Source organism: Pseudoalteromonas sp. SG43-6 (assembly GCF_014164365.1).
In the GTDB taxonomy this organism is placed as follows: Bacteria; Pseudomonadota; Gammaproteobacteria; order Enterobacterales; family Alteromonadaceae; genus Pseudoalteromonas; species Pseudoalteromonas rhizosphaerae.
In genome coordinates, this window is the sequence record NZ_JACJEZ010000042.1 from 1 (window position 1) to 46,693 (window position 46,693).

General features: G+C 41.4%; 45 protein-coding genes. 34 read left to right on the forward strand and 11 right to left on the reverse strand.

Annotated elements, in window-relative coordinates; genetic code table 11:
• Positions 1-46: 46 nt before the first annotated feature.
• Positions 47-1,828 carry an ABC transporter transmembrane domain-containing protein gene (locus H5201_RS16450; RefSeq protein ID WP_182785084.1) on the reverse strand — a complete coding sequence of 594 codons (1,782 nt, stop codon included), beginning with the start codon at positions 1,826-1,828 and terminating at the stop codon, positions 47-49.
• A 78-nt stretch (positions 1,829-1,906) separates the two neighbouring features.
• On the opposite strand from H5201_RS16450, the gene H5201_RS16455 reads away from it, so the two are divergent.
• The 5 genes from H5201_RS16455 to H5201_RS16475 all read left to right on the forward strand — a co-directional run bounded on the left by H5201_RS16455 (position 1,907) and on the right by H5201_RS16475 (position 10,650).
• Positions 1,907-2,305, forward strand: coding sequence for a DUF3224 domain-containing protein (locus H5201_RS16455; protein ID WP_145241975.1), 399 nt, complete (start codon positions 1,907-1,909; stop codon positions 2,303-2,305).
• 11 nt (positions 2,306-2,316) lie between these two features.
• Positions 2,317-2,505: a hypothetical protein gene (locus H5201_RS16460; RefSeq protein WP_145241973.1), complete on the forward strand. Its 189-nt coding sequence runs from the start codon at positions 2,317-2,319 to the stop codon at positions 2,503-2,505.
• 9 nt (positions 2,506-2,514) lie between these two features.
• Positions 2,515-3,132, forward strand: coding sequence for a LysE family translocator (locus H5201_RS16465; protein WP_145241971.1), 618 nt, complete (start codon positions 2,515-2,517; stop codon positions 3,130-3,132).
• 303 nt (positions 3,133-3,435) lie between these two features.
• A complete protein-coding gene (locus H5201_RS16470; protein WP_182785085.1) occupies positions 3,436-6,318 on the forward strand; it encodes a TonB-dependent receptor in 2,883 nt (960 codons plus the stop codon).
• A gap of 21 nt (positions 6,319-6,339) precedes the next feature.
• A complete protein-coding gene (locus tag H5201_RS16475) occupies positions 6,340-10,650 on the forward strand; it encodes an alpha-1,6-glucosidase domain-containing protein (RefSeq protein WP_182785086.1) in 4,311 nt (1,436 codons plus the stop codon).
• Positions 10,651-10,777: 127 nt separating this feature from the next.
• Here H5201_RS16475 and H5201_RS16480 read toward each other — a convergent pair whose 3' ends face one another.
• Together H5201_RS16480 and H5201_RS16485 are read right to left on the reverse strand one after the other, a co-directional pair.
• Positions 10,778-12,103 carry a basic amino acid/polyamine antiporter gene (locus H5201_RS16480; protein ID WP_182785087.1) on the reverse strand — a complete coding sequence of 442 codons (1,326 nt, stop codon included), beginning with the start codon at positions 12,101-12,103 and terminating at the stop codon, positions 10,778-10,780.
• Between the two features lie 25 nt (positions 12,104-12,128).
• Positions 12,129-13,052 (reverse strand): homocysteine S-methyltransferase family protein, encoded by a 924-nt coding sequence (locus H5201_RS16485; protein ID WP_182719216.1) that lies wholly within the window; start codon positions 13,050-13,052, stop codon positions 12,129-12,131.
• Between the two features lie 215 nt (positions 13,053-13,267).
• On the opposite strand from H5201_RS16485, the gene H5201_RS16490 reads away from it, so the two are divergent.
• Together H5201_RS16490 and H5201_RS16495 are read left to right on the forward strand one after the other, a co-directional pair.
• On the forward strand, positions 13,268-13,813 hold the full coding sequence (locus H5201_RS16490; RefSeq protein ID WP_182719217.1) for a PH domain-containing protein: 546 nt from the start codon (positions 13,268-13,270) through the stop codon (positions 13,811-13,813).
• Positions 13,814-14,215: 402 nt separating this feature from the next.
• On the forward strand, positions 14,216-15,130 hold the full coding sequence (locus H5201_RS16495; RefSeq protein ID WP_182785088.1) for a DMT family transporter: 915 nt from the start codon (positions 14,216-14,218) through the stop codon (positions 15,128-15,130).
• Positions 15,131-15,217: 87 nt separating this feature from the next.
• Here the strand turns inward: H5201_RS16495 and H5201_RS16500 are convergent, their stop codons facing one another.
• The 3 genes from H5201_RS16500 to H5201_RS16510 form a co-directional block, all read right to left on the reverse strand.
• Positions 15,218-16,999, reverse strand: a complete 1,782-nt coding sequence (locus tag H5201_RS16500; protein ID WP_182785089.1) for an alkaline phosphatase — start codon at positions 16,997-16,999, stop codon at positions 15,218-15,220.
• Positions 17,000-17,078: 79 nt separating this feature from the next.
• Positions 17,079-17,423 (reverse strand): rhodanese-like domain-containing protein, encoded by a 345-nt coding sequence (locus H5201_RS16505; protein ID WP_182762006.1) that lies wholly within the window; start codon positions 17,421-17,423, stop codon positions 17,079-17,081.
• A gap of 1 nt (position 17,424) precedes the next feature.
• Entirely contained in the window at positions 17,425-17,613 is a 189-nt protein-coding gene (locus tag H5201_RS16510; protein ID WP_149983085.1) for a DUF2892 domain-containing protein, read from the reverse strand.
• 130 nt (positions 17,614-17,743) lie between these two features.
• Between H5201_RS16510 and H5201_RS16515 the strand changes: the two genes are divergently transcribed.
• From H5201_RS16515 to H5201_RS16525, 3 genes are read left to right on the forward strand one after another with little or no spacing between them, the layout of a single operon-like run.
• Positions 17,744-18,046 (forward strand): metalloregulator ArsR/SmtB family transcription factor, encoded by a 303-nt coding sequence (locus H5201_RS16515; RefSeq protein ID WP_149983086.1) that lies wholly within the window; start codon positions 17,744-17,746, stop codon positions 18,044-18,046.
• Between the two features lie 4 nt (positions 18,047-18,050).
• The gene (locus H5201_RS16520; RefSeq protein ID WP_182719221.1) at positions 18,051-21,338 is read left to right on the forward strand and encodes an efflux RND transporter permease subunit; all 3,288 of its coding nucleotides are present in this window, start codon (positions 18,051-18,053) and stop codon (positions 21,336-21,338) included.
• The gene (locus H5201_RS16525) at positions 21,328-22,389 is read left to right on the forward strand and encodes an efflux RND transporter periplasmic adaptor subunit (RefSeq protein ID WP_182719222.1); all 1,062 of its coding nucleotides are present in this window, start codon (positions 21,328-21,330) and stop codon (positions 22,387-22,389) included. The genes H5201_RS16520 and H5201_RS16525 overlap by 11 nt, the downstream gene beginning before the upstream one ends.
• Here H5201_RS16525 and H5201_RS16530 read toward each other — a convergent pair.
• Complete coding sequence (locus H5201_RS16530; protein WP_145241949.1) at positions 22,382-23,059, reverse strand: nitroreductase family protein; 678 nt, start codon at positions 23,057-23,059, stop codon at positions 22,382-22,384. The two genes, H5201_RS16525 and H5201_RS16530, sit on opposite strands and share 8 nt — an antisense overlap.
• A gap of 250 nt (positions 23,060-23,309) precedes the next feature.
• On the opposite strand from H5201_RS16530, the gene H5201_RS16535 reads away from it, so the two are divergent.
• The 5 genes from H5201_RS16535 (at position 23,310) to H5201_RS16555 (ending at position 30,289) form a co-directional block, all read left to right on the forward strand.
• Positions 23,310-26,309 carry a TonB-dependent receptor gene (locus tag H5201_RS16535; protein WP_149983090.1) on the forward strand — a complete coding sequence of 1,000 codons (3,000 nt, stop codon included), beginning with the start codon at positions 23,310-23,312 and terminating at the stop codon, positions 26,307-26,309.
• A 146-nt stretch (positions 26,310-26,455) separates the two neighbouring features.
• On the forward strand, positions 26,456-27,166 hold the full coding sequence (locus H5201_RS16540; protein ID WP_182785090.1) for a Slam-dependent surface lipoprotein: 711 nt from the start codon (positions 26,456-26,458) through the stop codon (positions 27,164-27,166).
• Between the two features lie 61 nt (positions 27,167-27,227).
• Positions 27,228-28,724 (forward strand): surface lipoprotein assembly modifier, encoded by a 1,497-nt coding sequence (locus H5201_RS16545; RefSeq protein ID WP_149983092.1) that lies wholly within the window; start codon positions 27,228-27,230, stop codon positions 28,722-28,724.
• A 108-nt stretch (positions 28,725-28,832) separates the two neighbouring features.
• Positions 28,833-29,348, forward strand: coding sequence for a sigma-70 family RNA polymerase sigma factor (locus H5201_RS16550; protein ID WP_149983093.1), 516 nt, complete (start codon positions 28,833-28,835; stop codon positions 29,346-29,348).
• A 2-nt stretch (positions 29,349-29,350) separates the two neighbouring features.
• A complete protein-coding gene (locus H5201_RS16555) occupies positions 29,351-30,289 on the forward strand; it encodes a FecR domain-containing protein (RefSeq protein WP_149983094.1) in 939 nt (312 codons plus the stop codon).
• A 523-nt stretch (positions 30,290-30,812) separates the two neighbouring features.
• Here H5201_RS16555 and H5201_RS16560 read toward each other — a convergent pair.
• On the reverse strand, positions 30,813-31,187 hold the full coding sequence (locus tag H5201_RS16560; RefSeq protein ID WP_182785091.1) for a DUF5329 domain-containing protein: 375 nt from the start codon (positions 31,185-31,187) through the stop codon (positions 30,813-30,815).
• 259 nt (positions 31,188-31,446) lie between these two features.
• On the opposite strand from H5201_RS16560, the gene H5201_RS16565 reads away from it, so the two are divergent.
• Positions 31,447-32,340: an aldo/keto reductase family oxidoreductase gene (locus H5201_RS16565; RefSeq protein WP_182719225.1), complete on the forward strand. Its 894-nt coding sequence runs from the start codon at positions 31,447-31,449 to the stop codon at positions 32,338-32,340.
• Positions 32,341-32,479: 139 nt separating this feature from the next.
• Here H5201_RS16565 and H5201_RS16570 read toward each other — a convergent pair whose 3' ends face one another.
• The 3 genes from H5201_RS16570 to H5201_RS16580 all read right to left on the reverse strand — a co-directional run bounded on the left by H5201_RS16570 (position 32,480) and on the right by H5201_RS16580 (position 34,959).
• Positions 32,480-33,157 carry a TorF family putative porin gene (locus H5201_RS16570; protein WP_145241933.1) on the reverse strand — a complete coding sequence of 226 codons (678 nt, stop codon included), beginning with the start codon at positions 33,155-33,157 and terminating at the stop codon, positions 32,480-32,482.
• 289 nt (positions 33,158-33,446) lie between these two features.
• On the reverse strand, positions 33,447-34,610 hold the full coding sequence (locus H5201_RS16575; RefSeq protein ID WP_145241931.1) for a hypothetical protein: 1,164 nt from the start codon (positions 34,608-34,610) through the stop codon (positions 33,447-33,449).
• 157 nt (positions 34,611-34,767) lie between these two features.
• Positions 34,768-34,959 (reverse strand): helix-turn-helix transcriptional regulator, encoded by a 192-nt coding sequence (locus H5201_RS16580; RefSeq protein ID WP_182719227.1) that lies wholly within the window; start codon positions 34,957-34,959, stop codon positions 34,768-34,770.
• A gap of 142 nt (positions 34,960-35,101) precedes the next feature.
• Here H5201_RS16580 and H5201_RS16585 point away from each other — a divergent pair, with 142 nt between their 5' ends.
• The 18 genes from H5201_RS16585 to rplQ all read left to right on the forward strand — a co-directional run bounded on the left by H5201_RS16585 (position 35,102) and on the right by rplQ (position 45,798).
• A complete protein-coding gene (locus H5201_RS16585) occupies positions 35,102-37,042 on the forward strand; it encodes an AsmA family protein (protein ID WP_182719226.1) in 1,941 nt (646 codons plus the stop codon).
• A gap of 277 nt (positions 37,043-37,319) precedes the next feature.
• On the forward strand, positions 37,320-37,688 hold the full coding sequence (rplN, locus tag H5201_RS16590) for a 50S ribosomal protein L14 (RefSeq protein WP_011329449.1): 369 nt from the start codon (positions 37,320-37,322) through the stop codon (positions 37,686-37,688).
• Between the two features lie 10 nt (positions 37,689-37,698).
• Positions 37,699-38,013: a 50S ribosomal protein L24 gene (gene rplX / locus H5201_RS16595; RefSeq protein ID WP_016710194.1), complete on the forward strand. Its 315-nt coding sequence runs from the start codon at positions 37,699-37,701 to the stop codon at positions 38,011-38,013.
• 16 nt (positions 38,014-38,029) lie between these two features.
• On the forward strand, positions 38,030-38,569 hold the full coding sequence (rplE, locus tag H5201_RS16600; protein ID WP_016710195.1) for a 50S ribosomal protein L5: 540 nt from the start codon (positions 38,030-38,032) through the stop codon (positions 38,567-38,569).
• A gap of 10 nt (positions 38,570-38,579) precedes the next feature.
• Positions 38,580-38,885, forward strand: a complete 306-nt coding sequence (gene rpsN, locus H5201_RS16605) for a 30S ribosomal protein S14 (protein WP_058562128.1) — start codon at positions 38,580-38,582, stop codon at positions 38,883-38,885.
• A 21-nt stretch (positions 38,886-38,906) separates the two neighbouring features.
• The gene (gene rpsH, locus H5201_RS16610) at positions 38,907-39,299 is read left to right on the forward strand and encodes a 30S ribosomal protein S8 (protein WP_145241923.1); all 393 of its coding nucleotides are present in this window, start codon (positions 38,907-38,909) and stop codon (positions 39,297-39,299) included.
• Between the two features lie 13 nt (positions 39,300-39,312).
• Positions 39,313-39,846 carry a 50S ribosomal protein L6 gene (rplF, locus tag H5201_RS16615; RefSeq protein WP_145241920.1) on the forward strand — a complete coding sequence of 178 codons (534 nt, stop codon included), beginning with the start codon at positions 39,313-39,315 and terminating at the stop codon, positions 39,844-39,846.
• 9 nt (positions 39,847-39,855) lie between these two features.
• Positions 39,856-40,206, forward strand: coding sequence for a 50S ribosomal protein L18 (gene rplR, locus H5201_RS16620; protein WP_008115388.1), 351 nt, complete (start codon positions 39,856-39,858; stop codon positions 40,204-40,206).
• Positions 40,207-40,215: 9 nt separating this feature from the next.
• On the forward strand, positions 40,216-40,722 hold the full coding sequence (rpsE, locus tag H5201_RS16625) for a 30S ribosomal protein S5 (protein WP_002959485.1): 507 nt from the start codon (positions 40,216-40,218) through the stop codon (positions 40,720-40,722).
• Between the two features lie 3 nt (positions 40,723-40,725).
• Complete coding sequence (gene rpmD, locus H5201_RS16630; RefSeq protein ID WP_016710201.1) at positions 40,726-40,908, forward strand: 50S ribosomal protein L30; 183 nt, start codon at positions 40,726-40,728, stop codon at positions 40,906-40,908.
• 5 nt (positions 40,909-40,913) lie between these two features.
• Complete coding sequence (rplO, locus tag H5201_RS16635; RefSeq protein ID WP_064668467.1) at positions 40,914-41,348, forward strand: 50S ribosomal protein L15; 435 nt, start codon at positions 40,914-40,916, stop codon at positions 41,346-41,348.
• Between the two features lie 10 nt (positions 41,349-41,358).
• The gene (gene secY / locus H5201_RS16640) at positions 41,359-42,687 is read left to right on the forward strand and encodes a preprotein translocase subunit SecY (protein ID WP_182785092.1); all 1,329 of its coding nucleotides are present in this window, start codon (positions 41,359-41,361) and stop codon (positions 42,685-42,687) included.
• Positions 42,688-42,709: 22 nt separating this feature from the next.
• Positions 42,710-42,823, forward strand: coding sequence for a 50S ribosomal protein L36 (gene rpmJ / locus H5201_RS16645; RefSeq protein WP_002959476.1), 114 nt, complete (start codon positions 42,710-42,712; stop codon positions 42,821-42,823).
• A 125-nt stretch (positions 42,824-42,948) separates the two neighbouring features.
• A complete protein-coding gene (gene rpsM / locus H5201_RS16650) occupies positions 42,949-43,305 on the forward strand; it encodes a 30S ribosomal protein S13 (protein ID WP_145241916.1) in 357 nt (118 codons plus the stop codon).
• Between the two features lie 12 nt (positions 43,306-43,317).
• Positions 43,318-43,704: a 30S ribosomal protein S11 gene (gene rpsK, locus H5201_RS16655; protein ID WP_002959471.1), complete on the forward strand. Its 387-nt coding sequence runs from the start codon at positions 43,318-43,320 to the stop codon at positions 43,702-43,704.
• Positions 43,705-43,725: 21 nt separating this feature from the next.
• A complete protein-coding gene (rpsD, locus tag H5201_RS16660) occupies positions 43,726-44,346 on the forward strand; it encodes a 30S ribosomal protein S4 (protein ID WP_016710205.1) in 621 nt (206 codons plus the stop codon).
• 24 nt (positions 44,347-44,370) lie between these two features.
• Entirely contained in the window at positions 44,371-45,357 is a 987-nt protein-coding gene (locus H5201_RS16665; RefSeq protein ID WP_145241913.1) for a DNA-directed RNA polymerase subunit alpha, read from the forward strand.
• 39 nt (positions 45,358-45,396) lie between these two features.
• A complete protein-coding gene (rplQ, locus tag H5201_RS16670; RefSeq protein ID WP_016710207.1) occupies positions 45,397-45,798 on the forward strand; it encodes a 50S ribosomal protein L17 in 402 nt (133 codons plus the stop codon).
• The last annotated feature ends 895 nt before the right edge of the window (positions 45,799-46,693 follow it).

The window sequence follows — 46,693 nt, forward strand, 5'->3', positions numbered from 1 at the left end:
CGCTTACCGCTTACCGCTTACCGCTTACCGCTTACCGCTTACCGCTTCAATCCCTATTAAACTGCAGCTCACATAATTTTTGATAAAGTGGATTACTCGCTAGCAATTGTTGATGAGTACCTGTTGCGATTATCTCTCCGTGCTCCATTACCACAATAACATCTGCATGTTTTACTGTGGCGAGGCGGTGGGCAATGATAAGCGTAGTACGGTTTTGCATTAAATGTTCAAGCGCAGCTTGTACATAATGCTCACTTTGCGCATCTAAAGCGCTGGTTGCTTCATCGAGTAACAGTATTTCTGGGTCTTTTAATATCGCTCTTGCTAATACAATTCGTTGTTTTTGGCCGCCTGATAAGCGCACCCCTTGCTCGCCTAAAAAGCTCTCGTAGCCGTTAGGTAATTGTGCAATAAATTCATCCGCGTGAGCATGCTTAGCGGCAGCATATACTTGTTCGTCGCTTGCATCTGGGTTGCCATAACGAATGTTATGCATCACATCAGAGCTAAATAAAATCGGGTTTTGTGCCACCATGCCCATGCTGTTTCTGAGTGTATTAAGGGATAGATCTTTGATATTAATATCATGAAACTTAATGTCGCCACCAGCAGGGTCATAAAAGCGTTGTAGTAATTCAAATAACGTGGTTTTACCAGCACCTGACGGACCAACGATTGCTACTGTTTGGCCTTGTTCAATCGTTAATGAAATAGTTTTTAAGGCGCTCACATCAGGACGAGATGGATAATTAAAGGTTACTTTATCAAGACTAATGGCTGGAGCGTTAGAGTTGTTATTTAATAACTGATCTTGTGGTACTGTAGGGTTCGTGATCTCACTTTTAACCGCGAGCAGTTCAAGTAACCGCGCCGCAGCGCCCGCTGCACGTTGTAGCTCGCCATACACCTCCGCAACGGTTGCTACCGACATCGCGACCATAATGGCGTAAAACACAAATGCACCTAACTCACCGCCAGTCATTGTGCCTGCCAGTACATCACTGCCACCTACCCAGAGCATCACGCTAATTGCGCTAAAGGTCAAAAATATTACTGCAGCAATTAAAAATGAGCGCTGTTTAATACGGCTTTTCGCAACGTTAAAGGCTTTTTCGGTCTCTAGTGCAAAAGCGTGTTGTTCGCGTTGTTCGTGGCTATAGCTTTGCACTACTTTAATATTTTGAATTATTTCTCCCGCATAAGTGCTGATATCGGCAATCGCATCTTGGCTGGAGCTGGCAAGTTTGCGTACTTTTTTACCAAAAATCATCATGGGTACTAACACCAGCGGCACACAGGCAACTACAACTAAAGTGAGTTTTAAGTTAGTAAATAACAACATGGCTAAACCACCGACTAGCATCAGAGCGCTGCGCAGTGCCATTGAAAATGACGAGCCAATGATTGATTGCAACAAAGTGGTGTCGGTTGTTAAGCGCGACATTAATTCGCCACTGCGGTTTTCTTCAAAGTAACTCGGGTGCAGGGTGACTATGCGATCAAATACCGCTTTACGAATATCATTACTGACGCGCTCACCAATCCATGACATTAAATAAAAACGGCTGAATGTTCCTATGGCTAATAAGCTGATCAAGCCAATTAGCACGATTATGGCTTGTTTTAATTGTTCTTGAGAGCCCGCAATAAAGCCGTGATCAATAACAAATTTAACTCCTTGGCCCAATGATAAATTAACCCCGGCAGTAACAAGTAATGCTGCAAGAGCTGCAAAAACCACCCATTTATACGGCTTAATAAACTGAAAAATAGGAATTAAACTACTAAAAGCAGCTTTGTCTTTTTGCTCGGTTTTACTATTGCTCATAGTGGATTCTTTTAGATGAATAGGGTATAGATATGGTTACTTAAATCATAATTTCAATAACTAACTAAGGGACTAACCATGACAACTGAAAAAGTAACGGGCGAATTTAACGTTAAACTCAATCCTATTGAAGGTTATGCAAAGGGCATTGATGGCGTAAACCTGGGTCGTATGTCGATTGATAAAACGTTTACAGGTGAGCTTGATGCAACCAGCACTGGCGAAATGCTCAGTGCCATGACCGCAACTCAAGGCAGTGCCGGTTATGTGGCAATTGAACAAGTAGTTGGCACACTTGCAGGTCTTCAAGGCAGCTTTGTGCTGCAACATTTTGGCACTATGGATAAAGGCCAAGATTCATTAATTTTAAACGTGGTGCCAGATTCTGGCAGTAATGAACTTGCAGGCCTTAGCGGAAAAATGGCAATTCGCATCGAAGCAGGTATACACATTTATGATTTTGAGTATCAATTATAAGCGATACAGCCATGCAGAAAATAATTGAGTTTAAAAAGCAGCGTGGCTTTTTTAGAGGCGGTATTGATATTGACGCACTTAATGAGCGAATTTATCAATTAAACCAAGATGGCTGGAAAGTAATAAATGTTAGCGCCTCTACAGGATTATACGGCCAAGTTTATGCATACATCTTACTTATTGAAAATGAAGAACTATAAGGAATATAAATGACGTTATCACTGTGGCTAAGCTTAGTCGCCATTTGTATGATGGGTGCAATGTCTCCTGGGCCAAGTTTGGCTGTGGTGTTAAAACACAGCATTCATGGCAGTATGAAGAACGGCATGTTGGCAGCGCTGAGTCATGGTGTTGGCGTCGGTTTTTATGCTGCAGCATCGTTACTTGGTCTCGGTGCACTAATGTTGCAATTTCCTACTGTGTATCAAGTGTTAGTTTACTTAGGTGCAGCGTACTTGGCATATTTAGGGGTTAAAATCTTATTAGCCAAACCAAGTAATAGTGAGTTAAAAGTGGCTCAGCAAAGTGGCAGTGCAAAACAAGCCTTGCAAGACGGCTTTGCTATTGCGTTTCTAAATCCTAAATTAGCGGTATTCTTTTTAGCCCTGTTTTCACAGTTTATAGATCCTGCCAATCTCAGCTTTAAGGTCGGTTTGATTATGTGCTTAACGGTTTTTACTATTGATACTGGCTGGTATCTGATTGTTGCAGCATTGACAGAGCTTTCAAAGAAGCGCTTTGCTTTTACTAAATCATCCCCATGGTTTGATAAAATATTAGCGGTGATTTTTATTGGTCTAGCAATAAGGGTGGTGCTAATGGTGTAGTTTATTAAACTTAACTAATCCTTACTACTTCCCTTTAAAGCTGTTTTTAGCAATTTCTAATTCACCTGTGTAATAGTGGCTTATGACTGAGTTATTCCGTTAGTCAGTCGATTTATTTTACGTTATCTACATGATCGCAGCACTTCTAAACTAAGTTCCTCACCTTGCTAGCTATTGCCCTTACTGCTGCATACGTATTCATCACACTTATTTTACTTTTTAGTTACACTTTATTGGTTTTATTTTATCCACAATTTCAAAACAAACAGCACACAATTATAAAATCAATAGGGTAGAAAGCTCATGGGGAAATTCAAACTAAGTGCGTTAATGCTCGCAATGTTTGCAGCCAGCAGTGTATTAGCTGCGGTTGAAAGTGACGCGCAAAGTACCGTAAAAAAACCACAACTAGAAGAAGATCTTGAAGTCATTGAAGTGCGTGGCTTTAGTCGTAGTTTAATCCAATCACTTAATCAAAAACGCTTTACTGATACGGTATCTGAGCAGTTATCGGCGGATGACTTAGGTGCTTTGCCTGATGTATCTATGGCTGATGCGCTCACTCGGTTACCGGGGATCTCAGCGGTACGAACCGGCGGGCAAGCGGCAGAAATCAACATTCGCGGTATGTCCGGTGGATTTGTATTTTCAACTTTAAATGGCCGTGAACAGGTATCAACTAGTGGCAGCCGTAGTATTGAGTTTGACCAATATCCGTCTGAATTGATCAGCTCAGCAGCCGTGTATAAATCACCAAAAGCATCGCTTATCGAAGGTGGTGTTGCAGGTACGGTAGAACTGCAAACAGCTAGCCCGCTTGATAATGATCAGCAACATAAGTTTGTGGTTAACGCCAGAGGTATGTACAACGACCGAGCGTCAGAGGTGAACGATGCCACTGAGTTTGGCGACCGCATTAGTTTTTCCTATCAAGGTAAATATCTTGACGATACTTTAGGTGTCGCACTTGGTTATGCTCGGTTATTTCAACCCAGCGTAGCAACACAGTTTATTGGCCTTGCCTATAACGATAATAAAGACGTTGATGGTGTTACAAATGATACTAATGGCCCCGAACTTAAACCTGAAAATGAGTATATCAGCGAAGGTTTTGAGCTTCAGCATTTAGGTGGAGAAGAAACCCGTAACGGTTATATGGCGGCGATTGAATGGGCACCGGTGGATAATTTTAAATTAAAAGGGGACGTGTTTTTATCACGCTTTGATACTGAGTCATTTGCCCGTGGGTTACGAGTGAAATTAGGTGGCCCAACGGCCACTTATACAAACGCTCAGCTAGAGGGAAATTCAGTAGTTGGTGCCTCTGTTAATCGTACTTCAAAAGGCTACACTCGCGTTGAAATTGTGAATGATGATAACCAAGACTTTGATGAAGTAGATAGCTACGGTGTTAACGCCGATTGGCAAGTGACAGAACGTTTAAACGTTAATGTTGATGTGTCGCTGTCACGGGCTAAAAGTAACTTTCGCAATGGCTTATTGTGGGCGTTGGTTGCCGGAGACGCCTCAGCCGAAGAACCTGTGTTAGATAAAAACGTATCAATAAACTACCAACTTAATGGTTTAAATTTACCTGATGTAGGCTTTAATCAAGCGGCTGCATTTAGTGATATCGACCGAGTAATGGTTAGTAAATACGGTATTTACCCTTATCAAAATGAAGATGAAGTAAGCGCTTATCGTCTTGATTTTAAATACGAGCTGAATAACAGCTGGTTTAGCTCTGTTGAATTTGGCGCGCGTTATTCAGATCGCGAATACAGCAATAACCGCTCAGTGTTTGAATACGGTAATGATGGTGATTTTTCAGTGAGTGAGCCGCCACTGCGTTTAACCAATGACATGGTAAATGTCGTTGACTGGGAAGGTGACTTTAGTTATTTCCCATCATATTTGGCGATTGATTTAGACAAAGCGCTTAATGCTTGGTTTCCTGAAGGCGCACCAGAGCCAGTTAAAACTTGGGGTAATGCAGATGGGGTAGTTGACTCGCAAGGTTACACCACTAACTACTCATGGACCATGCTACAAAGTGGCTCAGTGTATGAAGAAGTGCTTTCAGCCTACGCCATGCTTAATATTAATACTGAAATTGGTACTATGCCAGTACTGGGTAATATTGGTATTCGCCGTGTTGATACCGACCAATCGGCCACTATTTTAGAAAATGTTAATGGCGATTTATCACTCGGTGCACAAAACATTACCGACAGTATCGGCATCATAAATAAAAATTATTTACCTAATGTACTTGGCACAACTTATACCGATTATCTGCCATCCCTTAATTTAAACTTTCAGCTAACGGATAATACGCAATTACGCTTTGCGGCGGCTAAAGTAATGTCGCGCCCACCGATTAATCGCCTAGCGGGGGACGCCAGTGCGCAGGCTGATAAAACCAGCGGCAAAATTAACGGCTCAAGTACCAATAATCCATTCTTAAAACCATTTTATGCCGACCAATACGATATCTCTTACGAGCATTATTTTGATGAGTCAGATGGTGCGCTAGTGATCGCAGGTTTTTATAAAAACATCGATTCGTTTATCGATACCATCGCCATTGAAGGGTTTGACTTTAAAGGTAATGGTTTTAACGTCCCTGACTATATAGAAAATCCAGTCAGTGGTGAGCAAGTTGCCACAACTAACGGCACTTACACAACGGCGGTAAATAACGCCAATGGCGGTTATATTCGCGGTATTGAACTTGCCTACACGCAAGTATTTTCGTTTTTACCCGCGCCGTTTGATGGCCTTGGGTTTAACGGTAGCTATTCATACACCGAGAGCGAAGTTGAATCTATCACCAGCTTAGGTGGTGAAACGGTTACACAAGGTTTACCTGGTTTGTCTAAAAACGTGTTAAACGGCACTTTATTTTACAGCTTAGATAATTTTGAAACCCGCCTTAATGTGCGTTACCGCTCAGACTTTGTTTCAGAGCAAGTGGCGATCAATGAGCAAGTGGTTAATTTTGATGCCGAGACCGTGGTCGATTTTCAAACCTCTTATCAATTTACAGACTCATTTGGCATGTTGCTACAGGTTAATAATCTTACTGATGAACCAACCCAAAGTTACTTTGGCAATGAAAACATCACCGGTACTACCCAGTACTTTGGTCGTCAGGTTTATTTAGGTTTTACCTATAGCCACTAATAGCAAATTGGAGCATAAATAATGAATAAAATAACTAAATTGACTCATTTGCTATTAGCAGTGAGCTTAACACTACTGTTTGGCTGTGGAGGCTCAGGCAGTAGCGATGTAAAAGCAGGCCAAGCCTTATTGACTTGTGATGTACCGCAAGTCCCTAATGCAGCAGGCACTCAATGTGTTGCTCCTGAGCCTATCTCTTGTGACGCACCGCTGTTTCCAGATGCAAATAATGAAAGCTGTACCAGTGGCTATAACCCCGACTTACCAGACCCAGTGGTATTCGCCGGGGAAAATGAAGCCGTATTATTTTATAAACGTGATAAGAATGAAGGGTACGAAGGCTATCGTTTACACTCTTGGAATACCGACGGCTGTGATGCTTACGCGCCGCCGTTTGATGCCACCGATTGGGCTAATGGCCATGAATATAATGGTGTCGATCCAAACTATGGAGCTTATTGGATTGTCGCGCTAAAAGACGGTTATACCGAGTGCGCTAATTTTATTATTCATATTGGCACAGAAGGTTCAGGTAAAGCCCATGGTGATGTGGATTTAACAATGCCACTGATGCAGGACGACGAGCGTTTTGTACGTATGAACTTTACCTTTGATGGTGAGCCAACAGTATTTGAATACCCAGTAGAAGCGCTTGGCGAACGCCCGGTTGCAATTGACGGTGCATCAGCACACTGGATTGATTTAAATACTGTGCTGTATAAGCCAAGCAATGAGCTTACGCAGATTATTAAGCTGCATTCATCAGCTGCTGCCGATTTGGTTGTTGATGTTGATACTGGCTTAAATGGTGAAACCGTTGAATTAATGGCAACGAGTTTAACCGATGCACAAGCAGCGAAAGTACCGCACTTAACAGATTGGACTGCCTATCAAGGTAATTGGGATGCCGCTACTGCAAAACAACTTATAAAACAACAGCTCGTTGTAGCGGGCTACGATGCAGAAGGCAAGCTACTTGAAGCAAGTTTTGTGCAAACCGCCAAAGCCCTTGATGCACTTTACACCCAAGGTGAAAACGACGCAAATGAAGCCATGCTAGGCGTGCATTATAATAACAATGCAATTGATGTTTCAGTATGGGCACCAACCGCTAGCAATATGATGCTTAATGTATTTGACGCCGATAAAGCACAAGTACATAGCACTGCCATGACGTTAGACAGCAATACAGGTATTTGGTCAGTGAGTTTAGACAGCAAATACGACCGTCATTATTACCGCTATGCGTTTGATGTTTACCACCCTACTACTCAAGCGATTGAAAGTTTATGGAGTACCGATCCTTACTCACTGAATGTATCAAGCAATGGCCTGTATTCGCAGTTGATCAACTTAAATGATGACGATACCAAACCACAAGGCTGGGATGAGCGCAGTGTACCAACAATTACCAACCCGGAAGATGCCATTATCTATGAAGGTCATGTACGTGATTTTAGTATTCGCGATACGTCAGTAAGCGCAGCAAACCAAGGTAAATATTTAGCATTTACTGAGCTTGAAAGCATCCCTATGCAGCACCTTAAGCAACTAGCTGACAAAGGTTTAACGCATTTTCACTTACTCCCTGTAACAGACATTGGCACCATTGAAGAAGATGCGGATAAGCGCGTTGAAATCATTGACACCCTTGGTAAGTTATGTGAGCGAATAGACGATGCCGCCGATGCTTGTAAAATCGAAAATAAAAACAGTATCATTGCTGATTTAATGCAAAGCTACTTTCCGGGTTCTGATGATGCTCAAGCACTTGCCAGCGCGATGCGTGATTTAGACGGTTTTAACTGGGGTTACGACCCGCATCACTTTATTGCCCCAGAAGGTTCGTATGCATCAAGCAGTGAAGGGGTTGCCCGGGTTAAAGAGACACGCGCCATGGTACAGTCACTTCAAGAGATCGGCCTTCGCGTGGTTCTTGATGTGGTATACAACCATACAACGTCATCAGGCATTTGGGAAAAATCAGTGTTTGATAAACTCGTACCGGGTTATTACCACAGATACAGCGAAGTAACGGGCGATATCGAGCGTTCAACCTGTTGTGAAAACACCGCGACTGAACATGTAATGATGGATAAATTTGTTAGCGATTCACTAGTCATACTTGCTCGCGACTTTGGCTACGATAGCTTTCGCTTTGATGTTATGGGGCACATGCCTAAATCATCAATTTTAGCAGCGCGTGAAGCGGTGCAAGCTGTTGACCCTGACAACTACTTTTATGGCGAAGGCTGGGATTTTGGTGAAGTCGCTAATAACCGATTGTTCACTCAAGCTAAGCAAGCTGATATGGCAGGCTCTGAAGTTGGCACATTCAATGACCGCATCCGTGAAGCTGTGCGCGGTGGGGCTATGTTTAGCAATAACCCGACCGATGGTAATTTAGCAGACCAAGATACTCTGCGTTTATCACTGGCGGGTAATTTACAAAACTATATCCTGAAAGACTTTAAAGGTAATTCGGCAAAAGGTAATAGCTTTAGCTGGAATACGCAGCCGACGGCTTATGCTTTAGACCCTGCTGACAGCATTAACTACGTATCAAAGCACGATAACGAAACCTTATGGGATCAACTGCAATATAAACATGCAACAAGTATGAGTATTGAGCAACGAGTGCGTGCGCATAATATGGCATTAGCAATTCCGTTAGTAAGCCAAGGTATCCCGTTTATGCAACTTGGGGCTGATTTACTACGCTCAAAATCAATGGATCGTGATAGCTACAATGCAGGGGATTGGTTTAATGCGGTAGATTTAACGAAAGAAAATAATAATTGGAATATTGGTTTACCTAATGCTGAGAAAAACCAACAGAAATGGCCTGAAATCATTAAGCTCTCAGGTAATCCACAAGCTGCTGCACAGCCGCAAGATATAGCTTACGCAGGGGATGTGTTCCAAGAGTTTTTAGCTATTCGTAGTAGCAGCCCATTATTTAGATTAACCACAGAGCAAGATGTTATTGACCGTGTAGGTTTTCACAATGTTGGTAAAAACCAGCAACATGGTTTGATTGTAATGAGCATTGATGACGGTCAAGGTTTTGCAGATTTAGATAACCAAGTTGACGCGCTCGTAGTAGTAATTAATGCAACTGAGCAAGCGCTTTCACATACAGTACCAACCGCTGCTGGGTTTGAATTACATCCAATACTTAAAAACAGCACCGATAGCAGTATGTTTGGAGTGAGTTTTACTGCCAGTGAAACCGACGGTACATTTACAGTCCCAGCTTATACAATCGCGGTATTTGTAAAACCACAAGGCGAGAACCAAGGTGTAGGCTTAAGTGCGAATGCAACAGTGGGCGCGCCAGACGTAGTGCCTTTTGGCAGCACCACAGTATATGTGCGAGGTAGTTTAAATGATTGGGGCACAGCTGACAGCTTTGAGTATATGGGCAATGGTGAATACCGTATCGCTATTACTTTAACTGCGGGAGATTATGAATTTAAAATTGCCTCTGAAGATTGGTCGAGTGTGGATTTTGGCGCGCTGTCTGATGCTGATAAAGCAGTGTTGGAAAATCAAACCGAGCCTTTAATGCGCAGTGGCGCGAATATGACCTTTAATGCCGCAATTGATGCAACTTATGTATTCTCGTTTGATGCCAGCGATAAAGACAATCCAACGCTGAGAATTTATAACGAAGAACGATTCGTTGGCACGCCTGTCTTTGTTCGTGGCAGCTTAAATGAATGGGGCACCAGTGATGAGTTAATCTATCAAGGTAAAGGCGTTTATACCTTTACTAAAATTCTCAGTGTAGGTAGTTATGAATTTAAAATTGCTTCTGAAGATTGGGATACCGTTGATTATGGTTCCGGTGAAGCGGATGCAATCGTAACCGTTGCCGAAGATAAGTTATTAGCTGTTAAAGGCGCTAATATGACGATGGATGTTGCAACCGAGGGCGACTATCAGTTCATTTTTGATGCCAGTGATTTGAATGCACCCACGCTGAGTGTATTTAATGCGCAAATGTTTGCAGACACTCAAGTTTACTTACGTGGCAGCTTAAATGGCTGGGGTACCGACAACCCCCTAATCTATCAAGGGAATGCTATTTATAGTACATCACTTGATTTAGATGCCGGTGATTATGAGTTCAAAATAGCCTCTGAAGATTGGAACACTGTGGACTACGGCGGGGTAGGCGATGCACCAATAGTTAATATTAACGAGATAATGTTGCTTGAAGTGATAGGTGGCAATATAGCGCTGAGTATTACCGAATCAGGTAATTACACGTTTAAAGTGATTGGCCCAGATAAGGACAATATGAACCTACTTATTACTAAACAGTAGTGATCATATTTTCCTAGGCTTAAGCTGAGCATAACCCTGTATGCTCGGCTTTTTTAGTGCCTACTTATTTAAAATTGCATTAAAAGGCTTAACCTGAACTCTGGTAAAGATTTTTAATGCACTGATTTTAAGTATTTTTATTTAACTTAAATTGTTTACGGCTATACATAAATAGCATGATGCCAGGAATGTATAAAATAACAGATAGCAGCAGCGTGTTTAGCCCCGCAGCATATACTAACCATAGTCCATAAATACTGGCACCAAAGCCCATCAGCTTAATAGCAACAGAAAGCTTTTTTGCAAAGGCTACTTTTACCATGTAAGCGGCCACTAAAAAGTAAGGCACTAATATCATGGACGTAGAAACAAGAACTAAGGTGTTATAGCTTTTACCAGTAAATAAAATAAGCACTAAGCAAAGCTGAACAGTTAGGCTGGTTAAGGTCAGTGATGCAATAGATGTCCCATTGCTATTTTGTTGCTTAAATATGTTAGGAAATGCGCCATATTTGGCTGCGCTGTTAGGTACTTCTGCAGCATAAATAATCCAACTTAAATAAGAGGCTAATACAGACACAATAAGTCCCGCGCTAATCATAACTTTACCACTGGTCCCTGTTATCATTGCCATAATACCTGCCATTGAAGGGTTACTAAGCTCTGTAATATTGGCCTGACTCATTAACCCAAATGCCAACATAGTGATGGCTATATATAAAATTAGCGCAGCAATCACGCCTATAAATGTGGCAAGGCCTATGTCTTTACGGTTTTTAGCTCGAGCCGAAAGAACTGCCGCACCTTCAATGCCAGTAAACACCCATAAAGTAATTAGCATAGTGTTTTTTACTTGTTCAATAAAATCAGTTTTCACGCTGACATTGCTTTGATTTGCTTTAAATATTACAGGGTCAAAGTACGCGTAAGCAAAGCCTATAAATAATAATAAGGGTATCACTTTAGCTATGGTGCCAAGTAGGTTTACAAAAGAGGCTTGCTTAATGCCTCTAACAATAATGAAATGCACAGCCCATAAAATAATAGATTCACCGATAAAGGCTGCAAAAGTATTACCATCGCCAAATAGGGTGCGTTCTGGGGTATCAATAAATGCACCTAAAGCAGCAAACGCCACAACTAAATAACCAACAACACCAATGGTGGCACACAGCCAATAGCCCCATGCAGATAAAAATCCAGCAAGCTCGCCAAAACCTTCTCGGGCATAAATATAAATACCGCCATCAAGTTCAGGTTTAGCGCGAGAGAGTTGCAAAAAACATCCAGCAAGTAGCAAAATACCAACACCAGTAATAAGCCAGCCAACTAACACTGCATTTACGCCCGCAACTTCAGCCATATTTTGTGGCAAACTAAATATACCCGCACCCACCATGGCGCTAAATACCAGCGCGGTTAGCGCTACTAATCCAATTTTATTTTCTTTCATTTGACTGCTTATACTGTGTTAATTACTAACCTTTTAAAGGCGCAAAGTGATGGTTTAATTGGGCTATATGCTCAGGTCCAATACCACAGCAACCTCCAATTAGGGTGGCGCCTTGTTGATGCCACTTTTTAGCCCACTCTAGATATGAAAGAGGGGTTAGATCTTCTCGTACTTCATCTAAACCTTCGTTAGCCGTAGCTTCTTTAGTTTGTGGTGCAAATGCATTCGCATACGCACCTATTTGTACGTGCTCTGCCTGCAGGTCTTTTAAAACATCTAAGGTTACGGTTAAAGCATGCTCAATAACCTCTGGTTGGCAGCAGTTAAATAAAATGCCCGTTACCTTTGCATTTAGCATGGCAGTTACTGCATCTTTTACAGATTCTCCTGAGCGCAGAGTTGCTTGATTACTTGGTTGTTCATCTTCAAGGGTAAAAGCAACCCATACCGGTTTTTGGTTGTTGCAGATCTGGTTAATTAACGTGTTTATATCTAGCGCTTCTTGAATAAGGCTTTGCGTTTCTATTAGCCATAAATCAGCATAAGGCGCTAAACCTTCGATTAAAGGCGTTGCGATACGACTAAGTTGATCAGCTTGGTATAAATCTGGACGATAAGAGCCAAACATAGGTGGTAAACTGGCTGCGATTTTAGTTCCTATATTATTTTGTATTACAGCGTCTTTTGCGGCTTGGCCAGCTGTTGCAGCAAGTGATTTGGCTGATTGTGCAAAGCGCTCTTCGCCAATGTGAAAAGGTACTAACGCATAGCTATTTGTGGTAATAATATTGGCACCACTTTGAATAAAGTTACTGTGTGCTTGGGTTACTTTTTCAGGCGCCTCTATTATGGCAAGCGCAGACCACTCAGGCTGTTGAAAGGGAGCGCCAATGCGGGTGAGCTCTCGGCTCATGCCGCCATCAAGTAAAGTTAAGGTGTGAGTTGTCATTGCGCTTCCTCTGTATGAGATAATCTTGTTGTGGATGTTTAGACGTCTATAAATCCGATTGCGAGAATATAGAACACACGACCTGTTTAAACAACCCTTTGTGTTAATCTTTTAGGTTTATTGGCAATACTTCGTAATAGGGTAACAATTTAGCTAAATTGCATTCAACTCAGTGATCACGTAATTTAAATGTTTAATCAAATTAAGAGTAAGCTATGAGTACCCCTATTTTAAAAAGTGCTAAATTCGACTCTAAAGTAAAATCATACTGGGTAGTGCTTGGAGTTATCACTTGTGTATTGTGTTTGGTAGGAATTCCATTTATCCCATTCGTCGCTTTCATTATCTGGCTGGTGGCAGGGCGAATATTGGCAGCTATGTCAGCTAACTTATTAGAGCGAAAGCTAGTTGTTAAGCGCGGTGTATTTTTCAAAGAAGAAAAATCCATCCCACTTGAAAAAATAACTGACGTCGGGTTAAGCCAAGGTCCACTGATGCGCTTGTTTGGTTTGTACCGCTTGAGTTTTGAAACCGCAGGTCAGTCTGGTCATGGCGCATTAGTATCGTTACTTGGGGTAGTTGATGCCAGTGAGTTTCGCGAGGCAATCTTAACTCAAAAAGATAATCTAACCGCACAGCAGTCAACTACAAAATCGGCTGATCATGAACCACAAAGCCAAGTTGAGCTAATACGCGCACTTACTTACAGTGTGAAAAATATTGAACAAATGTTAGTGACAATGCTGGATGATAAAAAGTGAGAACAGCTTTATATTATACTGTGTTGTTTAGGTTGTTCTCCCCCCACATTACAGTGCCTCTTAACCTCTTTGTGAATAAATCACGTAAAGATTTTTTGTACAAAAACCGTGACTATTAAGCAAATAAGTCATTATTTTTTTGGTGTGATAACGTAAGGCCAATATCTGAACTTTTTCATTAACAGCAAGGGTCTTCTTTTGTTTTAACCCTCCCAAAGTGTCTTATGCTATTAGCTCAAATTATCTCTAAACCTCTTGCCTTGTACCTTTTACGGGTGTAATTTAAAGCGGTTTTATCTGAAAAGGATGCAGCTTTATTAGGGGTCAAAGTAGTTGATTTCTAATAGGACTCTAATTTTGTAGCATATATTTGTGCTACACAAACACATGGAGAGAAGTTAAATGGCTAGTAAAGAGTCAACCGCAGTAATTTGGATGTTGTCAGATTCATTTATCTTAAGTGTGATGTTACTAATCGGTGGTTTTTTAGGTAAAGCTATCAGCCCATTCCAAGTTGTCTTTTTGGTTAATGTAATTGCAGCTTGTGCGGCCATTATATTATTCTCGAAAGGTAAATGGGAAAATATCAAACCCCAAAAAATGAAGCTACATATTTTCAGAGGACTGCTTGGTGTTAGTTCAACAATATGTTTGTTTTATGCTCTGCAATATCTAAGTTTAGCGGAAGTAACCGCGATTAACTTTTTTGTGCCACTTATAACGTCCATTTTGTCGGTGTTTATCTTTAGAGAAAAACCAAAAGCCTATGTCTATATCGCTATTATTTTGAATTTAGCTGGAGTGATGATGCTGCTTTCTCCAAAACTAATGGCGAGCCAAGTAACGCAGCAAAACCTCTATCTAGGATTGATCTTTGCACTGTCAGCGGTAGCTATTTTAGTCATTTATAATATTAATTTAAAGAAAATAGGCAATGCAGAGAAAGTTGTGCCTCAAATGGTTTTTGCTCCCCTCTATTCGGCGATTATCTTATTACCCGTCTCTATTTTTGTGTGGAAACCTTTAGGTACAAATAGTGCTCTACTAATTATGCTATATGGTGGGCTCCTTATTACTAAACTTGCAGCACGTTTTTTCGCTTTTAATAAAAGTGACTTATCTAAGCTAATGCCGCTTGAATATGCGCAAATTCTATTTTCTAGTATTTTGGGCTACATTTTTCTTCAACAAACTCAAACTTTATTGGGTATCGCAGGCATTGTATTGATCGTGCTATCAAGTATCGCTCATGTTTTATTCATGCACTTTGAGAGGAATAGCGACACTAAGAATATGAAAGGAATTACCAATGATTAAAGTCTTAACGCAAAAATCCCGGCGATCAAGTGATCGCCGGGCTGTTTTAATCTTTCATCTAAAGCTTTTTCCTAGCACCTAGAATCTTTACCCTTGTATTACTGGCTGACCTGCTAGCATACGTAGTTCTTTACTGCGCTCGGTTTGCATTTCGTATGAAGCGGTTTTAATGCTGCTCACGTAATTCCACTTAGCGGTGGCTTGCTCTGGGGTAAAAGTAACGGTTAAGTAGCCACGATCTACGAGGTTGTTATAGATTAAATCATTAACCAATAATGGGATTACTTGCTCCATTTGTGCGGTTGCTTCTGGCCCTTGCGTATTCAGTGCTAGATATTCTTCAAGACCAGGCGAAGACACAGAAGAGGTAGCAAATTCTACACCGGCATTTTGTGACGCTGCAATTGGGTTTGCAGCATCAGTAACTAATTGCCCAGCCCAACCGTTATGAGTATCACCCGCTAAAACCACTAAGTTCTTTTGTGCGGCAATGGCAGTACCAAGCAGCACTTCACGTTCGTAGGCGTAACCATCCCATGCATCTAAATTGTATGGTGCAGTAGTATCAACTCGAGCGCGTTCGACATCAGTAACACTTGGATCGCCTGCAAGCACGCGGCCTTTGATTTGTGCAAGTTCAGCAAATAATGCCGATGCTTGTGCTAATAATGCATTTGTGTCGCCGCCATTTGCTTGACTTATTTGTAAGCTCACTAGTAGTTGCAGTACTTCAAACGGCAAATGCATTTTGGTCATCAGTACTTGTTGGCCAAGTACCTGCCATTTTGAGTTTGATGTTGTCATGCCATCAGTGAGCCATGTTAGCTGCTCATTGCCAAGTAATGCGCGCGATGGTGAGCTTAGTGCGTTTGCAAAATCACTTTGTCCTTGTGCACTGGTTAGGTCAAAATCAGCATAGTTTAGCTGTTCATCACGGGCGAGTACACGCGTGTCTAGCATGTATAAAGAGACTAAATTACCAAACTCAAAGCGACGGTAAATTCTTTCTTTATCAGCTACATTACGAATTGGCATCCATTCAAAATAGGCCTGTAGGGCATGTAGCTTACGTTCGCTAAATTCACCTTCGCCTTCATTATGGTTTTCTGCGCCATTTCGCCATGTGTCATTGGTAATTTCGTGGTCATCCCACACAGTAATAAATGCACAGTTACTATGCGCAGCTTGTAAGTTTGAATCAGTACGATAGTGGGCATAGCGGTTACGGTAATCAGCTAAGCTAATTATTTCGTCACTGTTATCTTCTGGCAGTAAACGGCCTAAAATACCAGCATCTTCAGTAGCGTAGCCATCATTGCCGTATTCATAGATGTAATCACCTAAATGCAATACAGCGTCTATGTCTGTTTGCTTGGCTATTTCACCATACACATGGAAAAAGCCTGCGGGGTAGTTGGCACACGATATAACAGCAAATTTCACTTTATCAATGCTGCCTGTTGGTAGTGTTTTACCTGCACCAATAGGTGAGGTTTTGCCATTCGATTTAAAGCGATAATAGTAAGTGGTGTTGGCGTTTAAGCCTTGTAAGTCGACTTTTAGGGTGAAGTCTGTAGCTGCACTTATATGTGTTTCACCATTGTGGCTGATATTAGCAAAGTTAGGGTCGGTTGCTGCTTGCCATTGTACTTTAATGCTGGTGGTTGTTGGATCTAGAGGGGTTACACGAGTCCACAGAATTAGGCTGTCAGCTAATGGATCACCACTGGCAACACCATGAGCAAAGCTCACGTCAAGAATGTCGTCATCTTCATCATCAAACCGACAAGCTGTTAATCCTAATGATAAAACGGCGACACCAAATCCTGCCGCCGAGGCTTTTAAAAAATTTCTTCGTGTAAACGTCATTGCTCTGTACCGCTAAATTTAAAAGTAAGAGCTTATCCGACCAGTATGACTTTTATGTGAAGCTGTTATGCCAATTGCATTAAAATACTTGGCAAACCTGTTCTGCATGACAGGTAATAACGGTGACGTTTTCATAACCAACGCGGGTAAGTGCTTCAGCGCTTAATGTTGCGCGTGCGCCACTGGCGCAGTGTAAGTAAATTGGCCGAGCTGGGTCTTTTTCGATTTCCATTAACTTCATTTCTAGTAAACCTCGGGGAATATTAATTGCGCCGATAGCTGCTTTTGCCGCATGTTCGGCGGGTTCACGTACGTCAATTAATAGCCCTTTGTTGCCAGCAATTTCTTGCTTGGCCTGTGTAGCCTCAATGCGGCGTTGATTTGGCGTAATTATTTTCATTAGATCTGGGATTGAAGTAAGCATGTTATTCCTCGAAACCTAGTTTTTTTAAAAGAGTGATCATCGGGCACCATTTACTAAATGCTGATTGAATTAAGTTTAGAGCAATAAACACTGTAAACCAAATCCACAATGGATCATGAAATTGCTGTAGTAACAATGATATGCAAATCATTACACCTGCTATCAAGCGAAGAGCATCGTTTAGTTTCACGGTTAACCTTAGTAATAGTGACTGTTACTATTTAATATATTAGATAAAGCTACATTAGTAAATTATAATATTAGACTTTTCTAATATAGCTAACTATAATCTGCTGTACTTTGAATATAAGAGTGGAACTATGACTATCGACTTTGCAGCTATGGCTAATAACGTAGAGCATGCTGAGCAGCTATTAAAAATTTTAGCAAATAAAAACCGTTTAATGATTTTGTGCTCTTTGCAGGGGCGTGAAATGAGTGTTTCTGAATTAAATGCGGCTGTACCACTTGCACAGTCTGCTTTATCGCAGCATTTGGCTGCACTACGAAAAGCAAATATTGTTAGTACTCGTCGCGAAAGCCAGACCATCTATTATCGGGTGATTAACGACAACGCACAGGCTATGTTAGCCACGCTCTATGGTTTATTTTGTAAGGAATAACCAAATGGATAAGCTCGACAGTGCAGTAAAAAATAGTCTTAACGGGCGTATTCCTATCATTATTTTTGTAATGGCTGTGTTGCTTGGCATTATGGCGCTGCAGCAAACTTCCCGTGAAGAAGAACCGCAAATAGTGGTGCCGATGCTGGATATTTATGTCTCAGCTCCTAACATTGAAGCTCCCGAAGTGGCAAGGCTGGTCACGCAACCACTCGAAAAGTTATTGGCGCAATTACGCGGTGTTGAGCATATTTATTCAACCACACAAAGTAATGGCACTGTGGTGACATTGCGCTTTACTGTGGGTCATGATCGTGAACAAGCAATCCTCGATACTTACGCCAAACTATATAGTTATCAACATACCATGGCGTCAGTTATTAGTTCATGGCAGGTGCGCCCGGTCGAAGTAAATGACGTGCCGATTGTGATGCTAGGCTTATTTAGTAAAGATCCTAAATTATATAACGACTATGAGTTAACCCGTTTTGCTAACGAAATTGCGAATAGTTTACAGCGCATAGAAAACACCAGTGAAGTTAAAGTGATTGCTGGGCGCAAACGCACTTTAACGGTCAATTTAGATGCGACGGCCCTAGCAGCTCATCAAACTACGCTCAGCGATGTTTATTATGCACTGAGTGTATCTAATCAATTATCTCAGGTTGGCAGTGTTGTTAATGCAGAGCAACAAATCATGCTACAAGCTGGTGATGTGTTACGAACAAAAGCCGCGATTGAGCAGCTTGTTGTAAATGTTATTAACGGCAAAAGTGTTTATTTAAAAGATATTGCAAAAGTACTCGATGGACCAAGTGAGCCTGAAAATTATCAGTGGCTGGCGCAATCTGATACCACACAAGAGCATCCTTTAGTCACCTTAAGTGTTGCTAAAAAAGTGGGCACAAATGCAGTCGCGGTCGCAAATGATGTACACGCAATGATGGCTGATTTAAAAACTAATTTTTTACCTTCGCAAATAGATTACACAATACTTAGAGATTACGGGCAAACCGCTAACGAAAAAGTGAATAATTTAACCTCAAGCTTAGTGTTTGCGGTATTTACCGTAGTGATTTTTGTTGGTGTATTTTTAGGCTGGCGACCCGCTATCGTTGTTGGTTTAGCTGTGCCAATTTGTTATGGCATAACCTTAAGCCTCGATTTTGCGTTTGGTTACACCATTAACCGAGTAACGTTATTTGCATTGATATTATCACTGGGCTTGCTGGTGGATGATCCGATAACGGGCATTGATAATATTAGCCGTTTTTTACAAAACAAAGGCAATAAAAAACAACAGATTGTCGCTGCAATGAGCGAAATACGTGGGGCATTATTAATGTCGACACTGACCATCATGGTGGCTTTTATTCCTTTGGCTTATATCACTGGCATGATGGGCCCATATATGGCACCAATGGCATTTAATGTGCCTGTAAGCGTGATGGTCTCAACCATTGTGGCATTCTTTGTAACTCCTTGGCTTGCCATGAAGTTATTAAAAGAACCGGTTGTTGAGCACAATGATTTGACTTCCCCTAAAGTAGCTATTTATGAACGCTTATTAACGCCTTTACTGGCCAGTAAAGGGCGCGCAAAACTGATTTTATGGGCAACCTTAGGATTATTTATTATCAGTGCATTGCTGCCCGTGATGCGAATGGTGCCGCTGAAGTTATTGCCGTTTGATAATAAAAATGAACTACAAGTACTGATAGATATGCCCGAGGGGATGAATCTGGAGCAAACAACACTGACCGCTCGTAAAGTACAAGCAATAACATGGCAGCTTAGTGAAGTAAGTGAAATAGCTGCGTATGTAGGGCAACCATCAAGCATGGATTTTAATGGTATGGTGCGCGGTTATTATCGCCGTGAGGCCGCTAATTTAGCTGAGCTTAGAGTATTACTATTAGACAAAGCGCAGCGCGATCAACAGTCTCATGGTGTCGTGATGCGTTTACGTAAACAGCTTGAGCCATTGGCCGTTAATGGCATTGTGATAAAAGTGGTTGAAGTTCCACCCGGGCCGCCAGTATTTAGCACCTTAGTGGCTGAAGTGTATCGTGATCCGTTTGTTGATACGCAAACCCACCATCAAGCGGCTCAACAAGTTGCACAACGACTGAAGCAAGAGCCCCATGTGGTTGAAGTTGATACAAGTATTGCAGCCACGGCACCGATGCAGCGCTTTATTACCGATAAAGCCAAGGCGGCTTTGTCGGCGGTATCAACACAAGATATTGCCAATACATTAACGATTGCATCTGCGGGTAAAAATGTGGGCGTAATGTATGTCAGTGGTGAAACGCAGCCCGTTGAGATCAAAATGCAATTACCATATCAGCAGCGAAACCAATTAGCGCAACTGCTTGCTATACAAATCAGAGGTGATAGAGAGCTGGCAAAATCAACTAATGAGTTTGGTTTAACTAGTGCGCCACGACCGTTGGTGGCTTTATCTGAGCTGGGTGAATTTCATAACCTAAATGTCGCAAAACCGATTATGCGTAAAGACCAACGCGAGGTTGTATACGTGATGGCAGAGCTTAATGGCCGTACTCCTGCAGAAATCATTGCGGACGTAAACGCTGATTTAAATGTAAGTAGCGATGATTTTGAGCAAACAAATTGGTTAGCCCGCAGCTTTTTTAATAACGGTGGAACTCAGGCTTGGCAATTACCACAAGGCACGCATGTAACGTTTAGTGGTGAAGGTGAATGGCGGATCACAATTGATGTGTTTAGAGATATGGGAATTGCGTTTGCTTTTGCGTTAACCGCCATTTTTATTATTTTACGAATACAAACGCAATCTGCCAGTTTATCACTGATTATTATGTCGGCTATTCCACTTACTGTGATTGGTATTATGCCGGGTTTTTGGTTATTAAATCAGTTTGGTGAGCGCTCCATAGCCGGTGCTCCAGAGCCTGTGCTATTCACCGCAACAGCGATGATCGGCATGATAGCACTTGCTGGTATTGTGGTGCGTAACTCGCTTATTTTAGTTGAGTTTATTAATCAAGCTCGCGAGCAAGGGATGGCAATAAAAGCGGCATTGATTGCCGCAGGCACAACGCGGATGCGGCCAGTATTACTGACTGCTGGCACAACTTTATTAGGCAACTTAGTGATTACGTTAGACCCCGTATTTAGTGGTCTTGCTATCGCTATTATTTTTGGCATTGTGGCATCAACATTGTTTTCGTTGTTTGTGGTGCCGCTAGTTTATTATTTAGTGTTTGCGAACACACAAACAACCGAGGATGAAGCTCATGCAAGGTAAATCAAAACTGTTCGGCTCAATCATTGCGTTGTTAGTGATTATTGTTGCCGTGCTTTATATGGCAGGCAGCTTTTCAAATAAACAAGCCGCAGGAAATAAACCCGTATTAGCAACGACATATGAGGGAAAAGTCGCTACCGTTGAGCTGACGGCGATCAAGCACAGTGAAGATGTTCCCGGTACTGTGATTGCAAAACAAAACACGCAAATTTCGTCACGAGTGATGGCACAAGTGGAACGTTTAAATGTACGTGCTGGTGATAGTGTTGTGCAAGGCGATGTTCTCATTACTTTGCAGCAAGACGATTTTAAAGCGAAATTGGCACAAAGTGATGCGCAAATAAAAGCCATTCAAGCGTCACTTACACAAGCTGATAAACAGCTTAAGCGCGTAACTGACTTATATTCACAAGGGTTGGTATCGGTTAGTGATAATGATGAAGCAAAAGCGAAATTTGATAACTTAACCGCAAGCTTAGCTGTTGCCAAGCAACAGCAAACCCAAGCACAAGTCGCACTTGAATTTACCCGTATAAAAGCGCCCATTTCTGGAGTTGTTGTAGAGCGGTTAGTTGAACCAGGTGATACCGCAGTGCCTGGTTCACCTTTATTGGCACTTTATAATCCACAACAATTACAGCTTGAATTTAATGTACGAGAACGTCAGGCAATTAGCCTCACACTGGGTCAAAGCTTAACGGTCAGTTTGCCTTCACTTAATATAACCGCTGTTGCGGTGGTGAGTGAAATTGTTCCGATTGCCGATAGTGCTGCACGTAGTATGTTAATTCGTTTAGAGTTGCCAACACAATCAAACTTGATGCCTGGTTTATATGCACAGCTTCACTTGCCACTGGATACCGAGCAAGGAATTTTAATTGAGCCAAGTTGGGTGCATGAGTACGGTCAATTAGCCATGGTATATGTTATTAACGAGCAAAAGATTGAGCGCCGCTTTGTTCGTTTAGGGGAGGTGATTAATGCTAAACAGCATATTATCGCCGGGCTTAACGCCGGCGACACATTAGCGGTGGATTTTAAACCTAAATGAAGGTCGCAACTTCATCGAGTGATTTTTTCACCAAGGCATGATTAGGCACAGTAGCATCATCACTTGGGTAACCGGCAATGAGCAGCATATAGGGGCGTTCGTTGTCTTTGTCGCGGCCACAAATGTCGGTTAAAAAGCTCATTGGTTTAGGTGTGTGAGTTAGTGTTGCAAGCCCTGCGCGATGTAATGCTTGAATTAAAAAGCCGGTGGCAATACCGACTGACTCATGCACATAGTAGTTGGTGTTTTTATCATCAGTATTTAAGCCGCCTTTCTTTTGGCTGAATACGGCAATTAGCCAAGGTGCATGCTCTAAATAAGGTTTGCTGGCATCAGTGCCTAATGGCTTTAGAGCATCTAACCACTCTTCACCAGCGCGGCCTTCATAAAATGAGCGTTCTAATTTCTCGGCTGCTTCACGAATTTGCTTTTTCACATCACTACTATTAATTGCTACAAAATGCCACGGTTGGTGGTTTGCACCACTTGGTGCTGTAGCTGCGGCTTTAATGCAGGTTTGAATAATATCTTTTGGCACCGGTCGGTCGCTAAAACTACGAATTGTATGACGACGCTGACTGGTCGTTAAAAACTCATTAGCGCGTTCTAGCATCTGTTCATGTGGATATTCAATAAAGTCTGTAAGTGGTTGGTGGTCATGTTGCTGCATGGCTTTTCGCTTCTTATTAAATGTTGATAACTATTTTTATACCCAGTAGCGAGATCAGGTGCAAGTAATATTTTGCTTACGTTTTTCTGTTTTCAGATAACAATATTACTTTGTCGGTTTTCATTACCATGGCTAATTTGTGGGTAAAAAAGACAGTGGAAGAGTAAAAATTAAATTATTTTTTGAGGAATCGTCACTTTCATTCGGTGTATTGCTTAGTTGATACGTAACGAAAAGAAAGGAAGTCGACATGAAATATTTACCTAAACCTAAATTACTCACCTTATTGCTCAGTGCCCACCTTGGGATTATTAGTTTGGCAGCGCCAGGGCTGTCATATGCGGCTAAGCCTCATATTCATACTTTTAATATTCCCGCAGGCAAGCTTGATGATAGTTTAAATCAGCTGGCGATTACCGCAGGTATAGAGTTTCATTTAGATGCTAGTTTGTCGCAAAAAACCCAAAGCCCTTCATTACAAGGTCGTTATAGTCCTGAGCAGGCTATGAATATTCTACTCTCTAATAGTGGGCTTTATAGTGTGGTTCAAACAGATGGCTCGTATCGAATTTTAGCTAAAGCTAGCGAAAATAGAATGATATTAGATACCATCAATGTGGCTACTGGAGATAATTATGGTGTCACTCGTGATGAAGCTGGTAAGCATGCAATTTATGATGACGATATATCAACGGTATATACATCAATAGATGAAATAGAGCGATATAAGGGTAAAGATGCTGCTGATTTGTTTAAAGGTATGCTCAATATTTACAGCGGTGATGCACGAAATGGTGGGGGTGTTGACCCGAGTATTCGCGGGGTACAAGGACCAGGGCGAGTGCCATTATCAATAGACGGTACTGAGCAAGCAATTACAGTGTGGCGCGGCTATCGCGGCGTTTCAAATCGTAATTATGTTGATTCAAATTTAATTGGCAGTATTAAAGCAATAAAAGGCCCTTCACTAACTCCAAATGCACATACTTCAGTTGGTGGGGGGGTACAAGTTAGCACTATTAGTGCTAGCGACGTACTGCTTGAAGGGGAAACCAGCGGTGGGGGTCTTGTAATGGAAAGTAGTAATAATGCCGTTGCTCCTAAGCTGCCGACTTTATTGACTGGGCAGGATTACAGGGAGGTGGAAGGTTTCCCGCAAATGACACCTAATTTTGCTTACGGCGACCCTTCTTTATGGAAAGAGATGAGTGGTGATAAAGAAAATAACCCCTTGTCTGGTGAAGACTATGCTTATCGTTTAGCGCTAGCTACGCGCCAAGATAACTATGAATTACTCGCCGCCTATGCATATCGTAATAAGGGCAACTATTTTAGTGGCACCAAAAAATCAGAGTTTTACAATCAGCCTAATGACCAAGAGTTTAATATTACTAAAATGAATCCGCGTTCTTTAGCGCACCGTCAACGACCAGGTTATGAAGTGCCAAATACATCCAGCGAGTTGGAATCTTTTTTACTCAAAGGTGAATTTAATATTAGTGAAAACCAGCAATTAAACCTCGGTGCACGTATCACTAATGCGCAATACGGTGAAATTATGGCAAGTCGAGCTGGTGACATAGGTGAAAATGGTGAAATGGCACAATGGCCTCTTAGTAAAGTTGAAGCACAAGCCTATAACATAAAATATCAGTGGAACCCGAAAAGTAAGTTTATTAACGTCACTTCAAACCTCTGGAGCACTCATACCATTAGCAATACTAACTCTGCTGGGGGGTTCCCAAATTACGCTAATGCTATTTGGGAGTTAGCGGATCCTGATGCAAGCCCAATAATACGTAATACAGCAGTTGCCAATAACCGTGAGAATCGTTTTGGTTTTGATGTAAGTAACCAAATGATGTTATCGGATGAGTTGGAGCTAACTATGTCAGCGCGTTATCAATATCATAAAATTCGCTCAGAAGATGAATATCGCGGTACAGTCGATGGTTGGAAGCACTGGCCTCGTGAGGGCAGACGAGAAGAGCTTGAAGGGCAGTTTAATTTTAAATGGATGCCTAGTGAGTCGCTGATACTTTCAGCTGGTGCGAGTTATAAAAGTTATTGGGCGATTGATGACTTTTTATCAAGCCGAATTGCGGCTGAGGATGAGCGCTTTACGAAAGAGCACTCTGCCGCTGAAGGGGTATATTTAGAGTATAAAACAGCTTACACAGAAGCGGAACATCAAGAAATAAGGGAGCAAGAGAGAGAGCAGTATAGCGATCTTTTCTTAGGCGATGCTGCAGGCCTTGAAGACTTTTTAAGCTACCTTGAAGATGTCCGAGAAATGAAAAATAAAGTCAATTTAGAGCCTTGGTTACATAATGGTGAGGGTAAATACCGCAGAGCAAATAATATATGTGTTAACGGTGAATTGAATAACGTAGCTAATTATATAGAAGGCAGTTGTCGCCAAGCGGGTGGGCCTGTTAATGAGTACGAGAAGCCAATTGAGGGCGGTAAAAAAAAGGGCAGCCACTGGGCTCCAGGATTTGCTGCAACTTATTTACTTAATGAACATAGTCGAGTGTACATACGTTATACCGAGGGCATCCGCTTCCCGAGTATGTTCGAAAGTACTTTAGGCTTCTCGGCTAATAACAACCCTTACACAGATATTAAACCAGAGCATACCTATAATTATGAAACTGCGTTTGTACATAACTTTGAACAAGGGGACATTAAATTAACCTACTTTCATCATAAAACAAAAGATGTCATAGAACGCTCAGGTAATTTACTTCGTTTTTATAATATTGATAAGCAAACGCTGCAAGGATTTGAGTTTCAAGGCCGCTATGACAATGGTTCGTTTTTTGCTGATTTAAGTTTATCTCACATGACTAAGAATGAAGTCTGTGATGAAAGCCTTGCAATTACTCAGGACCCTGTCGAGGGCTCTGTTCCTAATTGTGTACATGCTGGTTTTGCAGGTGGTTACTTAAGTGATCAAGCTATTCCTAATGACTCGGTTAACTTGAGCCTTGGTGGTCGTTATTTCGAAAATTCCTTAGAAACCGGATTACGAAGTGTGTATTTATCAGCCAGTAAAACTGAAGAAGATCTTGAGCGAGATAAAGCGCTGACTTTTGACGCATACGCAAAGTATATTTGGAGTGAGCGCCTTAACGTTGAGTTAGTAGCCACTAACTTGACTGATCTTTATTATATTGACCCACTGGTTCGTTCGAGCGTTCCAGCTCCTGGTAGAACTGTGAAGTTAAAACTACAAATGAACTTTTAATTTATTGAATTAGCTTAAAAAATAAACCCACAAACTAAATAGTTATTATTTTTTGTGGGTTTTTATTTTTCGTTCGGTGTAGTTAATGAAAGCACCTTAGTTGTGCTTTTTATTTCATTGATTTTTTATTTAAAAGGAACTGAAAAATGAACAAATTATTCACAACACTCGCCGTACTTACAACCACTTTTAGCTTTGCTGCCCATGCAAATTACGTAGGTACTCAAAATGACAATACCAATATTGAAGTAGGAGAGTCTACGGTTAATGGTGGTCCTCATGTAGCAGGTCGAGCTGGTATTGGCATTGCGGCAATGGGCTCTACTCAACAGAAAGTTGATTTTCAGGCGTTATCAGCTTATGCCCAACCAACTAACGGTATTCACTCTTTAAGCATGGGTCATGGTGGTACTGGCACATTTAATTTTGCAAAAGTGGGTACTAGCGATGTCTGGTTTGGTGAATGGTCACAAGATTTTAACGGTAATGGCAACGACCGCGCAGTATATTATGTTGGTAATAATACCAACACGACAGTACCAGTAAGTGGTATAGCTAGTTATGCAGTTAAAGGAGTAAATAAGTTCAGTGGTAATAATCAACTTACAGGCGATTTTACGGCTGATTTTGGTGCTCAGAAGTTAACAGGTAGCCTAGCTAATTCATCTCTTTCATTAACAGTGAATGCAAACATAACATCATCCACAGCTGCATTTAATGGTACCTCGTTAGCAAATGGTACTTCTCGGGGTGTAGCTACAGGCCATTTCTTTGGTGCTGATGCTGCGTCACTTGCAGGTATTGCTACCTTTGCTGATCGTCAATTAGATACTGCGTTTGGTGGAACTAAAAAGTAATCGCAATTATTTAGTTGGGGCTAATATTTGGCCCCTTTAATTGACGCTTTTGAGTATTATTATGAACCATCAAAATAAAAGTCATTATTACCGTAATACAGTGCAATTATGGGTAGTAATGTTAGTGTTAAACTCCCCTCTCTTATCTGCATCGACTGAAACGCGATTACATTTACAGCAACGTATAGAGCAAAATATAAAACAAAATGAGCATTCAATGGTTGCCGATGCGGCGCATGATTCAGCTAAGTCTTCCTCTTTTACAATTAATGGTCAGCAAATCCAAGTTAATAACAATGTTCATGAATTAGGCCAAGCAGTCTATTTGTTAGTTCAGCATAAACAATGGCCAGCAGCACAAGATTTTTTATCTCGCTATGTGGCACTAAAAAATTACGATGTAATGCTAGCTCATTATGCGCAAGGTGCGATTGCTCGATCTGCTGGACGTTTAAACGAAGCTGAACAGCAACATTTGGCTGTATTAGCTCAGCGACAAGACTTTTTACCTAGTCAATTAGAGTTGGCGCGGGTGTTGTTTGATAATAATAAAAATACTGATGCGCTTATATTGTTTGAACATATTGCTGAGCAGTTACCAAATGACAACCCTAAGGTTGACGGTGTGCGCCACACTGTAAATAGTTTTATTGATGCGCTTAACTATCGTCAAGCTTGGCGGGGGTCTTTTGCGTTAGGGCCAAGTTTTAGCGATAACTTGAATCAGTCATCACAAAGTTATACGTGTTTGCTTTCGCTGCCGAGCGAAGAGTGTTTAATTGAGCGTGAAACCCCTCAGGCTGTATCGGGAGACGGTGTTGACTTTGATGCAAATATTAGTAAACGATTCGCTTATTCTGGTCACCACGGATTGAGTTTCCGAGGTCTTGCGTATGGCAGTAATTATCTAAGTAACAGTGAATATAATGAGCACACTGTGATTGCTAATTTAGGTTATAGCTATCAAACGGCTTATGAGCAATTTTCAGCATCTGGGCAATTTAAATACAATGCATTAGGCAATAGTACGCTTTACAGTGCTGCGGGTGTTAAGCTTGATTGGCTAACAAACCTGTCGAAAAAACTAAATGTAAAACTTGAGCTTGAAATTGAACAGCAGTCTTATCAACCTCAGCACTATAGTTATCAATCCGGTACACAATTGGCAAATTACAATACCCTTTGGTATCAGCTTAATGAACAATGGTTACTGTTTGGTGGTCTAGATTACAGTAAAAAGAATAACAGTGAACAGGTACATGCTTACCAATTATTTTCGAGTAGATTTGGTGTCAATAAGCGCTGGAGTAATGGGGTAGAGACAACTTTCTTTGCATCGCTCAGATCGCGTAAATATGAACAGTATAGTGCTTTATTGGCGCAAAAGCGTAAAGACCTTGAGCAAAATTACACACTGATTGTAAGCATGCCAAATCTAGCTGTATTTAGTATGACACCAATTTTTACCTTAAATCATACTGCTGTTAACAGTAATGTAGATTGGCTATATAGTTATGATAAAAACAGTGTCAGTTTAAAGTTTGAGAAAAAGTTTTAAAAACTCTCTTTATTCACAAGTTAATGTAAAGGCAAAAGGAGGTTTGCCTTGAATTAACTGCAATTAATAAGTATTATCATTCGCATTCATTTTTAGGGGTGATACAGAATGATAAGCAATCCTGTCAATATAGCGTGTATTGATGATATGTATAAAAAGCACAGTAACTGGCTGTCTATTTATATTCAACGCCGCTTAGGTTGTCCTGAAACCACAGCAGATTTAGTACAAGATACTTATTTGCGCATGTTAGCAAAAACAACACTACCAAGCATGCGAGACTCTCGGCGTTATTTAACGCATATTGCTAAAGGGTTGGTGATAGATTTGTATCGCAAGCGCAATGTAGAAGCTGCGTATTTAGAGTTAATTGCAAATGATCCTATTGCTCTGTCGGCATCTGCAGAGTCTCAGCTGCTAATGATTGAAGCGCTGACGGAAATAGATAATCTTTTGCAGCGGTTACCCGAAAAAGTCCGCCAAGCATTATTGATGCGTCAGCTTGAAAATATGAGTTATAAACAAATAGCAAAGCAATTAAATGTTTCTGTGTCGTCGGTAGAAAAATACATAGCCAGAGCATTACAAAGTTGTTTAATGGTTAACCTAGAAATGTTGTTTTAATCATGACGCAAATCTCGCCTGAGACAATACAACAAGCCGCGGTTTGGATGGCTAGATTATGGGCTGAAGATGTTAGCCAAGATGATAAAAGTGCTTTTAAAACTTGGTATGAGGCTGAGCCCGAACATGCCTTAGTATGGCAGCGGTTAGAGCAACTGCAGGAGACATTTCATCAAGCTCCGCAATCTGAACTTAGTCGTGCAGTATTAGCACGTAAGAAAAAGGGATTATCACGGCGACAGCTACTTGTATTAGGTCTCTTTAGCCTAGCGAATCTGAGTTTGATTTTTGCGGGGCGAGCAAGCCAACCTCGTGGGCGTGAATATGTTACTGCCGTTGGAGAAATTAAAACCGTTACCCTAAATGACGGTACGATCATGGCTTTGAATACAGATACTCTCGTTTATATTGACTTCGATCAGTCAGCACGAAGATTACACTTATTACAAGGAGAAATATCTGTCACCAGCGCACGCCATACAGCCCCTTTATATGTGACCACGCGAGATGGAAAAGCTGTGCCAATTGGTACACGTTTTACTGTCAAGCAACAAGAGTATCGCACTTTAGTTGAAGTCTATGAAGGGGTTGTGGAGCTTCGACCCAAGCAGGGCGTAGAGTTACTTAGATTGAAAGCCACGCAGCAAGCTGTTTTTGATATAAACAGTATTATGCTAATACAACATTTACTCACAACTAAGCCGTTATGGCTTGAGCATAAAATACAAGCAAATGGCAGCAAATTAACCGATTTTATTGCCGAACTTGCTCGTTACCGACGGGGTGTTATCAGTGTTGAACCGCAGCTTGCGAAGTATAAAGTTACAGGGACTTTTTCAACAAAGGATACAGATAAAACTCTACGGCACTTGAGTGAAATATTGCCTATAGAAATCCACTATCGCTTGCCTTTCTGGTTATCAATTAAAGAACGAAATTAAAGTGTCATAGCTCTACAGGCTTATAATTCAGTGCTAATGAAAAGGCGCTGCAGATATGCATAGCTGAGTGTATTAATTGGGTTTATTATTCGCTTTAACATCAAACAACTATGCAGCTGTTTGCGCGCTGAAATTAGACAAGCCAAAATGTTATTACTATCCAGCATGACGAAATTATAGTGATAATGCTAGTATCACTTACAGAGCTACTATTTGATTACTGTGCTGTTGTGTGGCTTTCACTTTTAGTTAAAATCGGTGATTATTTTTTGTGTTTCGTTTTAGCATTCGTGGCAAAATCAGGTGCAAGTACTATCTAGTTTACAACTTTGCTATTTTATTTTTATTTGATTATTATTTTAAGGTTGTGTTCACAAAATGTTCAGCTATGTTTGCATATGATACTTCATTAAATGAATAATATGAAAGTTAAGCAATTTCTTGAACTCACAAATATCAGCTCAAGAATCGTTTGTATTTCAGAATTTAAATCACCCCTCCTAAGAGTGAAACCAAGCCGCACTTATTGCGGCTTTTCTGTGGTTCTAAAATGAGCTAACTCGTTTGTAAGCCATTTTTTACTGATTATTTTTGTACCATCTTTGAGAATAACGGTATAAGGTTTGCCACTCCATGAGCTTTTACTGGCAAGATTTTCAATAAACTCATCAGCGGTTTTAGCGTAGCGTTTGCCTTTGCGGTATTTCATAGCAAGATGATCAGCGGCTTCGGTGCTGGTGTGTTGATCACCGTTACGAATGAAAGTCGCGTTGCTTTGCGCGATAAAGCTGAGCAAATGAGTGACTTCTTGTTCAGTGGTTGCTGCAAAGCTCAACTGACTAACCGTGAGTAAAAGGCAAGCCATCAGCCTGTATATAGTGTGGGTTAAGTCTTTCATCTGTAGCCTCATTTAATCCAAAAAGTTTATTACGTTACCTGTGCCATCAAAAAAAGGTAAAGCTCTGAATAAAACTGATGTGCTAATGCATGTGCTGGTATAACTTTCAGCTATTAATACCTTATTTATTATGTAGAATAATACATCAATAAGGTCAATTAAATTATCATGGCTTATTAATTATCTGATAGGGATACTGTTTTGGTACTTGCATTGAACTTGCCGGGACAATATTTTTTACAAAAATAAAGGTGGAATTATGAACAGCTCAGATCGCGCTATTGACGAACTAGTACTTGGGTTTTGGCGATTATTAGATTGGCAAATTACTCCACAACAGTGTTTAACTTTTCTTGAGCAAACAATTGAAGCCGGTGTAAGGCACACCGATCACGCTGACATTTACGGTGGATATGGTTGTGAGGCAGAGTTTGGTAAAGCTTTAGCTTTAAAGCCAAGTATTCGTGATGAGATCAAAATTATTACTAAGTGTGGTATCAAACCTGCTTTTGCAAGCTTAGGGTTAGCAGGCCAAGCTAATCATTACGATTCGAGTGCCGCACATATTATTAGCTCAGCACAGCAATCGTTAAAGCATTTTAATACCGATAGATTAGATGCATTACTTATTCATCGCCCTGATTATTTGATGAATGCAGACGAAGTAGCTGAGGCATTCACTACTCTTAAGCAAAATGGTGATGTACTCGATTTTGGTGTATCAAACTTTACGCCATCACAACTAAGTTTATTGCAGTCGCGTCTTGATTTTGAATTGGTGACCAATCAAATTGAATTTTCACCGTATGAAATGCAAGCACTTGATGATGGTAGTTTAGACCAATGTCAGTTACTTGATATTAAACCTATGTGTTGGTCACCTTTGGCTGGCGGTCGCATTTTTGCAGAAAATGATGAAAAAGCGATTCGCCTGCGTCAAGTACTTGAGCAAGTCGGCAGCGAAATTGGTGCAAGTTCTATTGATCAAGTGGTTTACGCGTGGTTATTAATGCACCCAAGTTCCCCATCAGTGGTACTGGGTACTGGCAACATTGAGCGTGTTAAATCGGCTGTTGCCGCTAAGCAGTTAAAACTCAGTCGTGAACAATGGTATCGTATTTGGCAAGGTTCAACAGGGCACAGTGTGCCATAGGAGTTGTAAGTTTTAAGCTATAAGCAGTCTGAGTTGAGGGTAAGTCTTGATATAAAATATGAACTTAGCCGCTTACCGCTTACCAAGATCGAGAAAGGGCCTTACGGCCCTTAGTGTTGCAGCAAGTAACACATTCTTTTTATAGGCTAAAGTCCATTGAAAAAGCAACGTAAGCCTTAATATCACTGTCATCCATATCGGTATCTGATAGACCAAAAGTGAAGCCATCTTTAGAGATAGATACACCGTAATCGATGATATCGTCATCACCAATAAAATCACCAGAGTAGTGGCCTAAGTGTAAGGCCATTTCAGTGCCATTAGTACCAACTGCGAAACCGTAATCTGCAGTCAGGTATAACGAATCACCAAAGTCTGTGCCATCACCGCTTGCGGCTGAAGTTGCAAGAACTGATGCGCCAAAGCTAAAGCCACCCATACTGATGCTACCGTAAATTTCAGAAAAATCAGCGTCTGCGCCAGAAGCTGCATCAGGGTAAGCGTAATAGATGTAGCCAACGTCATAGCTCATATTTTCATTAATATCGCCACCAAAACCAGCATAGAGATCAAGCTCGTAGGTCATTTCATCGGCCCAGCTTGCATTTGAAGCCCAAGTACCAGCATAAAAACCTGATTCGTTGGCATAATCAATACCACCTGAAATTGCAGCATCACCACCGGTTTGTTCTTGACCACGCCATAAGTAGTTTGAAGTTGCTGCGGCATTGGCTGTTACTTCTGCATATGCTGCTGTAGATGTTGCACCCATGAGTACAAGTGTGCTGATCGCAATTGCTGATTTTAGTTTTAACATGTTTGGTATCCTGTTGTTATGCTGATTTTTTGGCTCGCAATTATTAATTAGATTGCAGTCTATAATTGCGGATCCTATTTTTAGTTGTCTACTAGGGTAATAGCACTGCTTGTGCCAAGTTAAATGAAAAGCAATAATTTATATTTAAATTACTTTATAAACAAAGGTATAAATATTTATAGTGAAAGGAGGAGATTGTTTTTTACGAAGCTTGCGCACTTTATTGGTGCGTAAAAAAACCCGCATGCACAACTCAGTTGCAGCGGGTTTTTGTATTTTTTACTGTGGTTTAACCAAAAATAGTACGCATTAGGCTGATTGTTTCGTTCACGCCACGGCCTTTTTGTACTTCGCTGATAATTGAATCACGCTTTGCGCGAATATGCTCAGGCATATCGTCAGCAGCAAGTGCGCGATCAACAAGTATTTCAGCAGACTCTTTACCACGACGCACTTTTCTAGTGCCAGTGGTAGTTGTACGCTTTGGCTTGCTCAATAACTTGATGTAGTTAGAGTTTTCAGGCGTGTTTTTGTCTGCATGATAGAAAAAGCACGGAATTAATGCTTTGATTGCAACAAGTTGTTGATCCAGCTCGCTGTCACCACTTGCCATTTTAAACCAAGACATACCATGAACTGCTTGGACAATATCCTGCCAATAACGCGCAAAGTCACGATTATTTAATTTAGTAATAGCCAATGCTGAACAAAGTGCATCTAAACGGGTGTTATTAATTGGTGTAAAAACATCTGGGCGGCGCATTGCTAATAGACGAGTTGCCGGTGCAAGCGTTGGCTTTTCATTGCTATCAGTAAAGGCTTTTAAATATTTGACCACAAATTCTTGGTAATCAGCTTCAGTTACTTCACCTTCTAAAGGTATATGTGCTAATGCTTCATCAAATAATGCCGGCAGGTCGGCAAGCATTTGATGAAAAGCTTTGGCGCTTTTAGTAGAGCTAAACCATTCGACATCAAAATTATAACTACTTGGATCCAGTGCAGAAGTATGTTTACCACTAAATGCTAATAAATCTTCAGGGATCATCTCTTTCAGTGATTGCTCGCGAATACCAGCTATATAGTTGGCAAGGCGTAACTGTTCATCAAGGGCTAACACATCTTTATGCTGCTCTATAAATACACTAACTACAGGCCAAGGCGCTACGCGTAATGTTTTCAATTGTAAGAAGCTAATTGCTGAAACTAATAAGTCATTAAGCTTTTTTAAAATTGGTAATTGATTGGTTTCGAGTAAATCATGATTAATACGGTCACGGCTAGCATTAAGTAGTTCATAGCACCAACCTAAGAAGTCTTCAGGATGATTTTCTATTTTCACCGCCATCAGGTTTAAGCTGATTTCAGAAGCCTGCTTTAGAATATTTTGATAAATATGGCCTTCTTGTTCGCCTAATGCCATTTGTGAAGGTGAAATGAGCAATTTTTTCATGCCTGATGGTACTCCGGTTAAATACATTTTTCAGTTGTTTAATTTTAGCGCAAAACGTCTTAAAACAACAGGGCTGTGCATCATACCGAAGAATACAGGGGATGCAATCTTGATAAGTTAAATCTGCACAAGATTGCATTTAAAGGGTTTAATCTGCTTATTCAAGTGAAAATAACTGCTCTACAGTAGTTTCAAACTGCCGAGCTATCTTCAATGCAATGATCACTGAAGGTGTAAAGCGTGATGTTTCGACCGTGCTGATTGTTTTGCGTGAAACGGCGCTAGCATCGGCTAGCTCTTGCTGTGAAAGCCCCGCGGCTTTGCGAAATTCAGCTATATGGTTTTGCAGCTAAAGGTATCAAAATGTTTCAGTAACAATTCATATATTCACTGTAGAATGCAGGAAATTGCATTTTTCTTCGTTGCACAATGATTTTAATGCTAACTCCCGCTATGATAAGAACATTATTTGCACATTTGAAAGGACCATCATGAAGACCTTATTTAAAGTTATTGGTGTCATATTATTATTGCTTGTTGCTTTAATTATTGCTGCACCGTTTTTAATTCCAACCGATGCCATTTTTAATAAAGTCTCTGAGCAGGTTGAGCAAACCACTGGGCGTACTTTAACTATTAAAGGCGATAAAACATTATCCGTTTTTCCTTCTTTGAAGCTTGAACTTGAAGATGTGCATTTTGCCAATATGAAAACTGGCTCACGTGCAGATATGGCAAGCATGCAGCAACTTGCAGTTCATATTCCTTGGTTTTCGCTATTTGGTGGTGAACTTAAACTAGAAAAGTTTGTGATCAATGAACCCAATATTCTGCTTGAAACAGATAAAAATGGTAAAGCTAACTGGCAGTTATTTGATGCAGTAGCTACGAAATCTGAGCAGCAAACTCAAGCAGGTGAGGCAGTCAAACTACCTGAAAAATTTGATATTCAATTAGGTGAAGTAGCTATATATGGTGGGTCGTTTACTTATTTAGATGGTCAAACGGGAGCTAAACAGCAAATTAGCGATTTAGAATTGGCTATCTTACTGCCTTCACTGCATAAATCACTCGAAGTCAAAGGTGGGATCACTTATATGCAAGAGCGCTTTGAGCTTGATGTAACAGTTGATAACCCAGCTAAAGCAATAGCAGGTGATACATTTAATGTGACAACTGATGTCACTTCAAAGTTAGTTGATGTTGAGTTTAAAGGCTTAATAGCCGGTCAAGGTAAAGAGATTCAAGGTCAATTAGCGCTCAGTGGTGATTCAGTAAAAGACATTGCTAAATGGCAGGGAGTCGAGCTGAACGCTAAAGAAAGCGCCTTTAATGCATTTAGTGTTAGCGGCAAAATGCGTATGCAAGGTGATAAGTTCAACCTAGCTGAATTAGTCGCCACTCTTGATGCATTAGAGATCAAAGGAAAAAGCGAGCTTAATTTAGGTAAGCGTTTAGCCGTTAATGCTGACATCGATTTAGGTATGCTGGACTTAAATCCTTACTTACCTGAGGTGGTAGCGCCAGCAGAGAAACCAGAACCTAAAAGTGACGAGCCAGCCAAACCAATTGTATGGGATGACACAAAAATGGATTTAAGTGGCTTAAATGCCTTAGATGCGAATGTGGTGATCCGTTCAAGTGGCTTAAAAGCAAATGAAATCAAACTTGGCGCTAATCAATTCACTGTAAACCTTAACAAAGGCGTAGCGAAAATTAGCCTAGATAAGTTTGCCGCCTACGAAGGTAATGGTAAAGGCACTGTAACAGTTAATGCGAAACAAGCTCCTTACAAAATCAGCACCAACTTCTCGTTAGATAAAATAGACGCACAACCATTGCTGACAGATGCCGCTGGCTTCGATAAGCTAATGGGCAAAGGCTCACTCAATTGGGACTTAGCAACATCAGGTCAGAGCCAAAAAGACTTTATGAGTGCCCTACAGGGTAAACTAGCATTTGAATTTGCCGATGGTGCAGTAAAAGGCGCCAACATTGCTGAAATGGTTCGCAAAGGCAAAGAGCTAATTAAGGGTAACTTTGGTGCAATATCCGAAGGGCTAGATACTGGCTTTGATAATTCCCAGCAAACTGACTTCTCTGCGCTAACGGGTAGCTTTAACTTTACCAATGGCGTAGGTAAAAACACAGATCTGAGTTTGTTAAGTCCATTAGTACGTATTAGTGGTGAAGGGGATGTTAATCTACCCGCAACGACAGTTAACTACCGCTTAGTGACAGGCATAGTCGATTCACTCGAAGGGCAGGGGACCAAAGATGATAGTACCGGCTTTAAAATTCCAGTACGAATCAAAGGACCATTTCATGATGTTGGCATCAGCTTAGATGTAAGCAAAGCGGCAGAAGATGAAGTAAAAGAAAAAGCGAAAGATAAAATTAAAGATAAGTTAAAAGGTTTGTTTGGCAAATAATGCCGATTTTATTCGGTGATAAAACAATCAGGGCATAAAATTGCCCTGATTGTTTTATAATCAATGCTAAAATAGCAAAATATGTTTCATCGACAAAACAACCATCCTCGTTATTCTAAATTAATTAAAAAATAACCTACCACTACCCCCGCAATGCTGATACAATTGCCCGCCCTTGGGAGACAACTAGATTGTTTTTTGAGTGGTTTTTAACCTAAATGTCTTGATTTTAAACAAATTTAAGACAGTTGTAATAACTACACCGGAGGTCATTAACATGATCCAAATGCAAACTCAGCTGGAAGTTGCTGATAACAGCGGCGCTCGCAAAGTGCAGTGTATTAAAGTCTTAGGCGGTTCGCACCGTCGTTATGCAGCGATTGGTGACATCATTAAAGTTTCTGTTAAAGAAGCGATTCCTCGCGGTAAAGTGAAGAAAGGTGATGTTAAAAACGCGGTAGTTGTGCGTACTAAGAAAGGCGTTCGTCGTCCAGATGGTTCTTTGATCCGTTTTGACAGCAATGCGGCTGTTATCTTAAATGATAACTTGCAGCCAATTGGTACACGTATTTTCGGCCCTGTGACTCGCGAACTTCGTAATGATAAGTTCATGAAAATCGTTTCACTAGCCCCAGAAGTACTGTAAGGAGTCAATCATGGCAGCAAAAATCCGTCGTGATGACGAAGTAATCGTTCTAGCAGGTAAAGACAAAGGTAAGCGCGGCAAAGTGCTTTCAGTTGTTACCGAGTCTGGTCGAGTATTTGTCGAAGGCATTAACTTAATCAAGAAGCACCAAAAGCCGGTTCCACAATTGAACCAGCCAGGTGGTATTGTTGAGAAAGAAGCGTCTATTGACGTATCAAACGTTGCGATCTTCAACTCGGAAACGAGTAAAGCAGATCGTGTAGGTTTCAAGATTGAAGATGGTAAGAAATTACGTATCTTTAAATCTACTGGTAAAACTATCTAATAGTTGGAGTAGAATGATGGCGAAACTGCATGAAGTATATAAAGACAAAGTAGTTGCTGAACTTCAAGAGAAGTTTGGTTTCAGCTCTGTCATGCAAGTCCCTCAGATCGAAAAGATCACATTGAATATGGGCGTGGGCGAAGCCCTAGCTGACAAGAAAATTCTAGACAACGCTGTTGCGGATCTAGAAGCAATCGCTGGTCAGAAGCCACTCATTACTAAAGCACGCAAATCTGTTGCTGGCTTTAAAGTACGTGAAGGCTACCCAATTGGTTGTAAAGTAACCCTACGCGGCGAGCGTATGTGGGACTTTTTTGAGCGTTTGGTTTCAATCGCTATCCCACGTATCCGTGACTTCCGTGGTGTAAGTGCTAAGTCTTTTGATGGACGTGGTAACTACAGCATGGGCGTACGTGAACAAATCATCTTCCCAGAAATTGATTATGATAAAGTAGACCGCGTACGCGGTATGGATATCACAATCACTACATCTGCGAAAACAGATGAGGAAGGCCGTGCGTTGTTAGAAGCGTTTAACTTCCCATTCAAGAAATAAGGGTAGGGTTATGGCAAAGAATTCTATGAAAGCGCGCGAAGCAAAGCGCACGAAATTAGTTGCTCAGTTCGCTGAAAAGCGCGCAGCACTAAAAGCTATCATCAGTGATGTGAAAACATCTGACGATGATCGTTGGGACGCGGTACTTAAGCTACAAGCTTTACCACGTGATTCTAGCCCTGCACGTCAACGTAATCGTTGTAACATTACGGGCCGCCCACATGGTTACCTTCGCAAATTCGGCATGAGCCGTATCAAAGTTCGCGAAGCAGCTATGCGCGGTGAAATTCCTGGCCTTAAAAAGGCTAGCTGGTAATAGAATCACGGGAGTAAGACTATGAGCTTGCAAGATCCTATCGCGGATTTGTTTACACGAATTCGTAACGGTCAGTCAGCGAAAAAAGTATCTGTAACGATGCCTAATTCAAAGCTGAAAGTAGCATTAGCTAAAGTATTAAAAGATGAAGGTTATATCGTTGATTTCACAATCAGCGGTGATGTTAAACCTGAGCTTTCTATCGAGTTGAAATACTTCGAAGGCAAAGCTGTTATTGAAAATATCCAGCGTGTTAGCCGCCCTGGTTTGCGTATCTATAAGAGACGTGACGAATTACCAAAGGTAATGGGTGGTCTAGGTATCGCTATCGTATCAACTTCTAAAGGCCTAATGACAGACCGCGCCGCACGTAGTGCTGGTGTTGGTGGTGAAATCATTGGTTTTGTAGCTTAATCGGAGGGGAACTATGTCTCGCATAGCAAAGGCACCAATTAATGTTCCTGCCGGTGTAGAAGTTACATTAAAAGGCCAGGACATCACAGTTAAAGGCAAAAACGGCGAATTAACGCGTACTATCAACTCTGCAGTTGAAGTACAACTTAACGACAACGTTATTACAACTTTACCTCGTGAAGGCGTAGCCAATGCATGGGCACAAGCAGGTACTGCTCGCGCTCTAATCAACAATATGATTGTTGGTACGCATGAAGGTTACGAGAAGAAACTTCAGTTAGTAGGCGTTGGTTACCGTGCTGCAGCTAAGGGTAAAACATTAGATTTAACTCTTGGTTTCTCACACCCAGTTAATTTCGCAGTTCCTGAAGGAATTACGATTGAAACTCCAAGCCAAACAGAAGTTCTAGTTAAGGGCGTAGATAAGCAGTTAGTTGGTCAAACAGCTGCTAACATTCGTGCATACCGTAAACCTGAGCCTTATAAAGGTAAAGGTGTTCGTTATTCAGATGAGAATGTACGCCGTAAAGAGGCTAAGAAGAAGTAAGGTAAGACGATGGATAAAAAAACAGCTCGTCTACGTCGTGCTAAACGCACTCGTAGAAATTATATTGAACAAGGCACAACGCGTCTTGTTATCCACCGCACGCCACGTCACATTTACGCTCAAGTTGTAAACGCTGAGGGTAATGTACTGGCTGCTGCTTCTACTGTTGAGAAAGCTATTAGCGAAACAGTTAAAGGCACAGGCAACGTTGCAGCTGCGCAAGCAGTTGGTAAAGCGGTTGCTGAACGTGCGGCTGACAAAGGCATCGAAAAGATTGCTTTTGATCGCAGTGGCTTTAAATATCACGGCCGTGTGAAGGCGCTAGCAGATGCTGCGCGTGAAGCCGGTTTGCAATTCTAGGAGTAGACAATGGCTAACGTAGAAGCAAAGCAACAACAGCCTGATCTAGCTGAAAAGCTAATCGCGGTGAACCGTGTGTCTAAAGTAGTTAAAGGTGGTCGTATCTTTAGCTTCACTGCACTAACTGTAGTTGGTGACGGCGCAGGTAAAGTAGGTTTCGGTTATGGTAAAGCACGTGAAGTTCCAGCTGCTATTCAAAAAGCAATGGAAAAAGCACGTCGTAACATGATCAACGTAGACCTAAATGGCAACACATTACAGCATCCTGTTAAAGGACGTCATGCTGGCTCTCTTGTGTTTATGAAACCAGCATCTGAAGGTACTGGTATCATCGCAGGTGGTGCTATGCGTGCAGTACTAGAAGTTACTGGTGTGCAGAACGTACTTTCTAAATGTTACGGTTCTACTAACCCGATCAACGTTGTACGTGCAACGATCTCAGCTCTTGAGAATATGAATTCTCCTCAGTCGATCGCTGCAAAACGTGGTCTTCGAGTAGACGAGATTCTGGGGTAAACCATGGCTAATAAAACTGTAAAAGTAACACAAGTAAAGAGCTCTATCGGTCGTTTACCGAAACATAAAGCTACATTACGCGGTCTTGGTTTACGTCGTATCAATCACACTGTTGAGTTAGAAGACACAGCATGTGTACGTGGTATGATCAACCAAGTTTCATACATGGTTAAGGTTGAGGGGTAATTCGAATGCATTTGAATACACTTTCTCCTGCTGCAGGTTCTAAATCTGCTGGTAAACGTGTTGGTCGTGGTATCGGTTCTGGTCTAGGTAAGACTGGTGGCCGTGGTCACAAAGGTCAAAAGTCACGTTCTGGCGGTAAAGTACGCGTTGGTTTTGAAGGCGGTCAAATGCCTATGCAACGTCGTCTACCTAAGTTTGGTTTCACTTCTCGCAAATCTTTAGTATCTGCAGAAATAAACCTATACGAGATCGCTAAAGTTGAAGGCGATGTGGTAGACCTAGGTACGCTACAGGCAGCTGGTCTAGTTAAAAAGAACGTTCTGTTCGTTAAAGTTGTTAAATCTGGCGAAGTTTCACGCGCTGTTACCGTTAAAGGCCTTAAAGCCTCTAAAGGTGCTCGCGAAGCTATCGAAGCCGCCGGAGGCAAGGTAGAAGACTAAGGAAGTACTAATGGCTAAACCAGGTCAAGATACACAAAGTGCACAAAGTGGGCTTTCGGAATTGAAACGTCGATTACTATTCGTATTGGGCGCTATCATTATTTACCGTCTAGGTTCATTTGTGCCAATCCCTGGGATTGACGCCGCTGTACTTGCCGATTTCTTCGAGCAACAAAAGGGCACCATTGTTGAAATGTTCAACATGTTCAGCGGTGGTGCGCTTGAGCGCGCTTCGGTGTTAGCACTGGGTATAATGCCTTACATCACAGCTTCAATTATTACGCAACTATTAACGCATATGTATCCTCCGTTTATAGAGCTTAAGAAAGAAGGTGAACAAGGTCGTAAGAAAATTAGCCAGTACACACGCTACGGCACGCTCTTGCTTGCTACTATCCAATCGATCGGTATTGCGACAAGCTTACCGGGTATGATGGACGGGTTAGTTGTTAACCCAGGTCTCGGTTTCTACTTCACCGCAGTGGTGAGTTTAGTAACTGGTACTATGTTCCTGATGTGGTTGGGCGAGCAAATAACTGAACGTGGTATCGGTAACGGTATCTCAGTTCTAATATTTGTTGGTATTGTAGCTAACCTGCCGTCTGCTATTGGTTCGACAGCCGAAATGGCGCGCCAAGGTGATTTACATGTTTTAGCACTGTTATTGATTGCGGTAATCGTATTCGCTGTTACTTATCTTGTAGTGTTCTTTGAACGTGGACAACGTCGTATCGTCGTTAACTACGCAAAGCGCCAACAAGGTCGTCAAGTATTTGCTGCCCAAAGCACGCATTTACCACTAAAAGTAAACATGGCGGGTGTTATTCCACCAATCTTTGCTAGCAGTATAATTCTGTTCCCTGGTACTATTGCCAGCTGGTTCGGCCAGGGTGAAGGTCGTGTCGCTGATGTGCTACAAGCGATTGCTACAACGTTGACTCCAGGTCAGCCTTTGTATGCAATAGTTTTAGCTGCGGCTATTATCTTCTTCTGCTTTTTCTACACAGCGTTGGTTTTTAACCCACGTGAAACAGCAGATAACCTGAAAAAATCTGGCGCATTTATCCCAGGTATTCGTCCAGGCGAGCAGACATCGAAATACATTGATAAAGTGATGACACGCCTGACATTGGCAGGTGCTTTGTATATAACCTTTATCTGTCTGGTGCCCGAATTCATGACCATGGCATGGCAAACGCCATTCTACTTCGGCGGTACATCAATTTTGATTATCGTTGTTGTGATCATGGACTTTATGGCACAAGTACAGACTCATATGATGTCTCATCAATATGATTCTGTGCTGAAAAAAGCGAACCTTAAAGGCTACGGTCGATAAGGTCAGTTTACGGAGTTGAGCAATGAAAGTACGTGCTTCCGTTAAGAAAATATGCCGTAACTGTAAAGTTATTAAACGTGCCGGTGTTGTACGTGTAATTTGCAGTGAGCCTAAGCATAAGCAAAGGCAAGGTTAATTTATAAGTCGTGCAGGCTGAGGTTTCTCGGCCTGTGTTTTCAGTTGTGATTTGGTCTTCGTTTGAGTATCCTTACGGGCTCTTCAAACAGATGATAACCGAATTCAAATATAGGAGATGTGTTAGTGGCCCGTATCGCTGGCATTAACGTCCCTGATCATAAACATGCAGTTATTGGTTTAACAGCTATTTATGGCATAGGTAAGACTCGCTCTAAGGCTATCTTAGTAGCGACTGGTATCGCCGAAACCACAAAAATCGGTGAACTTTCAGACGAAACACTTGACGTATTGCGTGAAGCAGTTGGCAAGTACACTGTAGAAGGTGATCTTCGTCGTGAAGTTACTTTGAATATCAAGCGCCTTATGGACCTTGGTTGTTACCGTGGCCTACGTCACCGTCGCTCTTTACCACTACGTGGTCAAAGAACAAAGACTAACGCGCGTACCCGTAAGGGTCCTCGTAAGCCTATTAAGCGATAAGGGGATAGTATTATGGCTAAGACACCAATTCGTCGTAAAAAGGTTAAAAAGCAAGTTGCTGATGGTATGGCTCATGTTCATGCTTCTTTCAACAACACTATTGTTACAATTACCGACCGTCAAGGTAATGCACTATCATGGGCTACTGCCGGTGGTTCAGGTTTCCGTGGTTCACGTAAATCTACACCATTCGCTGCTCAGGTTGCTGCAGAGCGTGCAGGTACTGCTGCTCAAGAATACGGTTTAAAAAATCTAGAAGTTTTCATCAAAGGTCCAGGTCCAGGTCGTGAATCTGCTGTACGTGCTTTGAATGCTGCTGGTTACCGTATCACCAACATTACTGACGTGACGCCAATACCACACAATGGTTGTCGTCCACCGAAGAAACGTCGCGTTTAACAATAGGTTAGGAGAAATAACATGGCAAGATATTTGGGCCCTAAGCTCAAGCTGAGTCGTCGTGAAGGTACTGACCTGTTCCTTAAGAGCGGCGTAAGAGCTATCGACTCTAAGTGTAAACTTGAGACTGCACCTGGTCAGCACGGCGCTCGTAAAGGTCGCTTATCTGATTACGGTTTACAATTACGTGAAAAGCAAAAAGTACGTCGTATCTACGGTGTATTAGAAAAGCAATTCCGTAACTACTACAAAGAAGCTGCTCGCCTTAAGGGCAACACAGGTGAAAACTTGTTACAGCTTTTAGAGCAACGTTTAGACAATGTTGTATACCGCATGGGTTTTGCAAGCACACGTGCTGAAGCACGTCAGTTAGTAAGCCACAAAGCGGTTTTAGTTAATGGTCGTGTAGTGAACATTCCTTCATTCGTAATTACTCCAGAAGATGTAGTAGTTATCCGTGAAAAGTCTAAGACACAAGCTCGTATCATCGCTGCTCTAGAACTAGCCGAGCAACGTGAAAAACCGACTTGGGTTGAAGTTGACGGTAAGAAAATGGAAGGTAATTTCAAACGCCTACCAGAGCGTTCAGACCTGTCTGCGGACATCAATGAACAACTAATCGTCGAACTTTACTCTAAGTAAAGTTAAGAGTTAAGAGAGGATAAAATGCAGGGTTCTGTTACAGAATTTCTAAAACCAAGGTTAGTCGATATCGACGCTATTAACCCAACTCGTTCTAAAGTAGTTTTAGAGCCATTAGAGCGTGGCTTCGGTCATACTCTTGGGAATGCCTTACGCCGTATACTTCTTTCGTCAATGCCAGGATGTGCAGTAACCGAAGTTGAAATCGACGGTGTGTTGCACGAATACAGCGCGAAAGAAGGCGTACAAGAAGACATCATTGAAATTCTGTTAAATCTTAAAGGTCTAGCAGTTACTTTGGAAGGTAAAGATGAAGTTTTTCTTACCCTGACTAAGTCTGGTGTAGGCCCTGTGACTGCGGCTGATATTCAGCACGACGGCGATGTAACCATTGCCAACCCAGATCATATTATTTGTCATTTAACGGCAGATAATAGTGCGATCAGCATGCGAATTCGTGTTGAACGTGGTCGTGGGTATGTGCCGGCATCTAGCCGTTTATCCTCTGATGACGATGAGCGTCCAATTGGTAGATTGTTGCTTGATGCATCATTTAGCCCAGTTGAACGTATTGCGTACTCGGTTGAATCAGCACGTGTTGAACAACGTACAGACTTAGACAAGTTAATCATTGATATGGAAACAAACGGCACTATAGATCCAGAAGAAGCGATCCGCCGTGCGTCGACTATCTTAGCTGAGCAGCTAGAAGCATTCGTAGACTTACGTGATGTTACTGAGCCAGAAGAGAAAGAAGAGAAGCCAGAATTCGATCCTATTCTACTTCGTCCAGTTGATGATCTTGAACTAACAGTGCGTTCAGCAAACTGTTTGAAAGCCGAGCAAATTCAATATATCGGTGATTTAGTTCAGCGCACAGAAGTCGAGCTTCTTAAAACGCCTAACTTAGGCAAGAAGTCTCTGACTGAAATTAAAGACGTGCTAGCTTCACGTGGTCTATCTCTAGGTATGCGCCTAGAAAATTGGCCACCTGCAAGCCTAGCTGAATAATCTAAATCACTATATTAGTTTAGTTAGAAGGATAGGGTCATGCGCCATCGTAAGAGTGGTCGTCAATTAAACCGTAACAGCAGCCATCGTAAAGCGATGTTCAGCAATATGGCAGGTTCTTTGGTGAAACATGAAATCATCAAAACTACTTTGCCAAAAGCGAAAGAGTTACGTCGTGTAATTGAACCTTTAATCACACTGGCTAAGACTGACAGTGTAGCAAATCGCCGTTTAGCGTTTGCTCGCACGCGTGATAAAGAAGTAGTTGGTAAGTTGTTCAGTGAAATCGGTCCTCGCAATACAGACCGTCCAGGTGGTTACACTCGTATTATTAAGTGTGGCTTCCGTGCTGGTGACAATGCACCAATGGCTTATATTGAACTAGTAGGTCGCACATCTGCGAACGAAGAAGTTCAAGAAGACGCGCAGTCTGCTGAGTAAGTCTTAAAGACACCAAAAAGCCGAGCATAAGCTCGGCTTTTTAATATCTAAAATTTGGCAAAAAATAATATCGCTATCAGTATCCCTGTATATAGCGCAACATTTCAACTATACCATTATCAAACCAACATCTTTGTAAGCCCACTAAGCGTCACTAGAATCTACTTCCCTTAATAACCATTTGTTATTCAACTAGCTTGTTAATTTAAATTTCATGGTCGGTAATAACATTTATAGCTTTGAAAGTTATCTTGCTACTGAATATGTAGCTGTATAAATCTATAGAGTCTACTTTTACCTATGATTTAAATGCGTGATAACTGCGACTGTCAGTGTTTGACCCTCATAAGTTATTAACAATATACATAGGTAAAGATTATAAACTTAGGTCATTTGATCAAAATATTGATCATTTCAGTAGTGGATCGTTTTTTCGATTAAAGATTGAATCTGGGTTTCTTCATTTAACTTGCACTTATATAGTTAAAAACAGTCTAGTTTAGTGTTGTTTTTGAGCGTTTAGCTTAAATACTCAGCGAACAGTGTTTTATTTTAAGTTTTCTTCAAAAAAAGGTTGATCTGTTTTTGGATCTCCCTATAATGCGACCCCACTGAGACGGCAGACAGCAACGCTTAGCGAGGCAAGAGTTAATCAGTTAGTCGAGTAAAACTTAAGTTTAGATTTTTAATAAAGTTTAAAATTAAGTGTTGACAAAAAAATAGGAAAGCGTAATATGCGCAGCCCTAGCGAGATAAAGTTTAACTTTAATCGCAACGTTCTTTAACAATATAAAGCAATCATCTGTGTGGGCACTCGTACAGATTGAGTTCTAACAGCCGAGCTTAACTTTCTTTTAGATAGCTAAGCAAGGCAAAAAATTTAGAGTCTCAATTG

Bases quoted from the DNA above. Each gene is read 5' to 3' on its own strand.
- H5201_RS16465 (WP_145241971.1), top strand. From the start codon at position 2,515: ATGACGTTATCACTGTGGCTAAGCTTAGTCGCCATTTGTATGATGGGT.
- H5201_RS16450 (WP_182785084.1), bottom strand. From the start codon at position 1,828: ATGAGCAATAGTAAAACCGAGCAAAAAGACAAAGCTGCTTTTAGTAGT.
- H5201_RS16665 (WP_145241913.1), top strand. From the start codon at position 44,371: ATGCAGGGTTCTGTTACAGAATTTCTAAAACCAAGGTTAGTCGATATC.
- H5201_RS16565 (WP_182719225.1), top strand. From the start codon at position 31,447: ATGAACAGCTCAGATCGCGCTATTGACGAACTAGTACTTGGGTTTTGG.
- H5201_RS16560 (WP_182785091.1), bottom strand. From the start codon at position 31,187: ATGAAAGACTTAACCCACACTATATACAGGCTGATGGCTTGCCTTTTA.
- H5201_RS16585 (WP_182719226.1), top strand. From the start codon at position 35,102: ATGAAGACCTTATTTAAAGTTATTGGTGTCATATTATTATTGCTTGTT.
- H5201_RS16540 (WP_182785090.1), top strand. From the start codon at position 26,456: ATGAACAAATTATTCACAACACTCGCCGTACTTACAACCACTTTTAGC.
- rpsN (WP_058562128.1), top strand. From the start codon at position 38,580: ATGGCAAAGAATTCTATGAAAGCGCGCGAAGCAAAGCGCACGAAATTA.
- H5201_RS16575 (WP_145241931.1), bottom strand. From the start codon at position 34,610: ATGAAAAAATTGCTCATTTCACCTTCACAAATGGCATTAGGCGAACAA.
- H5201_RS16545 (WP_149983092.1), top strand. From the start codon at position 27,228: ATGAACCATCAAAATAAAAGTCATTATTACCGTAATACAGTGCAATTA.
- rpsK (WP_002959471.1), top strand. From the start codon at position 43,318: ATGGCTAAGACACCAATTCGTCGTAAAAAGGTTAAAAAGCAAGTTGCT.
- rplX (WP_016710194.1), top strand. From the start codon at position 37,699: ATGGCAGCAAAAATCCGTCGTGATGACGAAGTAATCGTTCTAGCAGGT.
- H5201_RS16530 (WP_145241949.1), bottom strand. From the start codon at position 23,059: ATGCAGCAACATGACCACCAACCACTTACAGACTTTATTGAATATCCA.
- H5201_RS16550 (WP_149983093.1), top strand. From the start codon at position 28,833: ATGATAAGCAATCCTGTCAATATAGCGTGTATTGATGATATGTATAAA.
- rplE (WP_016710195.1), top strand. From the start codon at position 38,030: ATGGCGAAACTGCATGAAGTATATAAAGACAAAGTAGTTGCTGAACTT.
- H5201_RS16500 (WP_182785089.1), bottom strand. From the start codon at position 16,999: ATGACGTTTACACGAAGAAATTTTTTAAAAGCCTCGGCGGCAGGATTT.
- H5201_RS16520 (WP_182719221.1), top strand. From the start codon at position 18,051: ATGGATAAGCTCGACAGTGCAGTAAAAAATAGTCTTAACGGGCGTATT.
- rpsE (WP_002959485.1), top strand. From the start codon at position 40,216: ATGGCTAACGTAGAAGCAAAGCAACAACAGCCTGATCTAGCTGAAAAG.
- rplR (WP_008115388.1), top strand. From the start codon at position 39,856: ATGGATAAAAAAACAGCTCGTCTACGTCGTGCTAAACGCACTCGTAGA.
- rpsH (WP_145241923.1), top strand. From the start codon at position 38,907: ATGAGCTTGCAAGATCCTATCGCGGATTTGTTTACACGAATTCGTAAC.
- H5201_RS16475 (WP_182785086.1), top strand. From the start codon at position 6,340: ATGAATAAAATAACTAAATTGACTCATTTGCTATTAGCAGTGAGCTTA.
- rpmJ (WP_002959476.1), top strand. From the start codon at position 42,710: ATGAAAGTACGTGCTTCCGTTAAGAAAATATGCCGTAACTGTAAAGTT.
- H5201_RS16455 (WP_145241975.1), top strand. From the start codon at position 1,907: ATGACAACTGAAAAAGTAACGGGCGAATTTAACGTTAAACTCAATCCT.
- secY (WP_182785092.1), top strand. From the start codon at position 41,359: ATGGCTAAACCAGGTCAAGATACACAAAGTGCACAAAGTGGGCTTTCG.
- H5201_RS16485 (WP_182719216.1), bottom strand. From the start codon at position 13,052: ATGACAACTCACACCTTAACTTTACTTGATGGCGGCATGAGCCGAGAG.
- H5201_RS16495 (WP_182785088.1), top strand. From the start codon at position 14,216: ATGGCTAGTAAAGAGTCAACCGCAGTAATTTGGATGTTGTCAGATTCA.
- H5201_RS16490 (WP_182719217.1), top strand. From the start codon at position 13,268: ATGAGTACCCCTATTTTAAAAAGTGCTAAATTCGACTCTAAAGTAAAA.
- rplQ (WP_016710207.1), top strand. From the start codon at position 45,397: ATGCGCCATCGTAAGAGTGGTCGTCAATTAAACCGTAACAGCAGCCAT.
- H5201_RS16555 (WP_149983094.1), top strand. From the start codon at position 29,351: ATGACGCAAATCTCGCCTGAGACAATACAACAAGCCGCGGTTTGGATG.
- rplF (WP_145241920.1), top strand. From the start codon at position 39,313: ATGTCTCGCATAGCAAAGGCACCAATTAATGTTCCTGCCGGTGTAGAA.
- rplN (WP_011329449.1), top strand. From the start codon at position 37,320: ATGATCCAAATGCAAACTCAGCTGGAAGTTGCTGATAACAGCGGCGCT.
- H5201_RS16470 (WP_182785085.1), top strand. From the start codon at position 3,436: ATGGGGAAATTCAAACTAAGTGCGTTAATGCTCGCAATGTTTGCAGCC.
- H5201_RS16505 (WP_182762006.1), bottom strand. From the start codon at position 17,423: ATGCTTACTTCAATCCCAGATCTAATGAAAATAATTACGCCAAATCAA.
- H5201_RS16525 (WP_182719222.1), top strand. From the start codon at position 21,328: ATGCAAGGTAAATCAAAACTGTTCGGCTCAATCATTGCGTTGTTAGTG.
- rpmD (WP_016710201.1), top strand. From the start codon at position 40,726: ATGGCTAATAAAACTGTAAAAGTAACACAAGTAAAGAGCTCTATCGGT.
- H5201_RS16570 (WP_145241933.1), bottom strand. From the start codon at position 33,157: ATGTTAAAACTAAAATCAGCAATTGCGATCAGCACACTTGTACTCATG.
- rplO (WP_064668467.1), top strand. From the start codon at position 40,914: ATGCATTTGAATACACTTTCTCCTGCTGCAGGTTCTAAATCTGCTGGT.
- rpsD (WP_016710205.1), top strand. From the start codon at position 43,726: ATGGCAAGATATTTGGGCCCTAAGCTCAAGCTGAGTCGTCGTGAAGGT.
- H5201_RS16535 (WP_149983090.1), top strand. From the start codon at position 23,310: ATGAAATATTTACCTAAACCTAAATTACTCACCTTATTGCTCAGTGCC.
- H5201_RS16480 (WP_182785087.1), bottom strand. From the start codon at position 12,103: ATGAAAGAAAATAAAATTGGATTAGTAGCGCTAACCGCGCTGGTATTT.
- H5201_RS16460 (WP_145241973.1), top strand. From the start codon at position 2,317: ATGCAGAAAATAATTGAGTTTAAAAAGCAGCGTGGCTTTTTTAGAGGC.
- H5201_RS16515 (WP_149983086.1), top strand. From the start codon at position 17,744: ATGACTATCGACTTTGCAGCTATGGCTAATAACGTAGAGCATGCTGAG.